Annotated in this window: 54 protein-coding genes, 1 tRNA gene, 1 other RNA gene and 1 riboswitch (2 of these 57 cut by a window edge); of the genes, 27 read left to right on the plus strand and 29 right to left on the minus strand. The window is 68.6% G+C overall.

Going from position 1 to position 55,285, the window contains the following annotated elements; genetic code table 11:
• Window positions 1-783, plus strand: partial view of an argininosuccinate lyase gene (gene argH / locus VXM69_RS15200; RefSeq protein ID WP_059560384.1) — the 3' portion only. The gene continues 627 nt to the left of window position 1, outside the view; 783 of the gene's 1,410 nt are visible here — the last part of the coding sequence; its start codon lies beyond the left edge, outside the window; its stop codon occupies window positions 781-783.
• Window positions 784-879: 96 nt separating this feature from the next.
• Window positions 880-1,563, plus strand: coding sequence for an HAD family phosphatase (locus VXM69_RS15205; RefSeq protein ID WP_049034415.1), 684 nt, complete (start codon window positions 880-882; stop codon window positions 1,561-1,563).
• A gap of 87 nt (window positions 1,564-1,650) precedes the next feature.
• Here the strand turns inward: VXM69_RS15205 and VXM69_RS15210 are convergent, their stop codons facing one another.
• The 5 genes from VXM69_RS15210 to apbC form a co-directional block, all read right to left on the minus strand.
• On the minus strand, window positions 1,651-2,481 hold the full coding sequence (locus VXM69_RS15210) for a lysozyme inhibitor LprI family protein (RefSeq protein WP_226252343.1): 831 nt from the start codon (window positions 2,479-2,481) through the stop codon (window positions 1,651-1,653).
• Entirely contained in the window at window positions 2,481-4,760 is a 2,280-nt protein-coding gene (locus VXM69_RS15215; RefSeq protein ID WP_034186253.1) for an arginine/lysine/ornithine decarboxylase, read from the minus strand. The genes VXM69_RS15210 and VXM69_RS15215 overlap by 1 nt, the downstream gene beginning before the upstream one ends.
• 81 nt (window positions 4,761-4,841) lie before the next feature.
• Window positions 4,842-5,411 (minus strand): dCTP deaminase, encoded by a 570-nt coding sequence (gene dcd / locus VXM69_RS15220; RefSeq protein ID WP_006398615.1) that lies wholly within the window; start codon window positions 5,409-5,411, stop codon window positions 4,842-4,844.
• Between the two features lie 111 nt (window positions 5,412-5,522).
• Complete coding sequence (gene sodC / locus VXM69_RS15225) at window positions 5,523-6,059, minus strand: superoxide dismutase [Cu-Zn] (protein WP_034186254.1); 537 nt, start codon at window positions 6,057-6,059, stop codon at window positions 5,523-5,525.
• Between the two features lie 133 nt (window positions 6,060-6,192).
• Entirely contained in the window at window positions 6,193-7,284 is a 1,092-nt protein-coding gene (gene apbC / locus VXM69_RS15230) for an iron-sulfur cluster carrier protein ApbC (protein WP_034186255.1), read from the minus strand.
• A gap of 351 nt (window positions 7,285-7,635) precedes the next feature.
• On the opposite strand from apbC, the gene VXM69_RS15235 reads away from it, so the two are divergent.
• Both VXM69_RS15235 and metG read left to right on the plus strand, forming a co-directional pair.
• On the plus strand, window positions 7,636-8,280 hold the full coding sequence (locus tag VXM69_RS15235) for an OmpA family protein (RefSeq protein ID WP_034186256.1): 645 nt from the start codon (window positions 7,636-7,638) through the stop codon (window positions 8,278-8,280).
• Between the two features lie 376 nt (window positions 8,281-8,656).
• Window positions 8,657-10,813, plus strand: coding sequence for a methionine--tRNA ligase (gene metG, locus VXM69_RS15240; RefSeq protein WP_034186257.1), 2,157 nt, complete (start codon window positions 8,657-8,659; stop codon window positions 10,811-10,813).
• 60 nt (window positions 10,814-10,873) lie between these two features.
• Here the strand turns inward: metG and VXM69_RS15245 are convergent, their stop codons facing one another.
• Complete coding sequence (locus VXM69_RS15245) at window positions 10,874-14,947, minus strand: translocation/assembly module TamB domain-containing protein (RefSeq protein WP_367189846.1); 4,074 nt, start codon at window positions 14,945-14,947, stop codon at window positions 10,874-10,876.
• Between the two features lie 28 nt (window positions 14,948-14,975).
• On the minus strand, window positions 14,976-16,736 hold the full coding sequence (locus VXM69_RS15250) for an autotransporter assembly complex family protein (protein ID WP_226194189.1): 1,761 nt from the start codon (window positions 16,734-16,736) through the stop codon (window positions 14,976-14,978).
• A gap of 302 nt (window positions 16,737-17,038) precedes the next feature.
• Between VXM69_RS15250 and VXM69_RS15255 the strand changes: the two genes are divergently transcribed.
• From VXM69_RS15255 to panD, 4 genes are all read left to right on the plus strand, one after another.
• Complete coding sequence (locus tag VXM69_RS15255) at window positions 17,039-17,227, plus strand: DUF3460 family protein (protein WP_006478107.1); 189 nt, start codon at window positions 17,039-17,041, stop codon at window positions 17,225-17,227.
• 4 nt (window positions 17,228-17,231) lie between these two features.
• Window positions 17,232-18,104 carry a ScpA family protein gene (locus VXM69_RS15260; protein WP_034186260.1) on the plus strand — a complete coding sequence of 291 codons (873 nt, stop codon included), beginning with the start codon at window positions 17,232-17,234 and terminating at the stop codon, window positions 18,102-18,104.
• A gap of 260 nt (window positions 18,105-18,364) precedes the next feature.
• The gene (gene panC / locus VXM69_RS15265) at window positions 18,365-19,204 is read left to right on the plus strand and encodes a pantoate--beta-alanine ligase (protein ID WP_034186335.1); all 840 of its coding nucleotides are present in this window, start codon (window positions 18,365-18,367) and stop codon (window positions 19,202-19,204) included.
• A 44-nt stretch (window positions 19,205-19,248) separates the two neighbouring features.
• Window positions 19,249-19,635: an aspartate 1-decarboxylase gene (gene panD, locus VXM69_RS15270; protein WP_031398432.1), complete on the plus strand. Its 387-nt coding sequence runs from the start codon at window positions 19,249-19,251 to the stop codon at window positions 19,633-19,635.
• Window positions 19,636-19,727: 92 nt separating this feature from the next.
• Here panD and VXM69_RS15275 read toward each other — a convergent pair whose 3' ends face one another.
• The 4 genes from VXM69_RS15275 to VXM69_RS15290 form a co-directional block, all read right to left on the minus strand.
• Window positions 19,728-20,396: a ParA family protein gene (locus VXM69_RS15275; protein WP_049028496.1), complete on the minus strand. Its 669-nt coding sequence runs from the start codon at window positions 20,394-20,396 to the stop codon at window positions 19,728-19,730.
• Window positions 20,397-20,533: 137 nt separating this feature from the next.
• A complete protein-coding gene (locus VXM69_RS15280; RefSeq protein WP_049028495.1) occupies window positions 20,534-20,947 on the minus strand; it encodes a DoxX family protein in 414 nt (137 codons plus the stop codon).
• Between the two features lie 149 nt (window positions 20,948-21,096).
• Window positions 21,097-21,234, minus strand: coding sequence for a hypothetical protein (locus VXM69_RS15285; protein ID WP_167361873.1), 138 nt, complete (start codon window positions 21,232-21,234; stop codon window positions 21,097-21,099).
• An 82-nt stretch (window positions 21,235-21,316) separates the two neighbouring features.
• Window positions 21,317-22,819 carry a cobyric acid synthase gene (locus VXM69_RS15290; RefSeq protein ID WP_367189847.1) on the minus strand — a complete coding sequence of 501 codons (1,503 nt, stop codon included), beginning with the start codon at window positions 22,817-22,819 and terminating at the stop codon, window positions 21,317-21,319.
• 74 nt (window positions 22,820-22,893) lie between these two features.
• On the opposite strand from VXM69_RS15290, the gene cobU reads away from it, so the two are divergent.
• Genes cobU through VXM69_RS15310 form a run of 4 tightly spaced genes read left to right on the plus strand, consistent with a single transcriptional unit; the run spans window position 22,894 to window position 26,312 of the window.
• Window positions 22,894-23,448 (plus strand): bifunctional adenosylcobinamide kinase/adenosylcobinamide-phosphate guanylyltransferase, encoded by a 555-nt coding sequence (gene cobU / locus VXM69_RS15295; protein WP_034186263.1) that lies wholly within the window; start codon window positions 22,894-22,896, stop codon window positions 23,446-23,448.
• Entirely contained in the window at window positions 23,442-24,386 is a 945-nt protein-coding gene (cbiB, locus tag VXM69_RS15300; protein ID WP_069705610.1) for an adenosylcobinamide-phosphate synthase CbiB, read from the plus strand. The genes cobU and cbiB overlap by 7 nt, the downstream gene beginning before the upstream one ends.
• Window positions 24,379-25,398 carry a threonine-phosphate decarboxylase CobD gene (gene cobD, locus VXM69_RS15305; RefSeq protein ID WP_367189848.1) on the plus strand — a complete coding sequence of 340 codons (1,020 nt, stop codon included), beginning with the start codon at window positions 24,379-24,381 and terminating at the stop codon, window positions 25,396-25,398. Before cbiB ends, cobD begins: the two co-directional genes overlap by 8 nt.
• The gene (locus VXM69_RS15310; RefSeq protein WP_226252339.1) at window positions 25,395-26,312 is read left to right on the plus strand and encodes a cobalamin-binding protein; all 918 of its coding nucleotides are present in this window, start codon (window positions 25,395-25,397) and stop codon (window positions 26,310-26,312) included. Before cobD ends, VXM69_RS15310 begins: the two co-directional genes overlap by 4 nt.
• A gap of 27 nt (window positions 26,313-26,339) precedes the next feature.
• On the opposite strand, the gene cobC is transcribed toward VXM69_RS15310, so the two are convergent.
• The 5 genes from cobC to VXM69_RS15335 all read right to left on the minus strand — a co-directional run bounded on the left by cobC (window position 26,340) and on the right by VXM69_RS15335 (window position 30,602).
• A complete protein-coding gene (gene cobC / locus VXM69_RS15315) occupies window positions 26,340-26,924 on the minus strand; it encodes an alpha-ribazole phosphatase (RefSeq protein WP_367189849.1) in 585 nt (194 codons plus the stop codon).
• On the minus strand, window positions 26,909-27,685 hold the full coding sequence (locus VXM69_RS15320) for an adenosylcobinamide-GDP ribazoletransferase (RefSeq protein WP_034186268.1): 777 nt from the start codon (window positions 27,683-27,685) through the stop codon (window positions 26,909-26,911). The genes cobC and VXM69_RS15320 overlap by 16 nt, the downstream gene beginning before the upstream one ends.
• On the minus strand, window positions 27,675-28,730 hold the full coding sequence (gene cobT, locus VXM69_RS15325; protein ID WP_069705614.1) for a nicotinate-nucleotide--dimethylbenzimidazole phosphoribosyltransferase: 1,056 nt from the start codon (window positions 28,728-28,730) through the stop codon (window positions 27,675-27,677). Before cobT ends, VXM69_RS15320 begins: the two co-directional genes overlap by 11 nt.
• Window positions 28,731-28,791: 61 nt before the next feature.
• Window positions 28,792-29,607: an ABC transporter ATP-binding protein gene (locus tag VXM69_RS15330; protein ID WP_226252337.1), complete on the minus strand. Its 816-nt coding sequence runs from the start codon at window positions 29,605-29,607 to the stop codon at window positions 28,792-28,794.
• A complete protein-coding gene (locus VXM69_RS15335) occupies window positions 29,604-30,602 on the minus strand; it encodes an iron ABC transporter permease (protein WP_124609518.1) in 999 nt (332 codons plus the stop codon). The genes VXM69_RS15330 and VXM69_RS15335 overlap by 4 nt, the downstream gene beginning before the upstream one ends.
• 158 nt (window positions 30,603-30,760) lie before the next feature.
• A riboswitch (cobalamin riboswitch) is annotated at window positions 30,761-31,013 on the minus strand.
• A 154-nt stretch (window positions 31,014-31,167) separates the two neighbouring features.
• Between VXM69_RS15335 and VXM69_RS15340 the strand changes: the two genes are divergently transcribed.
• From VXM69_RS15340 to VXM69_RS15360, 5 genes are all read left to right on the plus strand, one after another.
• Complete coding sequence (locus VXM69_RS15340) at window positions 31,168-31,518, plus strand: ATPase (protein ID WP_034186271.1); 351 nt, start codon at window positions 31,168-31,170, stop codon at window positions 31,516-31,518.
• Window positions 31,515-31,829: a cell division protein ZapA gene (locus VXM69_RS15345; protein WP_011352906.1), complete on the plus strand. Its 315-nt coding sequence runs from the start codon at window positions 31,515-31,517 to the stop codon at window positions 31,827-31,829. The genes VXM69_RS15340 and VXM69_RS15345 overlap by 4 nt, the downstream gene beginning before the upstream one ends.
• An 81-nt stretch (window positions 31,830-31,910) precedes the next feature.
• Window positions 31,911-32,092, plus strand: a non-coding RNA gene (ssrS, locus tag VXM69_RS15350) — 6S RNA.
• A gap of 70 nt (window positions 32,093-32,162) precedes the next feature.
• A complete protein-coding gene (locus VXM69_RS15355) occupies window positions 32,163-32,624 on the plus strand; it encodes an EVE domain-containing protein (RefSeq protein ID WP_034178770.1) in 462 nt (153 codons plus the stop codon).
• A gap of 181 nt (window positions 32,625-32,805) precedes the next feature.
• Complete coding sequence (locus tag VXM69_RS15360; protein ID WP_034186272.1) at window positions 32,806-33,546, plus strand: SIMPL domain-containing protein; 741 nt, start codon at window positions 32,806-32,808, stop codon at window positions 33,544-33,546.
• A 108-nt stretch (window positions 33,547-33,654) separates the two neighbouring features.
• Here the strand turns inward: VXM69_RS15360 and lgt are convergent, their stop codons facing one another.
• Both lgt and VXM69_RS15370 read right to left on the minus strand, forming a co-directional pair.
• The gene (gene lgt, locus VXM69_RS15365) at window positions 33,655-34,545 is read right to left on the minus strand and encodes a prolipoprotein diacylglyceryl transferase (protein WP_367189850.1); all 891 of its coding nucleotides are present in this window, start codon (window positions 34,543-34,545) and stop codon (window positions 33,655-33,657) included.
• Window positions 34,546-34,643: 98 nt separating this feature from the next.
• On the minus strand, window positions 34,644-35,558 hold the full coding sequence (locus VXM69_RS15370) for a LysR substrate-binding domain-containing protein (protein ID WP_034186274.1): 915 nt from the start codon (window positions 35,556-35,558) through the stop codon (window positions 34,644-34,646).
• 134 nt (window positions 35,559-35,692) lie between these two features.
• Here VXM69_RS15370 and ilvD point away from each other — a divergent pair, with 134 nt between their 5' ends.
• Window positions 35,693-37,366 (plus strand): dihydroxy-acid dehydratase, encoded by a 1,674-nt coding sequence (gene ilvD, locus VXM69_RS15375; protein WP_367189851.1) that lies wholly within the window; start codon window positions 35,693-35,695, stop codon window positions 37,364-37,366.
• Between the two features lie 126 nt (window positions 37,367-37,492).
• Entirely contained in the window at window positions 37,493-37,819 is a 327-nt protein-coding gene (locus VXM69_RS15380) for a c-type cytochrome (RefSeq protein ID WP_034186276.1), read from the plus strand.
• 143 nt (window positions 37,820-37,962) lie between these two features.
• Here the strand turns inward: VXM69_RS15380 and VXM69_RS15385 are convergent, their stop codons facing one another.
• Genes VXM69_RS15385 through VXM69_RS15395 form a run of 3 tightly spaced genes read right to left on the minus strand, consistent with a single transcriptional unit; the run spans window position 37,963 to window position 40,658 of the window.
• Window positions 37,963-38,670 (minus strand): DUF2486 family protein, encoded by a 708-nt coding sequence (locus tag VXM69_RS15385; protein WP_367189852.1) that lies wholly within the window; start codon window positions 38,668-38,670, stop codon window positions 37,963-37,965.
• 25 nt (window positions 38,671-38,695) lie between these two features.
• Complete coding sequence (locus tag VXM69_RS15390) at window positions 38,696-39,112, minus strand: DNA polymerase III subunit chi (protein WP_021160787.1); 417 nt, start codon at window positions 39,110-39,112, stop codon at window positions 38,696-38,698.
• Window positions 39,113-39,146: 34 nt separating this feature from the next.
• Window positions 39,147-40,658 carry a leucyl aminopeptidase gene (locus VXM69_RS15395; RefSeq protein ID WP_034186278.1) on the minus strand — a complete coding sequence of 504 codons (1,512 nt, stop codon included), beginning with the start codon at window positions 40,656-40,658 and terminating at the stop codon, window positions 39,147-39,149.
• 122 nt (window positions 40,659-40,780) lie between these two features.
• Here VXM69_RS15395 and lptF point away from each other — a divergent pair, with 122 nt between their 5' ends.
• From lptF to VXM69_RS15410, 3 genes are read left to right on the plus strand one after another with little or no spacing between them, the layout of a single operon-like run.
• Window positions 40,781-41,872, plus strand: coding sequence for an LPS export ABC transporter permease LptF (gene lptF, locus VXM69_RS15400; protein WP_034186279.1), 1,092 nt, complete (start codon window positions 40,781-40,783; stop codon window positions 41,870-41,872).
• Window positions 41,873-41,875: 3 nt separating this feature from the next.
• Window positions 41,876-43,024 carry an LPS export ABC transporter permease LptG gene (gene lptG / locus VXM69_RS15405; protein ID WP_034186280.1) on the plus strand — a complete coding sequence of 383 codons (1,149 nt, stop codon included), beginning with the start codon at window positions 41,876-41,878 and terminating at the stop codon, window positions 43,022-43,024.
• A 27-nt stretch (window positions 43,025-43,051) separates the two neighbouring features.
• On the plus strand, window positions 43,052-43,435 hold the full coding sequence (locus VXM69_RS15410; RefSeq protein WP_059560410.1) for a CbiX/SirB N-terminal domain-containing protein: 384 nt from the start codon (window positions 43,052-43,054) through the stop codon (window positions 43,433-43,435).
• A gap of 122 nt (window positions 43,436-43,557) precedes the next feature.
• Here VXM69_RS15410 and cobA read toward each other — a convergent pair whose 3' ends face one another.
• The 6 genes from cobA to VXM69_RS15440 form a co-directional block, all read right to left on the minus strand.
• The gene (gene cobA / locus VXM69_RS15415; RefSeq protein ID WP_034186281.1) at window positions 43,558-44,307 is read right to left on the minus strand and encodes a uroporphyrinogen-III C-methyltransferase; all 750 of its coding nucleotides are present in this window, start codon (window positions 44,305-44,307) and stop codon (window positions 43,558-43,560) included.
• Window positions 44,308-44,393: 86 nt separating this feature from the next.
• Window positions 44,394-45,710, minus strand: coding sequence for a sulfate adenylyltransferase subunit 1 (locus VXM69_RS15420; RefSeq protein ID WP_034186282.1), 1,317 nt, complete (start codon window positions 45,708-45,710; stop codon window positions 44,394-44,396).
• 22 nt (window positions 45,711-45,732) lie between these two features.
• Window positions 45,733-46,695 carry a sulfate adenylyltransferase subunit CysD gene (gene cysD, locus VXM69_RS15425; RefSeq protein ID WP_034186283.1) on the minus strand — a complete coding sequence of 321 codons (963 nt, stop codon included), beginning with the start codon at window positions 46,693-46,695 and terminating at the stop codon, window positions 45,733-45,735.
• Between the two features lie 75 nt (window positions 46,696-46,770).
• Entirely contained in the window at window positions 46,771-47,514 is a 744-nt protein-coding gene (locus VXM69_RS15430; RefSeq protein ID WP_034186284.1) for a phosphoadenylyl-sulfate reductase, read from the minus strand.
• Entirely contained in the window at window positions 47,511-48,062 is a 552-nt protein-coding gene (locus VXM69_RS15435; RefSeq protein ID WP_034186285.1) for a DUF934 domain-containing protein, read from the minus strand. The genes VXM69_RS15430 and VXM69_RS15435 overlap by 4 nt, the downstream gene beginning before the upstream one ends.
• A gap of 25 nt (window positions 48,063-48,087) precedes the next feature.
• Window positions 48,088-49,767 (minus strand): nitrite/sulfite reductase, encoded by a 1,680-nt coding sequence (locus VXM69_RS15440; RefSeq protein WP_034186286.1) that lies wholly within the window; start codon window positions 49,765-49,767, stop codon window positions 48,088-48,090.
• 214 nt (window positions 49,768-49,981) lie between these two features.
• Between VXM69_RS15440 and VXM69_RS15445 the strand changes: the two genes are divergently transcribed.
• The 4 genes from VXM69_RS15445 (at window position 49,982) to VXM69_RS15460 (ending at window position 52,642) form a co-directional block, all read left to right on the plus strand.
• Window positions 49,982-50,923: a CysB family HTH-type transcriptional regulator gene (locus VXM69_RS15445; RefSeq protein ID WP_034186287.1), complete on the plus strand. Its 942-nt coding sequence runs from the start codon at window positions 49,982-49,984 to the stop codon at window positions 50,921-50,923.
• Window positions 50,924-50,987: 64 nt separating this feature from the next.
• Window positions 50,988-52,145 carry an ABC transporter substrate-binding protein gene (locus VXM69_RS15450; RefSeq protein WP_367189853.1) on the plus strand — a complete coding sequence of 386 codons (1,158 nt, stop codon included), beginning with the start codon at window positions 50,988-50,990 and terminating at the stop codon, window positions 52,143-52,145.
• A gap of 93 nt (window positions 52,146-52,238) precedes the next feature.
• Window positions 52,239-52,323 (plus strand) — tRNA-Leu (locus tag VXM69_RS15455).
• Between the two features lie 151 nt (window positions 52,324-52,474).
• Complete coding sequence (locus VXM69_RS15460; protein WP_367189854.1) at window positions 52,475-52,642, plus strand: hypothetical protein; 168 nt, start codon at window positions 52,475-52,477, stop codon at window positions 52,640-52,642.
• Window positions 52,643-52,670: 28 nt separating this feature from the next.
• Here the strand turns inward: VXM69_RS15460 and VXM69_RS15465 are convergent, their stop codons facing one another.
• Entirely contained in the window at window positions 52,671-53,573 is a 903-nt protein-coding gene (locus tag VXM69_RS15465; RefSeq protein ID WP_049036359.1) for a LysR family transcriptional regulator, read from the minus strand.
• A 120-nt stretch (window positions 53,574-53,693) separates the two neighbouring features.
• Between VXM69_RS15465 and VXM69_RS15470 the strand changes: the two genes are divergently transcribed.
• A complete protein-coding gene (locus VXM69_RS15470) occupies window positions 53,694-54,431 on the plus strand; it encodes an SDR family oxidoreductase (RefSeq protein WP_367189856.1) in 738 nt (245 codons plus the stop codon).
• Window positions 54,432-54,532: 101 nt separating this feature from the next.
• Here the strand turns inward: VXM69_RS15470 and VXM69_RS15475 are convergent, their stop codons facing one another.
• A protein-coding gene (locus VXM69_RS15475; protein ID WP_367189857.1) for an alpha/beta fold hydrolase crosses the window boundary here: on the minus strand, window positions 54,533-55,285 show its 3' portion. It continues 138 nt past the right edge of the window; only the last 753 of its 891 coding nucleotides appear in the window; its start codon lies beyond the right edge, outside the window; its stop codon occupies window positions 54,533-54,535.

Consider the following 55,285-nt stretch of genomic DNA (forward strand, 5'->3'; position numbering starts at 1 on the left):
ACGAGCTATCCGATCGATCGTCATGCGGTCGCGAAGACGCTCGGCTTCGACGGCATCTGCGCGAACTCGCTCGACGCGGTGTCCGATCGCGACTTCGCGATCGAATTCACGGCCGCCTCGGCGCTGGTGATGACGCACGTGTCGCGCTTCTCCGAAGAGCTCGTGCTGTGGATGAGCCCGCGCGTCGGCTTCATCGACATCGCCGACCGCTTCTGCACCGGCAGCTCGATCATGCCCCAGAAGAAGAACCCGGACGTGCCCGAGCTCGCGCGCGGCAAGACGGGCCGCGTGAACGGCCACCTGATGGCGCTGCTGACGCTGATGAAGGGCCAGCCGCTCGCGTACAACAAGGACAACCAGGAAGACAAGGAACCGCTGTTCGACACGGTCGACACCGTTGCCGACACGCTGCGGATCTTCGCCGAGATGGTCGCGGGCATCACCGTGAAGCCGGACGCGATGCGCGCGGCCGCGCTGCAGGGCTTCTCGACCGCCACCGACCTCGCCGACTACCTCGTGAAGCGCGGCCTGCCGTTCCGCGACGCGCACGAAGCCGTCGCGCACGCGGTGAAGATCTGCGACGACCGCGGCATCGACCTCGCCGACCTGACGCTCGACGAGATGAAGCAGGAACTGCCGAACGTCGCGCACCTGATCGGCGACGACGTGTTCGGCTACCTGACGCTGGAAGGGTCGGTCGCGAGCCGCAACCACCCGGGCGGCACCGCGCCCGACCAGGTGCGTGCGGCCGTCAAGGCAGCCCGCGCCGCACTGGGCCGGTAACCGCCTGCCGTCATGGACGGACGCCTTCGGCGTCCGTTTTTCATTCGGGCGGCCGTCGCGCCGCCCATCGCCCGCCCTGCTTCCCGGATGCCGCCGATGACTTTTTCCGCCGCGCTCTTCGACATGGACGGCCTGCTCGTCGATTCCGAGCGGACCATCATGAACACGTGGATCGACGTGTCGAACGCGCACGGGGTCGTGCTGACCGTCGCCGACTACCTGCAGATCGTCGGCCGCTCGTTCGCCGAAGGCCAGGTCATCCTGGCGCGGCTGATCGGCCAGCCCGAGACGTTCGATGCCGTGCGCACCCGCGTGCGCGAACAACTCGCGGCGCCCGAGCCGCATCCGAAGTTTCCGCTGAAGCCCGGCGCGCTCGCGCTGCTCGATGCGCTCGCACAGGCCGGCATTCCATGCGCGGTCGCGTCGTCGTCCGCGGGCGACGTGATCCGCGCGCGGCTCGATGCGGTCGGCGTGCTGCCGTTCTTCCGCGCGATCGCGGGCGGCGACGAAGTCGCGCGCGGCAAGCCCGACCCGGCCGTCTACCGGCTCGCGGCCGAACGCCTCGGCGTGCCGGCGCACCGGTGCGTGGCATTCGAGGACAGCGACTTCGGCGCGCAGTCGGCCGCCGGCGCCGGCGCATCGGTCGTGACCGTGCCGGACCTGAAGGCGCCGACGCCCGAGATCGTCGCGCTGAGCCTGCACGTGCTCGCCTCGCTCGACGATGCGGTCGCGCTCGTGCCGTCGTGGTTCGGGCTGCAGGGCACGTCGCAGCCTGCCTAGGCGCCACCGCGCGCCGCGCCATGCAAAACGGGCACCCGAGGGTGCCCGTTTCGTCGTGCCGCCGAACGACCGGCGTCGCGATGGTCCTTACTGGTTGCCGGCCGTCTCGGACAGCCGCTTCATCGTCGCGATGCGCGCACCGATCAGGTCGACGCGCCCGTCCTCGCCGACGAGCGGCGCCGTCGCGTCGCGGAACCCGACCCACGCGCGCTGCGCACGCACGAGCGTCGCGGCCGAGTGGGCCGGCATCTTGCGACGCAGCTTCTGGTAATAGCGGTTCAGGTCGAACAGCGCGTGCTCGCACGCGGCATCCTGTTCGCACGGCCGCACGCGGCGCACGGCCGGACCGCGCGGCGCGTTTGCCGCCGGCTTCGCGTTCGGCGTGGCCGCGGCAGCCTGCGCCGCGTTCGTGCCGCCCTGCGCGCCGCTCGCGCCCGCGACCGGTACCGCGGCGGGCGGCGCATAACGATCGGCCGCGCCGCGCAGCGCCAGCGCGCGATCGCGCACCGGCTGCAACTGCAAGTCGGCGCTCGACATCGCATACGACGTGCCGCGCGTCGTGTCGTACACGGCCTTCAGCAAATGCACTTCGTCCTTGCGCCAGGTGAGCCAATGGCGCTGGCTGTCCTGCCAGCCGCGCTTCGCATCGGCCGGCGCGTCCTTCAACAGGCGCTGGTACGCGCCGTCCATCACGGCCTGCCACTGCTGCTGCGCTTCGCCCATGCACTGGATCTGGCCGGCCGGCGACGACCGGTCGCGCCGCGCGAGGCATTGCCGCATCGCGACGTCGATCGGATCGGCCGCCGCGACTTCCGCGTGCGCGACGCCCGACCCTGCCAGTCCCGCCGCGCCTGCCGCCCAGACGACGAGCGCGGCCAGCGCCGCGCGCATCGCCCGGATTCGTCCGTGCGTCGCCATCAGTCGCGCACGCAGTCGACGAAGTACTCGACGCGGCCGTTCACCTCTTCCGCGACGAGGCCGTGGATGTCGGTGTGGAAGCCCGGGAAACGCTCGTTGAAGTCGCGCGCGAACCGCAGGTAGTTCACGATCGTCTTGTTGAAGCGCTCGCCCGGGATCAGCAGCGGAATGCCCGGCGGGTACGGCGTCAGCAGGATGCTCGTCACGCGGCCTTCGAGCTCGTCGAGCGGCACGCGGTCGATCTTGCGGTGCGCGAGCTTCGCGAACGCGTCCGACGGCTTCATTGCGGGCTCCATGTCCGACAGGTACATCTCCGTCGTCAGGCGGGCGATGTCGTTCGCGCGGTACACGTCGTGGATCTGCGTGCACAGGTCGCGCAGGCCGACGCGCTCGTAGCGCGGATGCTGCGCGACGAATTCCGGCAGCACGCGCCACAGCGGCTGGTTGTTGTCGTAGTCGTCCTTGAACTGCTGCAGCTCGGTCACCATCGAGTTCCAGCGGCCCTTCGTGATGCCGATCGTGAACATGATGAAGAACGAGTACAGGCCTGTCTTCTCGACGATGATCCCGTGCTCGGCCAGGTACTTCGTGACGATCGCGGCCGGAATGCCCGTCTCGCCGAACTCGCCGTCGACGTCCAGCCCCGGCGTGATGATCGTCGCCTTGATCGGGTCGAGCATGTTGAAGCCTTCCGCGAGCGGGCCGAAGCCGTGCCAGTGGTCGTTCGGCTTCAGCATCCAGTCGTCGCGCGAACCGATGCCCTCCTCGGACAGGTTGTCCGGGCCCCACACGCTGAAGAACCAGTCGTCGCCGTATTCGGCGTCGACCTTGCGCATCGCGCGGCGGAAGTCGATCGCCTCGGCGATCGATTCCTCGACGAGCGCGGTGCCGCCCGGCGGCTCCATCATCGCGGCCGCGACGTCGCACGACGCGATGATCGCGTACTGCGGGCTCGTCGACGTGTGCATCAGGTACGCCTCGTTGAAGCGGTGCTTGTCGAAGGTGCGGTTCTCGGAGTCCTGCACGACGATCTGCGACGCCTGCGAGATGCCCGCGAGCAGCTTGTGCGTCGAGTGCGTCGCGAACACGAGCGCGCCCGTGCGCGGACGGCCGTCGCCGATCGCGTGCATGTCGCGGTAGAAATCGTGGAACGTCGCGTGCGGCAGCCACGCTTCGTCGAAGTGCAGCGTGTCGAGCAGGTCGCCGAGCAGATCCTTGATCATCTCGACGTTGTAGACGACGCCGTCGTACGTGCTCTGCGTGATCGTCAGGATCCGCGGCTTCATGTCCGGGTTCTCGCGCAGCGCCTCGCGCGCGAACGGGTTCGCCTCGATCTTCTTGCGGATGTTCTCCGGCTTGAATTCGTCGCGCGGGATCGGCCCGATGATGCCGAAGTGGTTGCGCGTCGGCGTGAGGAACACGGGGATCGCGCCCGTCATCGTGATCGCGTGCAGGATCGACTTGTGGCAGTTGCGGTCGACCAGCACGATGTCGCCCGGCGCGACCGTCGCGTGCCAGACGATCTTGTTCGACGTCGACGTGCCGTTGGTCACGAAGAACAGGTGGTCGGCGCTGAAGATGCGCGCCGCATTGCGCTCGGACGCCGCGACCGGGCCCGTGTGGTCGAGCAGCTGGCCGAGTTCGTCCACCGCGTTGCAGACGTCCGCGCGCAGCATGTTCTCGCCGAAGAACTGGTGGAACATCTGGCCGAGCGGGTTCTTCAGGAACGCGACGCCGCCCGAGTGGCCCGGGCAGTGCCACGAGTACGAGCCTTCGTCCGCGTACTTGACGAGTTCCTTGAAGAACGGCGGCGCGAGCGAGTCGAGATAGACCTTCGCCTCGCGGATGATGTGGCGCGCGACGAACTCCGGCGTGTCCTCGAACATGTGGATGAAGCCGTGCAGCTCGCGCAGGATGTCGTTCGGCAGATGGCGCGACGTGCGCGTCTCGCCGTACAGGAAGATCGGGATGTCCGCGTTGCGGCGGCGCACTTCGGTGACGAACGCGCGCAGCTCGATGATCGCGGTCGCGAGTTCGGGCAGCTCGCCGTCCTGGCCGGTCTCGCCGAGCATGAGTTCGTCGTCGTCGATCGACAGGATGAAGCACGACGCGCGGCTCGACTGCTGCGCGAACGACGTCAGATCGCCATAGCTCGTGAGGCCGAGGACTTCGACGCCCTCCTTCTCGATCGCTTCGGCCAACGCCCGGATGCCGGAGCCCGAGATGTTCTCGGAGCGGAAATCTTCGTCGATGATGACGACGGGAAAACGAAACTTCATGGGCGATTCTCCAAAAAGAACGACCGCGGCGCGTCACGCGCAGCGGTCACCCGAAAACTGGTGAGACGTTATGCAACCAGATCAGGTTTTCGGCAGCGTGACACCGCGCTGCCCCTGATACTTGCCGCCGCGATCGGCGTACGACACGTCGCACACTTCGTCGCTCTCGAAGAAGAGCACCTGTGCAACGCCTTCGTTCGCGTAGATCTTCGCGGGCAGCGGCGTGGTGTTCGAGAATTCCAGCGTGACATAGCCTTCCCACTCGGGTTCGAACGGCGTCACGTTGACGATGATCCCGCAGCGCGCATAGGTCGACTTGCCGAGGCAGACCGTCAGCACGGTGCGCGGGATGCGGAAATATTCGACGGTGCGGGCCAGCGCGAACGAGTTCGGCGGGATGATGCACACGTCGCCCTTGAAATCGACGAACGAGCCTTCGTCGAAGTTCTTCGGATCGACGATCGTCGAGTTGATGTTCGTGAAGATCTTGAATTCGTCTGCGCAGCGGATGTCGTAGCCGTAGCTCGACGTGCCGTAGCTGACGATCCGGCGGCCGTCCTCGGACGCGCGAACCTGATCGGGCACGAACGGCTCGATCATCTTGTGCTCTTCGGCCATGCGCCGAATCCACTTGTCGGACTTGATGCTCATAGGGGGCGCCAGGAAACGCTGCGTGACAGTCAGGAAGGGCCGCGCGCGCAAGGCGGCGGCCGGGAAAGGCGCATATTTTACGCGATCATCGGCGCACGCACGCGGCGGCCGTCAACGGATCACGCCGCAGGCCAGCGCGGGCCCCGCGCCATGCTGCGGAAACGCGGGATCGCTCGGGTCGCGGTGCACCAGCGCCGCGCGGTTCATCGCCGAGCGCACGCCATCGAGGGCCAGATCGGGCGCGACGATGAAGCCGGCCGCGACGCCGTTCGCGTCCGCATGGATGTTGCCGAGATCGCCGGCGACGCGGGCGCCCGCGCGCAGGCGATCGGCGGCCGGCGCGAACACCTGGCCGGCGCTCGAGCCATCGCCCGCGTTGCAGTCGCCGCGTTCGTGCACCTGCAGCGCATGATCGCTGTTCGGCGGCAGGCCGGCCAGGTTGTAGGTGACCTGGACGCCGTCCGGGCGCTCGACGAACGTCACCGCGCCGCGCGCCTGCGCGCCGACCGTCGGCTGCAGTTGTGCGTCGGCCCGTTTTTCGTACGACGAGGAAAAGGAGGTACAGCCGGCCAGCAGGCCCAGCGCGGCGGCGGCCAGCAGCGCGCGCTGCGCGCGGCCGGCGCGCACGCCGTGATGTCGTTGTTTCATTCGATCCTCATGCCGGCTGGCGGCCGTTTGATACGACGGCCGCGCCGGGCGGGTAAAGGGACCCGGGAAAAGTCGCCATGATACCGCGCCTCGCGGCGCCGTAAACAGCGTAAGGCCCCGCCCCGCAAGGGTTTTACGTATTTTGAACAACGATCGACGGGAACTTCGACGTCATGTCGCGCGATCGCTCGGCAATCGCCAGCGCGACGCCGCGCGCGATATCGCGGTAGCGGCGCGCCAGCGCGCCGTCCGGATCGGCCGCCACCGTCGGCGTGCCGCTGTCGGCGCGCTCGCGGATCGCGATGTCGAGCGGCAGGCTGCCGAGCACGTTCACGTCGTAGTCCTTCGCCATCCGCTCCGCGCCGCCGGCGCCGAAGATGTGCTCTTCGTGGCCGCAGTTCGAGCAGATGTGGATGCTCATGTTCTCGACGATGCCGAGGATCGGAATCCCGACCTTCTCGAACATCTTCAGCCCCTTCTTCGCGTCGAGCAGCGCGATGTCCTGCGGCGTCGTGACGATCACCGCGCCGGTGACGGGCACGCGCTGCGCGAGCGTGAGCTGGATGTCGCCGGTGCCGGGCGGCATGTCGACGATCAGGTAGTCGAGTTCGCGCCAGTTGGTCTGGCGCAGCAGCTGTTCGAGCGCGGAGGTCGCCATCGGGCCGCGCCACACCATCGGGTTGTCTTCCTCGATCAGGAAGCCGATCGAGTTCGCCTGCAGCCCGTGGCCGACGAGCGGGTTCATCGACTGGTTGTCCGGCGACTCGGGGCGCTGGCCGTGGATGCCGAGCATCGTCGGCAGCGACGGACCGTAGATGTCGGCATCGAGGATCCCGACCGACGCGCCTTCCGCCGCGAGCGCGAGCGCGAGGTTCACGGCCGTCGTGCTCTTGCCGACGCCGCCCTTGCCCGACGCGACCGCGACGATGTTCTTCACGTTCGGCAACAGCTTCACGCCGCGCTGCACCGTGTGCGCGACGATCTCCTGCGACACGGCGACGCGCGCGTCGCGCACGCCCGGCACGGCCTGCAGCGCCGCGGCGACGCGTGCGCGCACGTCGTCGTGCTGGCTGCGCGCGGGGTAACCGAGCACCACGTCGAGCGTCACGACATCGCCGTCGATCGCGACGTTGCGCACGCCCTTGTTCGCCGCATACGGGCGGCCGGTATTGGGGTCGACGACTGCCGCCAGTGCGGCGTCGACTTGTGCCCGGTCAATGCTCATCGAAACTCCGTGAAAACGTTTTTCTCGCGCGCAAACGTCAAAAAATATCAAATTACGCTGCGAAAATCTGGAAAAGTGAAAGAATCTGTTGCATGCCATTGCGCGAACGCGCAACCCGGCGCACTCTTCGCGTGCGGCACGCTATAGGGCCAAATCGGCCACTCACCGCCTATATTGTAGAGGCTGACGCGTCGCGCTGTCCGAACAGCCACGCTGGCGGACAGGGCATGCGGCCGCCTCGGCGGCTGCCGCAAGCGCAGGCCTGCCCTCCTTTTTCGGGCGGCCCGCGCAGGGAGCCGTAACTGTTGTTGTCGTCGTTGTCGACTCGTTCAACCAAGAGAGGAATCCAAGATGAACATGAAAATCGCGACCCGCTTGTCCGTCTTCGCATTGGCCGGCGCACTGCTGGCAGGCTGCGCCACGCAGCAAGGCAACAACACGGCCGTCGGTACCGGCACGGGTGCGGCGCTGGGCGCGGGCATCGGCGCGCTGGCGGGCGGCGGCAAGGGCGCGGCGATCGGCGCAGGCGTCGGCGCGCTGGTCGGCGGCGTGACGGGCTACAACTGGCAGGCGATCAAGAACAAGCTCGCACCGTCGGCAGCGAAGACGGGCACCCAGGTCACCGAGCAGCCGGACGGCTCGCTGAAGCTGAACGTGCCGAGCGCGGTCACGTTCGCAACGAACCAGTACGCGATCACGCCAGCCTTCACGCCGCTGCTGAACGACCTGGCCACGACGCTGAACCAGAACCCGCAAGTGACGGCCTCGATCGTCGGCTACACCGACAGCACGGGTTCGGCCCAGCTGAACCAGACGCTGTCGCAGAACCGCGCGCAAAGCGTCGTGAACGCGCTCGCGCAGCGCGGCGTGAACGCCGGCCGCCTGTCGGCGCAAGGCATGGGCGCATCGAACCCGATCGCGGACAACGCGACCGAAGCCGGCCGCGCACAGAACCGCCGCGTCGAAATCTACCTGCGCGCAGCGCAGGCGCAGTAAGCACGCGACAAGGAGAAGGCGCGGGCAGACCGCCCGCGCAGCCCCGCCGGACAAGCCTTCCGGCGGACCCGGTAACAAATCGAAAAAATTTTCGAACTTCTGTCGCAGGCCGTGGTCAGTATTTACGGTACGCGGCTGGTGTTGCCGGCGCGTCACCATTCTCCTCTTGTCGTTGTTGCTCCGGGGCCGTATCCGCCCCGGTTTTTTTTGCCCGCAGAATTCGTGCTGCATTGCAGCACAACACCACCGGGCACGCCGCTTGCACTGCTCCGCCGCCTCCGGCGCGCGGTCCGCGGCGCCCGCCCGCCGCGCCGATGCGCGCCCCTGCTAGAATCGCACTTTCCCGTCGTTTTTCCGCTGTTCCTCTACAGACCCTATGTCCGCATCCGACCTCACTTCCGTGCAGGCTGCGGCGCCGCAAGGCAGCCGCCAGATCCTCGTCACGTCCGCACTGCCCTATGCCAACGGGCAGATCCACATCGGCCACCTGGTCGAGTACATCCAGACCGACATCTGGGTGCGGACGCTGCGAATGCATGGCCATGAGGTCTACTACATCGGCGCCGACGACACGCACGGCACGCCCATCATGCTGCGCGCGGAGAAGGAAGGCCTGACCCCGAAGCAGCTGATCGAGCGCGTGTGGACCGAACACAAGCGCGACTTCGACAGCTTCGGCGTGTCGTTCGACAACTTCTACTCGACCGATTCGGACGAGAACCGCGTGCTGAGCGAGAAGATCTATCTGGCGCTGCAGGAAGCCGGCCTGATCGCCGAGCGCGAGATCGAGCAGGCGTACGACCCGGTCAAGGAAATGTTCCTGCCGGACCGCTTCATCAAGGGCGAATGCCCGAAGTGCCATGCGAAGGATCAGTACGGCGACAGCTGCGAAGTGTGCGGTTCGACCTACCTGCCCACCGAACTGCTGAACCCGTATTCGGTCGTATCGGGCGCGACGCCGGTGCGCAAGACGTCGAAGCACTACTTCTTCCGCCTGTCCGACCCGCGCTGCGAGTCGTTCCTGCGCGAATGGGTGAGCGGCCTCGCGCAACCCGAAGCGACCAACAAGATGCGCGAATGGCTCGGCGACGCCGGCGAGTCCAAGCTCGCCGACTGGGACATCTCGCGCGACGCGCCGTATTTCGGCTTCGAGATCCCGGGCGCGCCCGGCAAGTATTTCTACGTGTGGCTCGACGCGCCGGTCGGTTACTACGCGAGCTTCAAGAACCTGTGCGATCGCAACGGCGTCGACTTCGACGCATGGATTCGTCCGGGCTCGAAGGCCGAGCAGTACCACTTCATCGGCAAGGACATCCTGTACTTCCATACGCTGTTCTGGCCGGCCATGCTCGAGTTCTCGGGCCACCGCACGCCGACCAACGTGTTCGCGCACGGCTTCCTGACGGTCGACGGCGCGAAGATGTCGAAGTCGCGCGGCACGTTCATCACCGCGCAGAGCTACATCGACACGGGCCTGAACCCCGAATGGCTGCGCTACTACTTCGCCGCGAAGCTGAATGCGACGATGGAAGACATCGACCTGAACCTCGACGACTTCCAGGCGCGCGTGAACAGCGACCTCGTCGGCAAGTACGTGAACATCGCGAGCCGCGCGGCCGGCTTCCTGATCAAGCGTTTCGACGGCCGCGTGCAGGACAGCGCGATGAACCACCCGCTCGTCGCGAAGCTGCGCGACGCGATTCCGCAGATCGCCGCGCACTACGAAGCACGCGAGTACGGCCGCGCACTGCGCCACACGATGGAGCTCGCGGACGAAGTGAACGCGTACGTCGACGGCGCGAAGCCGTGGGATCTCGCGAAGGATCCGGCCAACGCGGTCGCGCTGCATGAAACCTGCAGCGTGAGCCTCGAGTCGTTCCGCCTGCTGTCGCTCGCGCTGAAGCCGGTGATGCCGCGCGTCGCCGAAGCCGTCGAGGCATTCTTCGGCATCGCGCCGCTCGCGTGGGCCGATGCCGCGAAGCCGCTGTCGTCGGCGCAGCCGATCAAGGCGTACCAGCACCTGATGACGCGCGTCGACGCGAAGCAGATCGAGGCGCTGCTCGCCGCGAACCGCGATTCGCTGCAGGCCGAGGCCACCGGCGCGGCCGCCGCGGGCGCCAACGCCGCGAAGGACGCGAAGAACAATGCCAAGGCGAACGCGAAGCAGGCGGCCGTGAACGGCGCCGACGACGCACCGATCTCGATCGACGATTTCGCGAAGATCGACCTGCGCATCGCGAAGATCGTCGCGTGCCAGGCGGTCGAAGGCTCGGACAAGCTGCTGCAGCTCACGCTCGACGTCGGCGAGGAAAAGACCCGCAACGTGTTCTCGGGCATCAAGTCCGCCTACCAGCCCGAGCAGCTCGTCGGCAAGCTGACGGTGATGGTCGCGAACCTCGCGCCGCGCAAGATGAAGTTCGGCCTGTCCGAAGGGATGGTGCTCGCCGCGTCGGCCACCGACGAGAAGGCGGAGCCGGGCCTCTACATCCTCGAGCCGCACAGCGGCGCGAAGCCCGGCATGCGCGTGAAGTAAGCCGCACGCGCCGCCGCTGGCGCAAGAGAAAAACCCCGCACGCATCGTGCGGGGTTTTTTTCATGGCTGCTCGGAACGCCGCGTGCGCGCGGCGTCGCTGCCGAACCACCGGTCGAAACGACGCGTGTAGTTCAGGTCGACGCCCTGGAACGTGCCGCCGTACGCGGACACCGACCAGAAGCGCGTCAGGTTGATCGTCGCCTTGAACGCGTTGCTCGCCGACTGCAGCCCCTGCTCGAAGCCGAGCACGAACCGCTCGTTGATCGCCTTCGACACCAGCACGACCTGCGGATCGGTCAGGCCGACTTCGCTGCGGCCGACCGAGACCTCGTCGAGGCCGAAGGTCTGCGCGACGCGCTTGCCGGTCACGCTGCCGAGCAGCCCGAGCGCCGCCGTCATCGCACCCTGCTGGCCGACGTTGTTGCCCTGGTCGGTGCCGTGCCCGAACAGCAGCCACGACAGCTTTTCGTTGTCCGTGACGTTCGGCTCCGACACGAGCTTGACCGTCAGCGACTGGATCGTGCCCGTCACCTGCACGCCGGCCTCGACCTCCTGGTTGCGCCGCATCGCGAGGATGTTGACGCCCGGGTTCGACACCGGGCCGTTGAACGTGAAGAAGCCGTTCTCGATCGCGAGCTTGCGGCCGAACGACGTGTACGTCGAGCCTTCGGTCACGCGCACGTTGCCGACCGCGCGCAACGGCACGCCCGGCGCGCTCATCACGGTGATCGTGCCGCGCAGCCCGAGATCGGCGCCGTGGCCCTTGAAGCGGAAGTTGTTGCCGAGGCCGATGTCGATGTTCGCGCGCGGCGCCAGCGACGGCGCCGGCTTGTCCCCGGCCGGCTTCGGCTTCGCGGCCGCGGTGCCGGTGGGCGTCTCGCCGCGCACCGTGCCGTCCGGCTGCACGATCACGACGTCGTCGGACAGGTGTGGCGCCGATTCCTCGGGCAGGTCGAACAGCGCGCGGTCGACCACGAACTTGCCGTCGATCGACAGCGCGCCGCGCGGCCCGTCGTTCGCGACGGTCGCCTTGCCCGACAGCGACAGCTTGCGGTCCGGCGCCGCGAACAGTTCGAGCTTGTCCGCGACGATGCTCGCGGTCAGGTCGGGCGCCTCGCCGTCGAGGCGCACGCGGCCGAGCGCGCGCAGCGTGCCGTCGCCGCCGTGGAACTCGACCTGCTGGAATTCGACGAGGTTGTCCGACAGCTTCACGCGCACGATGCCGTCCTTCAGCTGCACGCCCTGGTCGATCAGCGTCGCGGACAAATCGTCGCCCGTCAGCATCCCCGACAGGTTCGGCTTCGCGGGCGTGCCGGCGACCGTCAGCTTCAGCGCCGCGCGCCCGCCCAGCAGATAGCTCGGCCCGAACAGGTTGCCGGTCGTCTTCAGCGCCGGAATGTCGGCGTCGATGCGGCCCGACAGCGGCCCGTCGTTGACGACCCCGAACACGCCGTCGCGCAGCGCGAACGGCACCGTGACGTTCGCATCGAGCGTGCCGATCCGGCTCGCCTTCGCGAGCGCCGTCACGTTGAGCCGGTTGCCGGGCGTGAAGCTCGCGCGCGCGGACAGGTCGGTGAGCCCGAGCGACGCGATGCCGCGCCCGCTCTCGATCGTCACGTCGCCGCCGCGGCGCTTCACCTGCACGTGGCCCGTCGCGTTCGCGCCGAGCGAGAAATCCCAGTCGGCGTCGAGCACGACGTCGGTCCGCACCGGCGGCCGCTGGCCGGTCAGTTCCTGGCGAACCTCGAGGAACCGCGCGACCGACACGCCGCTCACCGAACCGGCCGAGCGCATCTGGCCGTGATCGAACACGAACGACTTCAGGTCGATCGCCGCGCCTTCGAGCGTGAGCCGCGTCGCGCCGAGCGTCACGCGGCCGGCGCCGGCCGACACCGTCAGCGGCGCCTGCAGCGCGACGGCCGGCGTACCGCGATTGGCCAGACGCGTGACGGTGCCGTCCCAGCGCATCCCGTCGCGATTCTCGACCACGCCGCCATTCGCCGCGAGCGTCAGGTCGATCACGCGGCCGTCGGCCATCCCGAGCGCCGACGCGTCGAGCGTATGTTTCGCGCGCGTGCCGTCGAGGTTCGCGCGCAGCGATTTCAGCTTGAACGACCCGAGCGCGATGTCGGTCGCGTCGGCCGTGAACACGAGTGCGCCGTGCGCGCCGTCGCGGATGTCCGCGCGGCCTTGCGCGGCGCCGATCCGGTTCGAACCGACGACGACGCGCTCGGCCTTGTAGGTGGCCGTCACGTTCGGATGCGCGAAGCTGCCCGTCAGGTCGCCCTGCGCCTGCACGAGCCCTTCGATGCCGAAGCCGAGCCGGTCGAGCTGCGGCGCGTCAACGACGAAGCGCAGCCGGTCGCCGGGCGCGCCGAAGCTGCCGCGCAGGTCGACGTGGTTGCCCGCGATCGACAGGTTCGCGTTGCTCGGCAGGATCCGCGAACCGGCGAGCTGCACGACGCCGGCGCCGGTCAGCGGCACGCCGTCGTACAGGCTGTCGCCGAGCTTGAAGGTCGCCTTCGTCGAGACCTGCGGCGCGAACGCGCCCGACGCCGTCAGCGTGCCCGACACGCGCGTCTCGCCGTGCTTGGCCGGCGCCTTGGCCGCCTTGGCGGGCGCCTTGCCGCCGCCGGCCTGCGGGGCGCTCATCGCGGCGAGCAGCAGCGGATCGAACGCCGTCAGCGTCGCCTTCGCGTCGTAGCTCGAATGCGCGTCGTGGCGGAACACGCCCGTCAGGTCGATACGCCCCTTGCCGGCCGTCACCCGCGCATCGGTCAGCACGGTCTGCTGCGGCGTCAGCGCGACTTTCGCGCGCGCGCCGAGCGCGAGCTTCGGGTCGTTCAGGTTGAAGTCGACGGTCGTCGCGTCGCCCGCGAGCGTCACGCCGAGCGGGCCGCCGAGACGCATCGGCCGCAGCTCGGCGACGAACGCGTTCAGGTCGAGGTTCGCGACCTTCAGGTCGAAGCGGCCCTTGCCGCCCTTCAGCGTGCCGTTGCCCGTCACGCTGCCGTCGCGGATCAGTTTCAGCGCGAGATCGTCGATCCGCTGCGCGTGCGCGTCGAGATGCACGTTCGCATGCGCATCGATCACCGGCAGCAGATGGTCGCCGAGCGTGCCCGGTTTCGCGTTGACGATCGACACGGGGCCCGTCACCGCGAACCCCTTCACGGGCGCCGCGCCGGCCGGCGCGGTCACCGGCGCGAGTGCCGCGCGTACCGCGAGATCGGCCGCCGGCGCGCCGGGCGAAAGCGCCTGCGGGTTCACGTGATCGAATGCGAGCGATGCGCGCGTGAGCGCCACGTCGCCGAACGGCGCCGCTTCGACGTGCGCACGCCCGTTCAGCTTCATCCCGCTCGCGTCGACGTCGGCGACGAGTGCTTCGAGCGAGCCCGACACGCGGGCCCGCGCGTCGACCGGCTCGTCCGACAGCTTGCCGGCGTAGGTCGCCTCGCCGCTCAGCGCGAACGGCTTCACGCCGTCGAGCTTCGCGCGCGCGGTCAGCGCGCCGTACGGCGTATCGACGCCGTCGAGCACGAGTTCGTGGTGGCGCCCGTCGCTGCGGCCGCTCAGCGCGAGGTGATCGAGCTGCGTCGTCGAGCCGCCGTCGTGGATCGCGAGGTGATCGACGCGCAGGTCGTCGATCCGCAACTGCAGCGGCAGGCTCAGGTCCTGCGGCGTCGTGCCCGGCGTCGACGGCCCCGGCGCGATCCGCACGTCGATCGTGCCGGCGCGCAGATAGGCGATCGACAGCCGCCACGGCGCACGCGTGAGCGCCCAGCGGCCGTCGAGCCGGTCGATCCGAACCTCGGTGCCCGACCCGTCGGGGCTCGTCCACGCGAAGCCGCGCAGCCGCACGCCGGTCGCGAGCGAGCCGCCTTCCAGCGTCCCCGCAAGCCGGGTGCCGAGCACGTGCCCGGCCACCTGCCACGCGAGCCGCGTGCCGCGCTCGGTCGTCACCGCGCCCAGCACGAGCCCCAGCGCCAGCACGACGAGCAGCACGACCGTCGCGAACGTCCATGCGGCGATGCGCACCACCCGGCCGCGGCGCGGCGCGCGCGGCGGCGTGTCGGGCGCGCCGTCGGGCGAGTCCGGATCGTGAGGCGGCGGCGTGTCGTTCGGGTCCTTCGTCATGCGGTTCGTCGTCGATGAAGCGGTACGGTCAGAAAGCGATGCCGAGCGTCAGGTACGGGCGCACGCTATGGTTGCGCAGCCCGTACGCGACGTCGACGTTGATCGGGCCGACGGGGCTGCGCCAGCGCGCGCCGACGCCGACACCCGGGTAGAACACGCGCTCGCCCCACGCATCGGTCGCGGTGCCGATGTCGAAGAAGGTCGCGGCGCCCCAGTCGCGGTTGAACCAGTGCTGGTATTCGGCGGTGCCCGTCATCAGGTACTTGGTGGGCAGCACGGAGCCGCCCACGCTGTTGCCGATGCTCTGGTAACCGTAGCCGCGCACCGAGTTCGAGCCGCCCGCGCGGAACAGCAGCGACGCCGGCACGCCGGTCGAGCTGCCGCTCGTGAACACGCCGCCGAGCTCCGCGCGGAACACGAACAGGTCACGCTTGCCGACCGGCAGGTACTGCTGCCCGCGCGCGTAGCCGCGGATGAAGCTCTGGTCGGTCAGCACGCCCTTCACCGCGAAGCCGGCCTCCGCGTGGATCAGGTTCCCTGAACGCGGGAACAGCGGATCGTCGACGTTGCGGCGCGTCCACGCCCATTGCGGCACCAGCGCGCGGCTCGTGGTCGGCCCCGCGCTGTTCTGGTCGAGCCGGTCCTGGTAGAACATCAGCGAATACGAATAGTCGATGAACTGGCCGGTGCGCGTGCGCTGCGCGCCGACCCGCGCGCTGTAGATGCGCGTGTCCGACACGTTGGTATTCGTATAGGACGCGAGCAGGCTGTTGGTCCAGCCCTTCTCGCCCGGCGGCATCGACAGCTGGACCTGCCCGTACTGCTGGATCTGGTCGAGCCGGCCCGACACCGTCAGCGGCCACGCGGCGCCGAACGTGTCGAGATACGTGTAGGAGCCCTGCACGTGCGGTCCGGTATCGGTGGCGAAGCCGACGCCGCCGCGGATGTTGTTGTACGGGAACTCGCTGACCTTCACGTGCACGGGCGTGCGCTCGGGCTTCGACGTATCGTCGCCGACGTCGATCGCGACGCTCGCGTAGTACGGCGTGTTCTGCAACTGCCGCTGCAGTTCGGTGATCCGCCGCACGTCGTAGATCTCGCCTTCCGACAGCGGATTGACGTTCGTGACGATCTTCTCCGGATAGCGGCGCACGCCGTCCACGTCGACCTTGCCGATCGTGAACGTCGGGCCGCTGTCGAACGTGACCGCGAGCGTCGCGCGCTGCGTGCGCGGATCGATGCGTGCCTCGGACGACGCGATCTTCGCGCCGAGATAACGGCGCGACTGCAGCTGCCTGAGCGCCGCGTCCTTCGCGCCGTCCCAGTCGGACTGCGTGAACGGGTCGCCCGGCTTCAGCGAGAACGCGAAACGGGTCGCGGCCTCCTGCTTCGGATCCTCGGTGTCGACGGGCCCCTTGAACGTCAGGTCGACCGTCGACACGACGGTCTGCTTCCCCGGATCGACCGCGATGCGCACGTCGCGCTTGCCGTCGCGCGTGCGCACGTCGGTCCGCACGACCGGCGAGAAATAGCCGGCCGTCGCGGTCAGGTCGCGCACCTGCTGCGGCGTGGCGGTCACGAGGAAGTCGAACTGGTCGTCGCTGATGTCGTCGCGCTTCGCGAAGCGCGCGATGTCGAGATGCGACTTGAGGAGCTTGCGGATCGAGCGCGGCGCGTCGATGTCGACGTCGTACTTCGCGTGGGCCGGCAGCGCGAAGCACGCGGCGAGGCACCCGGCGAGGGCCGCCCGCGCGATGCCGGCCGCGGCGCCGGCGCGACCGCGCGCCACGCGCGGGCCCGCGTGATGCCCCGTAGGTGCTTGCTGGTTCGACTGCCCCGCCAAATATGACCTCGCCGTCCTGGATTGTTACGGTTTCGTGGAAAACCCTGTATTTGACCACAGGGCGCGGGCGCCAAAGCCAAACGATTGTGAAAGAGTGCAGGGTCCGGCACGACCGCCGAACCCCGCACGCCGGCGGCCGACCCGCGGATTCGACGCGCGATTGGCGCCGGCTGTTCCCCGCGATGCGGTAAAATCCCGCCATCGCGAATCCGGCGCATCGTGCGCCGCCCGAAACGGAAGATCCAGCCATGCCGTACCAGTCCGACGTCACGCAATTCCTGAACCAGCTCAAGCAGCAGAAGCCGACGCTCGAAGAAGAGCAGCGCAAGGGCCGTTCCCTGCTGTGGGACAAGCAGCCGATCGATCTCGAAGAGCGCGCCGAGCAGCAGGAATCGCGCGTGAAGCAAACGTCGTACGTCTACTACCAGAACTTCTGACGACGTGAGCGCCGCCGACGAGGCCAGCGCCGCCCGGCAGGACGACGCGATCGCCGCGCCCGCGGGCGCCGATTCGACGCCCGACACGGTCGACGGTGTCGCGGCGTTCGCTCGCCTGTACGGCGAGCCGCTCTTCAAGCTGCCGCAGGATCTGTACATCCCGCCCGATGCGCTCGAGATCTTTCTCGAGACGTTCGAGGGCCCGCTCGACCTGCTGCTGTACCTCATTCGCAAGCAGAACTTCAACGTGCTCGACATCCCGATGGCGCAGGTCACTGCGCAGTATCTGGGTTATGTCGACCAGATCCGCACGTCGAACCTCGAGCTGGCGGCCGAATACCTGCTGATGGCCGCGATGCTGATCGAAATCAAGTCGCGGATGCTGCTGCCGGTCAAGAAGGCCGACACCGGCGAGGAAGCGGAAGATCCGCGCGCCGAACTCGTGCGCCGCCTGCTCGAATACGAGCAGATGAAGCTTGCCGCGCAGCGGCTCGACCAGTTGCCGCAGCTCGGCCGGGACTTCCTGCGCGCCGAGGTCTACATCGAGCAGAGCATCACGCCGCGCTTCCCCGACGTGAACTCGGACGACCTGCGCGCCGCATGGGCCGACGTGCTCAAGCGCGCGAAGCTCGTCCAGCACCACAAGATCTCCCGCGAGGAGTTGTCGGTACGCGAGCACATGAGCCTGATCCTGCGCCGGCTGCAGAACGCGCGCTTCATGGAGTTCGCCGACCTGTTCGACACGTCGCGCGGCGTGCCGGTCGTCGTCGTGAACTTCATCGCGATGCTCGAACTCGCACGCGAATCGCTCGTCGAGATCACGCAGCCCGAACCGTTCGCGCCGATCTACGTGCGCCTCGCGTACCTGCCCGCGTAACACCCGCCCCCGCCGCTTACCGTTCCCCGGCGCCTCGCCACGCTCGCCGCCGCGCCGCGGCGGCTGGCCGTCGGGCGGGTTTCCGCCACGCCCGGATAAAAAGTGAACGATCGTTCTTTTATCGGTGCGTCCGGCGGCCAAATCCTCTACAATCCGCCGACGCCGATGCGCCGCCCGCGCGCCGACGTGCTCCGCTTCGACCCCGACGCCGCTGCCGCGGCGCCAACGCGCGCATGCGCGAGGAAACCCGCTACCCGATCATGAAAGTCATCAGCTCGATCCAGGAACTGCGCGACCAGCTGCGCGGACAGAACCGCACGGCGTTCGTGCCGACGATGGGCAACCTGCACGAAGGGCACCTGTCGCTGATGCGTCTCGCGCGCCAGCACGGCGACCCGGTCGTGGCGAGCATCTTCGTCAACCGGCTGCAGTTCGGCCCGAACGAGGATTTCGACAAGTACCCGCGCACGCTGCAGGACGATATCGAGAAGCTCCAGAAGGAAAACGTCTACGTGCTGTTCGCGCCGACCGAGCGCGACATGTACCCGGAACCGCAGGAATACCGCGTGATGCCGCCGGACGATCTCGGCGGCATCCTCGAAGGCGAGTTCCGGCCCGGCTTCTTCACCGGTGTATGCACGGTCGTGTCGAAGCTGATGGCCTGCGTGCAGCCGCGCGTCGCCGTGTTCGGCAAGAAGGACTACCAGCAGCTGATGATCGTGCGCCGCATGTGCCAGCAGCTCGCGCTGCCGGTCGACATCATCGCCGCCGAAACCGTGCGCGACGAGGACGGCCTCGCGCTGTCGTCGCGCAACCGCTACCTGTCGACCGACGAGCGCAAGGAAGCGCCGGAGCTCGCGAAGACGCTGCAGCGCATGCGCGAAAGCGTGCTCGGCGGCGAGCGCGATCTCGGCAAGCTCGAGCAACAGGCGCGCACGCACCTGGCCGAGCGCGGCTGGGCGCCCGACTACCTGTCGATCCGCCGCCGCGCGAACCTGATCGCGCCGAGCGCCGCCGAACTCGAAGCCGGCGAGCCGCTCGTCGTGCTCGCGGCCGCGAAGCTCGGCGCGACGCGCCTCATCGACAACCTGGAAATCTGACGGGCGGCCCGCCCGCGCCTCTCATATCGCATCACGGAGACACCATGCAGCGCCACATGCTCAAATCGAAGATCCACCGTGCGGCGGTCACGCACTGCGAACTGCACTACGAAGGTTCGTGCGCGATCGACGAAGACCTGCTCGAAGCCTCGAACATCGTCGAAAACGAACGGATCGACATCTGGAACATCAACAACGGCGAGCGCTTCTCGACGTACGCGATCAAGGGCGAGCGCGGCAGCGGGATGATCTCGCTGAACGGCTCGGCCGCGCGCCGCGCGCAGCTCGGCGACCTCGTGATCATTGCAGCGTTCGCGATGGTCGACGAAGCCGAACTGCAGGCCGGCTGGAAGCCGAAGCTCGTGTTCATCGACGACGGCAACAAGATCAAGGGCCACCGCGATCACGTGCCGACGCAGAACTGGACGTAACCCGGCTGCCGCCCACGGACAAAGGGCCGGATCCCGTACTGCACGGGATCCGGCCCTTTTCGTTTCGTCGTGCGTGCGCGGCGGCTGCGCGCTCAGGAGGCCTTGGCGATCTTCTCGGCCTTTTCCGCCTTCGGCGGCCGGCGCTCGGCCCATTCGACGATCGGCCGCCACTGTTCGAGATCCTTCTCGACGCGGCTCTTCGCGACGTCCCACAGCGTCAGGCCGTGCGCCGCGATCTGCACGTAGTTCTGCGTGTCGCGCACGTAGCCGAGCACCGGCAGGCCGAGCCCTTCGACGAAGCGGTGCAGCTGGTCGGACGAGCGCGTGCGCGCGTCGACCCGCATCCCGACGATCCCGACCTCGACGCTGCCCTTGCGCACGGCCTTCTCGCCGGCCAGGCGCTCCAGAAACTGCTGGGTCGCGAGAATATCGAACATCGACGGCTGCAGCGGCACGATCACCTTGTCGGCCAGTTGCAGCGCGAGGTTGAGGCGGGTGCCGTGCAGGCCCGCCGGCGTGTCGATCACCGCATATTCGAGGCCGCGCGGCGGCTTCGACGGCGCGTCCGGGTCGAGATCCCACGCCTCGATCGGCGGCAGGCCGGCCGGCCGCAGGTCGAGCCACGCATGCGCGGACTGCTGCCGGTCCAGGTCGGCGAGCGCGACCCATGCGCCCTGCGCCGCGAAATAACCGGCAAGATTGGTGGACAGCGTGCTCTTGCCCACGCCGCCCTTCGGATTCGCCACCACGATCACCGTCATGAATTCCCCCGAAGAAGCCACGCGGCGCCGGCCGCATGGCTGGCGCCGCTCGATTGCGGATACAGGGAGCGATGATATCGGCAAACGGGGTGTCACCGGAACGGGTTGCGCCGATCCGCGCACCACTTTCATCCGACTTACGCGCGCCGGACCGCGGCCTCCGGCGCGCCGATCGCGAACGCGCCGCCGCCCAGCAGCGCCTGCACGGCCAGCGTGACGGCCCAGAACGCCGGATATTCCCAGCCGCCGTGCGGCGACGCGAAGCTCCAGCCGTTCGGCAGATGGGCGGCGGTCGCGCCGAGCATGAACGGCAGCAGCACGAGCGCGGCGACGCGCACGCGCACGCCCGCGAGCAGCGCGAGGCCGCCCGCCAGCTCGACGAACGTCGTCAGGTAGGCGAGCCAGCCCGGCAGGCCGATCGACGCGAAAAACTGCGCGGTGCCGGGCAGCGTGAAGACGAACACCTTCTGCGCGACGTGCGCGAGGTACAGCACACCGAGCGTGACTCGCAGCAGCGTCGCGGCGAAATCGTTCAGGCGATTGGCGTTCATGGCGGATTCCTTCATGAGTGGATGAGAATGGATCGCACTCTATTCGAATCATTTCGACCGATAAACACGCCAATTCGCTTTAACTATCTCCAAACAGGAACGAATCGGATTAAAAAAAGGGCATGACCGATCATGCCCGTTGCGATACGTCAGTAGCCGCGCTTGCCTTGAGTCGCGTCGCCCGAGCCGGACGGGCCGCCGGGCGCCGGCGAATCGCACGCGTGCGCCACCGCCGACACGCCCAGCAGCGCCGCGAGCAGCACGCTCCACCACCATCGAGCCTTCATCGTCGCACACCTCCGGGCGGACCTCCGCCCTCCTCTGTTGTACGCGATCGGGCGGAAAAAGCGAGGGCCGGCCGCCCGCGCGTCAACGAAATTCGGCGTACAGCGCGTCGAGATCGAGATGGTCGGCGAACGTGTCGGCCAGCCGCTCGAGCGATGCCTCGCGCAGCGCCGGATAGTCGATGCGCGCCGCGCCGTCGAGCCCGGCCCAGGCGAGCAGCGCCGCGCAGGCGTCGGGCGTGTCGAACAGCCCGTGCACGTAGGTCGCGAGGATCTGGCCGTCCGCGGACACCGCCCCGTCCGGCCGCGCGCCGTCCTGCGTGCCGCCGGCTGCCAGCGTCAGCGCGGGCGCCGCGAGCGCGGGCCCGCGCGTGTCGCCCATGTGGATCTCGTAGCCGCGCACGGCGCCGCCGCCCGGCAGCGCGAGGTGCCCCGTCACGTTCTTCAGCGTCTTGTCGGGCCGCAGCGTCGTGTCGAAATCGAGCAGCGCGAGCCCCGGCACGCTGCCGGGCGCGCCTTCGAGGCCGAGCGGATCGTCGAGCGTGCGCCCGAGCATCTGCATCCCGCCGCAGATGCCGATCACCTTGCCGCCGTAGCGCAGGTGGCGACGGATCACCGCCTCCCAGCCCGCGTCGCGCAACCATGCGAGATCGCGCTGCACGCTCTTCGAACCGGGCAGGATCAGCAGGTCGGCGTCCGGCACGGGGCCGCTCTTCCAGTACGTGAATTCCACCTGCGGGTGCGCCCGCAACGGATCGAAATCGGTGTGGTTGCTGATGCGCGGCAGCGCGGGCACCACGACGCGCAGCACGTCGGCATCGCCGCGCGCGGCGGCGCTGCGCGCCTGCGCGGGCAGCATGTCCTCGGCGTCGAGCAACAGCCCGTGCAGGTACGGCAGCACGCCGAACACGGGCTTGCCCGTCTGCGCGCGCAGCCAGTCGAGCCCCGGCTCGAGCAGCCGGATGTCGCCGCGGAAGCGATTGATCACGAAACCGCGCACGCGTGCGCGTTCGCTGTCCGACAGGCACGCGAGCGTGCCGACCAGATGCGCGAACACGCCGCCGCGGTCGATGTCGGCGACCAGCACGACCGGACAGTCGACGCGTTCGGCGAAGCCCATGTTCGCGATGTCGCCTTCGCGCAGGTTGATCTCGGCCGGGCTGCCGGCGCCTTCGACGATCACCGTGTCGTAACCGGCGCGCAGGCGTGCATAGGACTCGAGCACCGCATCGAACGCGACCGGCTTGTAGTCGTGATACGCGCGCGCGTCGAGGTTCATGCGCGCCTTGCCGTGAATGATCACCTGCGCACCGCGGTCGCTCGTCGGCTTCAGCAGCACGGGGTTGAAATCCGTATGCGGCGCGACGCCCGCGGCCAGCGCCTGCAGCGCCTGCGCGCGACCGATCTCGCCGCCGTCGGCCGTCACCGCGCTGTTGAGCGCCATGTTCTGCGGCTTGAACGGCGCCACGCGTACGCCGGCGCGGCGCGCGAGGCGGCACAGACCCGCGACGAGCGTACTCTTGCCCGCATCGGACGTCGTGCCCTGGATCATCAGCGTGCCGCGCGGCCGCGGCTCGGGTGCATTCATCGTGTCAAGGTCGTCGCTCAGCAAAGGCCGCATTATCGCCCGCGACGGGTCGCGCGCGCCGTTACAATCACGCGATGATTCCGCACGACCTCACCTTCGTCCTCGGCGGCGCGCGCTCGGGCAAGAGCGCTCATGCCGAGCGGCTCGCCGCCGACAGCGGCCGCCCCGTCACCTACATCGCGACCGCGATCGCCGCCGATGCCGAATTCGCGCAGCGCATCGCGCATCACCGCGCGCGCCGGCCGGCCGACTGGGGCTTCGCCGATGCCCCCGTCGATCTCGCGGGCACCCTCGCGCGGCTCGACGATCCGCACGCGTGCCTGCTCGTCGACTGCCTGACGCTGTGGCTCACGAACCTGCTGTGCCCGGCCGACGGCGCACCGCTCGACGATGCGCAGTACGCGGCCCAGGCCGACCGTCTCGAGCACGCATTGCGCGGCGCACGCGCGAAGGTGATCGTCGTCAGCAACGAGATCGGGCTCGGCGTCGTGCCGCTCGGGTCGGTCACGCGCCGCTACGTCGACGAACTCGGGCGCCTGAACCAGCGCGTTGCCGCGCTCGCGACGCGCGTGACACTGCTCGTCGCCGGGTTGCCGCTCGACCTGAAGGCCGGAGCATCGTCATGCTGATGCTGTCGCTGCCCGTCGTCGCGATGCTCGCGGTCGCGGCCGCGATCGTCGACCGCGCACTCGGCGAGCCGGCCGGCTGGCATCCGCTCGTCGCGTTCGGCCGCCTCGCCGCACGCCTCGAAGGCGCGCTGAACACGGGCCGGCGCGGCCGCATGGTCGGCGTCGCCGCGTGGATCGCGGCCGTCGTGCCGCCGGTGGCCGTCGCGGCATGGCTCGTCACCGTGCTGCCGTGGCCGTTCGCGGCCGCGCTGCACGTCGCGCTGCTGTGGTTCGCGCTCGGCGCGAAGAGCCTCGCCGACCATGTCGCGCCGATCGCCGCCGCGCTGCTGCGGCACGACCTCGCCGCCGCCCGCACGCTGACCGCCCGCATCGTGTCGCGCGACACGAGCGACGCGGACGAAGGCGCGCTGTCGCGCGCGGCCGTCGAATCGGCGCTCGAGAACGGCAACGACGCGATCTTCGGCGCGCTCTTCTGGTTCGTCGTCGCGGGCGGTCCCGGCGCGCTGCTGTTCCGGCTCGCGAACACGCTCGACGCGATGTGGGGCTACCGCACGCCGCGCTTCCTGACCTTCGGCTGGGCCGCCGCGCGTCTCGACGACGCGCTGAACTGGCTGCCCGCCCGCCTCACGGCCGCGAGCTACGCACTGCTCGGCGACACGGCCGCCGCATGGCACTGCTGGCGCACGCAGGCGCGTCACTGGGACAGCCCGAACGCGGGCCCCGTGATGGCAGCGGGCGCCGGCAGCCTGAACGTGCAGCTCGGCGGTCCGGCCGTCTATCACGGCGAGATCGAGGATCGCCCGGCGCTCGGCACGGGCGCCTCGGCCACCGCCCTTCACATCGTCGCCGCGCTGTCGCTCGTCACGCGCACGCTTGCCCTGTGGCTCGCGCTGCTGGTCGCGAGCGGCGCACTCGCCATGGCCACCCATCATGTCTGATACCCCCATCGCGCACGGCGGCAACCTGCATGAAGCCGCCCGCCGTCACGGCATTCCGTACGACGCCTGGCTCGACCTGTCGACCGGCATCAATCCGGTCGGCTATCCGGTGCCGCCGGTTCCGGCCGACGCATGGCGGCGGCTGCCCGACGACGGCGACGGCCTCGCGGCTTGCGCCGCGCGGTACTACCGCGCGCCCGATCCCGCACACGTGCTGCCGGTCGCCGGCAGCCAGGCCGCAATCCGCGCGCTGCCCGCGTTGCTGCCGGCCGGCGACGCCGGTGTCGCGGCGCTCGCGTACGGCGAATACGCGCCTGCCTTCGCGCGGCACGGCCATCGCGTCGTGCCGCTCGACATCGGCACCGATACGCTGCCGGCAACGCTGCGCCACGTCATGGTCGGGAATCCGAACAATCCGACCGCCGAATTCGTGCCGACGGAGCGCCTGCTCGGCTGGCATGCGCAACTGGCGGCACGCGGCGGCACGCTGATCGTCGACGAGGCGTTCGCCGATACGGGTGCGTCGCAATCGCTCGCGCCGCAGGTCGATCGCCCGGGGCTCGTCGTGCTGCGCTCGGTCGGCAAGTTCTACGGGCTCGCCGGCATCCGCGCGGGCTTCGTGCTCGCGAGCCCGGAACGGATCGCCGCGCTGCGCGACATGCTCGGCGCGTGGACGGTCGGCGGTCCTGCACGTCATGCCGTGACCGCGGCGTTCGACGATCGCGCGTGGCAGGCTGCCGCCCGCGAACGGCTCGCGGCCGACGGCGAACGACTGGCCGCGCTGCTGCGCGCACACGGCTTCGCGGTTCGTGCAACGCCGCTCTTCAGCTGGACCGACGACCCGCGCGCCGCGGCACTGCACGCGGCGCTCGCGGCGCATGGCATCTGGACGCGGCACTTCCCGACACCGTCGAGCCTACGCGTCGGCCTGCCGGGCAGCGAAGCCGAATGGCGGCGCCTCGGCGACGCGCTCGCGCACTGCGTGCCGCTGCTGCAACGGGCACCCGCATGAGCCCGCGCAGGTTTCGCCGCCTGGCGCCGGTCGCGATGCTGGCCGCGCTTGCGCACCCGCCGCTCGTCCGCGCCGAAGTCGCGACGCGCGACGATGCCGGCAACACCGTCACGCTGCCCGCCGCCGCGCAACGCGTGATCAGCCTCGCGCCGCACGCGACCGAACTCGTCTACGCGGCCGGCGGTGGGGCGAAGCTCGTCGGCACCGTCACGTACAGCGACTATCCGCCCGCCGCGCAGGCGGTGCCGCGCGTCGGCGACAACAAGGCGCTCGACCTCGAACGGATCGCCGCGCTCAAACCCGACCTGATCGTCGTCTGGCGGCACGGCAACGCCGAGCGGCAGACCGACGCGCTGCGTGCGCTGCATATCCCGCTGTTCTTCAGTGAACCGAAGCATCTCGACGACGTGTCGTCGTCGCTGCGCAGGCTCGGCACGCTGCTCGGCACGCAGCCGGCGGCCGATGTCGCCGCGGCCGCCTATACGCGCGACATCGCGGCACTGCGCACACGCTACGCGGCGCGCGCGCCCGTCACGATGTTCTTCCAGGTCTGGGACCGGCCGCTGACGACGCTCAACGGCACACACCTGATCAACGAGGTGATCGAGCTATGCGGCGGCCGCAACGTGTTCGCATCGCTCAAGCCGCTCGCACCGACCGTCACCGACGAGGCCGTGCTCGCGGCCAATCCGGAAGCGATCGTGACGACGAGCGCCGGCGCGACCCGTTCGAACGAACCGCTGCCGAGCCTGGCGCGCTGGCGCGCGTGGCCCGCGCTGACGGCCGTGACGCGCAACAACCTGTTCGCGATCGACGGCGATCTGCTGACGCGGCCGTCGCCGCGGATCGCACAGGGCGCGGCCGCGCTGTGCGAGGATCTCGATGCCGCGCGGGCGCGGCGGCCGGCGCGCTGAGTCACGCGCCACCGGCGCATTGCGCGCCTATGCGCTCCAGTGCATGACTTCCCATGCTCGCTCGCCGTGGTCCGCCCGCAGCCAGACACCTCCGCCCGTCGGCACCGGCCGCGACAGCAGCGTCTCGAGGGGGACCCGCAATACGTGAGACGCGAACGCGCGGATCACGCCCGCATGCGTGACGACCCATTGCGGTTCGTCGAACCGCGCAAGCGCATCGGCCCGCCGTGCCACCCGTTCGACGAGCCGCGCGACACTTTCGCCGCCGTGCGCACACGCATGCATCAGGTCGGCCGCCCATGCATCGAGCGCCGCGCGATCGATATCGTCCCAGCGCTGCATTTCCCATGCGCCGAAATCCATCTCCTGCCAGTCGGCATCGCACCGCAGCGACACGTCGAACACCTGCGCGAGCCGCTCGGCAACCGATACGCAGCGCGTCAACGGGCTCGTCCAGACCTGTCGGGGCAACGGCGCGCCGAGCGCCGACAGATGCGCACGCACGGCCCGCGCGCCGGCGTCGGCAGGCGCGGCGAGCGGCACGTCGCTGCGCCCGTAGCAGATGCCCGGCTCGATATCGACGGCCGGATGACGGATCAGGACGACGTCCATCCGAGCACCACGAGATAGATCGCCAGTTCGCACAGTTGCTGCGCGAAGCCGAGACAGTCGCCCGTATAACCGCCGATCCGCTTCACGAAATAGCGGGCTGCCCATGCGCGCACGAGCACGAGCGCCGCGCACACGGCAACGCCCATGCGCCAGTCGGGCCAGAACAGCCAGGGCAATCCGAATACCGCCGCGACGCACGCCGCGCGACCGCCCATCCGCTGCGCGACCGGCTTCGCCTTGCCTTCGGGCCGCACGTAGTCGAGCGTCATCAGCAGGCTCACGGCCGCCGCGCGGCTCGCCGCATGCGCGGCGATCATCGTCCATGCGGCGCGCAGCGGCAGCATCGACGCAAGCGCCTGCCATTTCAGGCCGAGCGTGATCACGAGCGCGACCGCGCCGAACGTGCCGATCCGCGAGTCGTGCATGATGCGCAGCACGTCGTCGCGCGTATAACCGCCGCCGAACGCATCGCAACTGTCGGCGAGGCCGTCCTCGTGGAACGCGCCGGTCGCGAGCAGGGTTGCCGCCATCGACAGCCCGACCGCGATCGACGGGGGCAGCACCCGCAGCGCGGCGAGATAGACGAGCGCACCCCACGCGCCGACGCACGCGCCGACGAGCGGGAAATAACGCGCGGCCTGGTCGAGATCGCCGGCCGCGTAGCCGATCGAACGCGGCACCGGCACGCGCGTGAAATAGCCGAGCGCGACGAAGAAGTAGCGCAGTTCGGCCCGCACGCCGCGCACGCGATCAGGCGTCACGATTGTCGACGCCGGCCGACTCGAAGCTCGCCATCTCGCTGAGGAAGGCCGCCGCCGCGCGCACGAGCGGCAGCGCGAGCGCCGCCCCCGTGCCTTCGCCGAGCCGCAGGTCGAGCGCGAGCAGCGGCTTCGCGCCGAAATGCTCGAGCATGCGCCGGTGGCCGGCCTCGTGCGACGTATGCGAGAACACGCAGTAGTCGCGCACGCCGGGCACGATGCGTTCGGCGACGAGCAGCGCGGCCGTCGCGATGAAGCCGTCGACGAGAATCGTCATCCGCTCGCTCGCGGCCGCGAGATACGCGCCCGTCATCATCGCGATCTCGAAACCGCCGAACGTCGCGAGCACGTCGAGCGGCGCGATCGCATGCGAATGCTTGACGAGCGCGCGGCCGAGCACCGCGCGCTTGTGCGCGAGCCCCTGGTCGTCGAGGCCCGTGCCGCGTCCGACGCATGCGTCGACCGGCACGTCGAGGAGGCGGCTCATCAGGCACGCGGCCGACGACGTGTTCGCGATCCCCATCTCGCCGAAGCCGATCACGTTCGTGCCGAGCGATGCATGCAGGCGCACGCGCGCCGCGCCGGCGGAGAGCGCCGTCATCGCCTCGTCGCGCGACATCGCCGGCTCCGCCGCGAAGTTGCGCGTGCCGCGCGCGACCGGCAGCGACACCAGCCGGTCCGACAGCGGCAACGGCGACGCGACGCCCGCATCGACGATCTCGAGCGCGCTCTGCGCGACGCCCGAGAACGCGTTGATCGCCGCGCCGCCGGCCAGGAAATTCGCGACCATCTGCGCGGTCACCGCCTGCGGATAAGGGCTGACGCCCTCGGCGGCGATCCCGTGATCGCCGGCGAACACGATCGTCACGGGGCGCTGCACGACCGGTCGCTCGGTATGCTGGATCAGGCCGATCTGCAGCGCGAGCGCCTCGAGCTGGCCGAGGCTGCCCGGCGGCTTGGTCTTGTGGTCGATCACATGCTGCAGGCGCGTGCGAAGCGCGTCGTCGAGCGGCGCGATCGCGGGCGGGAAGGGGGTCGAAGTCGTCATCGGGAAGCCGTGTCGTTGGCGCGGCACGCGCCGCGCATCGGAGGAATCGGAAAAGGAAAGGTCATGGTCGCGCAGGCCATGCCGGCAGCAACGCATCGCGGCCGTTCTCGCGGATCAGCACGAGCGGATAGCCGAACGCGTCGCTCGCGCGTTCGGGCGTCAGCACGTCGTGCACGGGGCCGGCCGACGCGCGGCCGCGGCCGTCGAGCAGCAACGCGTGCGTCGCGAAACGCCGCGCGAGATTCAGGTCGTGGCACGAAAACAGCACCGTGCGCGGGCCCCGGTCGAGCCATGCGCCCAGCGCGGTCAGGCAGTCGATCTGGTGATGCAGGTCGAGATGCGCGAGCGGTTCGTCGAGCAACATCAGCGGCGCATCCTGGCACAGCGTCGCGGCCAGCGCGACCCGCTGCCGCTCGCCGCCCGACAGCGACAATACATCGCGCGACGCGAGTGCGGTCAGATCGAACGTCGCGAGTGCGTCGTACGCGGCCGCGCGATCGCCGTCGCGCTCCCAGCCCCAGCCGCCGAGATACGGATAGCGGTGAAGCAGCACCGTGTCGAGCACCGTCGCGCTGAACGCATCGTGCAGCTGCTGCGGCATCAGCGCGCGACGCTGCGCGAGGGGCCCGGGCGGCCACTCGACCAGCGGCCGGCCGTCGATCTCGACCTGTCCGCCGGCCGGCGGCTGCAACCCCGCGAGCGTCGCGAGCAGCGTCGTCTTGCCGGCGCCGTTCGGCCCCGCGACGCACCAGATCTCGCCGGGCCGAAACGCCTGCGTGAACCCGTCGAGCAATGTGCGCGCGCCAGCCTTCAGCGTCAGGTCCACGGCCGTGCAGTACAGCTCGCCGCCGCCCGCGCGCAGTGCGGCATCCGTCATCGCATCGGCCTCCTCAACAACATCCACAGGAACACCGGCACGCCGATCAAGGCGGTCATCACGCCGACCGGCAACTGCGCGGGCGCGATCGCGGTGCGCGCGAGCAGGTCGGCCGCCATCACGCCGCCGCCGCCCGCGAGCATCGCGGCCGGCAGCAGCATCCGCTGGTCGTTGCCGAACGCGAGCCGCAGCGCATGCGGCACGACGAGGCCGACGAAGCCGATCGTGCCGGCCGTCGTCACCGCGGCCGCGGCCGCCAGCGACGCGACGAGATAGATCCGCACGCGCAGGCGCGCGACGGGCACGCCGAGCGCCTGCGCGGTCGCGTCGCCGCGCAGCAGCACGTTCAGTTGCGGCGCGGCCGGCAGCGCGACGCATGCGGCCAGCAACAGCGCCCCCCATGCGAACCAGGGCGCCGTCACGCCGTTCAGGTCGCCCGTGAGCCAGAAGATGATGCCGCGCAGCCGCGCATCGGGAGCGAGCGACAGCAACAGCGTGACGAGCGCGCCCCACCCGGCCGCGATCACGACGCCGGTGAGCAGCAGGCGCGGCGACGCGTCGCGCGAATCGCCGCGCCACAACGCGCGGCGCGCGAGACCGAGCACGAGCGCGACCGAGACGAGCGAACCGGCGAATGCCGACGCGTCGACGAGCCACCATGCGCCGCCGGCAATCATCGCGACGAGCGCGAAGCCGGCCGCGCCGCCGGACACGCCGAGCACGTACGGTTCCGCAAGCGGGTTGCGCAGCAGCACCTGCAACAGCGCGCCGGCCAGCGCGAGCAGCGCGCCGCACGCGAAGCCGGCGAGCGCGCGCGGCAGACGCAGCGTGCGGACGATCTCGGCGAACAGCGCGTCGCCGCCATGCGGGACGAGCGACACGAGCGCCTGCCACGGCGACATCGGCACGCTGCCGATCGACAGCGACGCGACGAACAGCAGCGCGACCGCGGCGGCCAGCGCGGCCCAGATCGCGGCGGCGCGCGCGGCGCTCATGCCGTGCACGGCCGCGCGCATGATGCGCGGCGCATCCGCTCGAGATGGCCGGCCGGACGTGACGGGGACGCCGCGCGGACGATTGGGGTCAGCATCGAAGAACATTCCGTGAAGCGTTGCGCGCCCCGCCTCCCCGCAGGCCGCGCGTCATGAAACCCGTGCGGGCTTCCCGTCTCGGCCGGTATCCGGGCTGGCGGCGGTCCGGCTCGCCTTCCCGCGCGTTTCACGCGCAGTGGCCCGCGCCCGCGTGCGACACCTGCACGCAAAACGCGCCCGAGCCGGCCTGCGTCGACGGACGCGGCCGCTTACCGTTGCGGGGGCAGCGCAGGTTGGCACGCTCCCGGAGCGCACGCCCTGCTTCCCGTTTAACCGCGCGTGCCACGCGCGAGCACCGAGGCGGCGCCAGTTTAGGAGCCGGTCGCGCGAGCGTCAAGGAAGCATCCGGACACGCACGGGAAGCACCGATTCGCGGCAAGAAGCCGGGGTGTTACGACTGGAAACGTTACAGATGTCGGATTGCGCGTTATTCCGCGCTAAAATGCTGGGTCTTTAGAGGACGCAGCAAATGCTCAACGAACTCGAAACCTTATCTCAAAATATTGGCCGTCTGATTTCGCTGAACAAGCGCTATCACGCGGAACGGCTCGCGCTCGAGGAGCAGGTCGCGCAATTGCGCGCGGAAGCGGACACGGTCCGCGCGGAACTCGCGGCACTGCGCGACGAACGCAATGCGCTCGCGGCCGAGCGCGACACGCTGTCGGCAAAGATCGACGACGCCCAGGTGAAACTGAACGCGATTCTCGAAAAGCTGCCGCGCTCGAAAAGCGCGGAGCAAGCCGACAACCAGCTCGACCTGCTGGATGCGCAGGCACGCCCGGATGGCGATGACGCGGCCAGCCACGGAGAACATGCATGAGCACCAAGCAGATCGAAGTCTCGATTCTCGGTCAGGCCTATCGGCTCGCCTGTTCGGCCGAGACCGAAGCGGCACTGCTCGAGGCCGTCGCGCGCGTCGACGCCGAAATGTCGAAAATCCGCTCGAACAGTTCGGTACGCGGCACCGATCGCATTGCGGTGATGGCGGCGCTGTCGCTCGCATCGGAATTGCTGCGGCTGCAAACGAGCGTGCGGCACGGTGAAGCATTTCCGGCGGAGGAAATCCGTCGTACAATGCACCAGATGAACGAACAGCTCGGCGCGGTGCTCGCACAGCACGAGACGCAGTAACGTTTCAAACGATGCGTCGATTCCCCTTGATCTCGGCGGTCAACGGTGGTCAAATTGGCGCATCGAATCACAGTTCAGTCAGCTTCCCTGCCTGGTTCGCCAAGGTCATATATTCCTTGAACCAATGCCATGTGCACGGTTGCGGAAATTTGTAGCACGGGCGCGCGCGTCACTCTGTCTGATGTACCCGAAGTGCTGCTAACTGCGACCAATTCTGAACCCCAGGTTCAGGATGCCGGCCTAGCGGCCAAGGCGGGGGCCTATCCAACGGCATCGGGCGAGTCCCGGTGCCGTTTTCTTTTGTAGCAGCCCTTTCTGCGTCGATCACGATCCATGCAATACTGGCTGATGAAGTCCGAACCGGACGAAGCAAGCATCGACGATCTCGCCAACGCTCCGCAGCGCTCGCTGCCGTGGACCGGCGTGCGCAATTATCAGGCGCGCAATTTCATGCGCGACACGATGAAGATCGGCGACGGCGTGCTGTTCTATCACTCGAGCTGCCCCGAGCCGGGCATCGCGGGCCTCGCCGAAGTGTCGTCGACACCCTACCCCGATCCCACGCAGTTCGATCCGAAAAGCCCCTACTACGACCCGAAATCGACGCAGGAAGCGCCGCGCTGGCTGCTCGTCGACGTGCGCTACGTGAAGAAGTCGCCGCTCGTGCCGCTTGCCGCACTGCGCGAACACGACGAACTCGCCGACATGCGCGTGCTGGCCCGCGGCAACCGGTTGTCGATCACACCCGTGACGCGCGCCGAATGGCGCTTCATCACCGAAAAGCTGATGAAGTAGGCGCGCGCCAAAGGTCAAATCTGGTCAGCACGCGCGGCCGGCACGGAACTCGCGGCACTTTTGCGCAGCCTAAGCAACCGCTGTCGGCCGATCGGGCCGGCCGTCGTTTATTTCGTCGCGCGGTACGCCCGCGTCGTGCACGCGTGATCCGCGTGCGCGCCCTCGCACAAGGAGTCCAACAATGACCAAGAAATCCGCTCTCGCGCTGTCGCTCGCCCTCGCCGCCGCCGTTCCCGTCGCGCTGACGCTCGCGTCGCCGGCCGCGCACGCGCAAACCGCCAACCCGCATTTCCCCGAGCCGGCAGGCGTGCTGTCGCTGTCGTCGCAAGCCAGCGCCGACGTGCCGCAGGACATCATCCACATCACGCTGTTCTACGAGCAGCAGGCCAAGGATCCGGGCAGCCTGACGGCGCAGCTGAACCAGCGCGCCGACGCGGCGCTGTCGCAGGCAAAGGGCGTGTCGGGCGTCACCGCACACACGGGTGCATTCTCCGTGTATCCGAGCACCGATCGCGACGGCAAGATTTCCGCGTGGCGCGGCCGTACCGAGGTGGCGCTCGAATCGCGCGATTTCGCCGCGGCGTCGAAGCTCGCGGGCCAGTTGTCGAACCTGATGCAGGTCGCGAACGTCGAGTTCTCGCTGTCGCCTGAAGCGCAGCGCACGGCCGAGCAGAAGCTCACGACCGAGGCGATCAAGTCGTTCCGCGCACGCGCGGACGAAGCCGCGAAGGCATTCGGCTACAGCAGCTACACGATTCGCGACGTGAACGTCGGCAGCGGCCGCAACGTGCAGCCGTACCCGCGCATGATGGCGATGGCCGCGGCGCCGATGGACAGCGCGAAGATGAGCGCGCCAATCGCGGTCGAAGGCGGCAAGGCGACCGTGTCGGTTACCGTCAACGGTTCGGTGCAGATGAAGTAACGCGCCACGCGTTGTCGGAAACAAAAAACGCCGGCCCGAGGGCCGGCGTTTTTTATGCGCCTGCAGATTGCCGATGCGCGCGACGGTTGCGCGCGCATCGATTTCACATTACGCGGCGGCGTTCGCCGCACGGCGGCGATACGCCCAGGCCATCAGCGCGACGCCCGCGAGGATCATCGGCAGCGACAGCCACTGCCCCATCGACAGGCCCAGTGCAAGCAGGCCGAGGAAGTCGTCGGGCTCGCGCGCGAACTCGACCGTGAAACGGGCGAGGCCGTAGCCGATCAGGAACAGCGCGGACACGGCGCCCATCGGCCGCGGCTTGCGCGCGAAGAAAAACAACGCGAAGAACAGCGCGATGCCTTCGAGCGCGATTTCATAGAGCTGCGAAGGATGGCGCGGCAGCATCTGGTATTGCATTAACACGTCGGCGAGATGCCACTGCTCGACGAGCGCCGGATGCTTCGGCAGCCAGGCCGCGTCGTCGCGCATCGCGCCCGGGAACAGCATCGCCCACGGTGCGGCGGGGTCGGTCACGCGGCCCCACAGCTCGCCGTTGATGAAGTTGCCGAGGCGCCCGGCCGCGAGCCCCGTCGGCACCATCGGCGCGACGAAGTCGGTGACCTGCAGCCACGGGCGCTTGCGCTGCCACGCGAACAGCATCATCGCGAGCGTGACGCCGAGGAAGCCGCCGTGAAACGACATGCCGCCCTCCCACACCTTGAACACGTCGAGCGGATGCGAGAAATAGAAATCGGCCTTGTAGAACAGCACATAACCGAGCCGGCCGCCGAGCACGGTGCCGAGCACGCCGTAGAACATCATGTCGTCGATGTCCTTCGCGGTCCAGCCCTGCGCGGCGACATGCGGCAGCTTCAGGCGGATCCGGCCGACGACGATCGCCGCGATGAAGCCGACGAGATACATGAGGCCATACCAGCGCACGGCCAGCGGCCCGAGATGGATCGCAACGGGGTCGAAATTCGGGTGAATGATCATGGGTTAGCGAAGAAGTTTTCGAATGCGGTACGGCAGTCGCGCTGCGCAGCACTACGCGGCACCGCGCATTGGACGGCACCGGCGCGCCATCGTTCACGTCACGCGGCGGGGCCGTGCGCGCGCACGACGTCGATGAAGCCGGCCAGCACGGGACTCACGTCGCCCGTGCGCCACACGAGGCCGGTCTCGACGACCGGCGCGTGCCCGGCAAGCGGCCGGTAGACCACACCGGTGCGCCGCAGGTTACGCAGCGATTGCGGCACCAGTGCGACGCCCATGCCGGCCGACACGAGGCTGACGATCGTCTGCATCTGGATCGCCTCCTGGCCGATGCGCGGGGTTTCCCCCGCCGCGCCGTAGCAGCCCGTAATGATGTCATAAAAGCCGGGCGCCAAACGGCGCGGAAAGATCACGAGCGGCAGCGCGGCCACTTCGGCGAGGTGCACGGGCACGTCTTCGGCCGCATCGGATGCCGCGGCGGGCATCGCGACCACCAGCGGCTCGCGCACCACGGGCAGGTACGACAGGCCGGCTGCGTGGCGCGGCGGCACCGGTGGAATGACGAGTCCCGCGTCGATGCGCCCGGCGACGAGTTCATCGATCTGCACGTCGCTCGTCGCCTCCGCGAGCTGCAGACGCACCTGCGGATAGCGTGCGCCGAACGCGCGCAGCAGCGACGGCAGCAGCCCGTAATCCGCGGTCGACACGAACGCGAGCGACAGCGAGCCGGCCTCGCCGCGCGCGAGCCGCCGCGCGAGCGGCGGCAGCGCATCGGCCGATGCCAGCAGCCGGCGCACGTCGGGCAACAGCGCCGCGCCGACCGCCGTCAGCGCCACCGAACGCTTGGTGCGCACGAACAACGCGACGCCCAGCGCGTCCTCGAGCGCGCGGATCGCCTGCGACAGCGGCGGCTGCGTCATCGACAGGCGCTCGGCCGCGCGGCCGAAATGGCGTTCGTCGGCCACGGTCGCGAAATAACGCCACTGGCGCAAGTCGGGTGTCGGATCGGCCATGCTTGACTCATTCGCAAAAAGACTTAATAGGCGACAAATAATATATTGGACATCCCAATCCGGAAACTCCATTCTTGATTGACCCAAACCGGCGCGCCCTCACGAGCGACGCCCACACAACGATGGAGCCCCCCATGTCGTACAACCGTCGCTCGAAGCACATCACGCAAGGCGTGGCCCGTTCGCCGAACCGCTCGATGTATTACGCACTCGGCTACCAGAAGGACGATTTCGACAAGCCGATGATCGGCATCGCGAACGGCCATTCGACGATCACGCCATGCAATTCCGGCCTGCAGCGCCTGTCGGACGCGGCCGTCGCGGCCGTGAAGGCGTCCGGCGCGAATCCGCAGATCTTCGGCACGCCGACGATTTCGGACGGCATGTCGATGGGCACCGAGGGGATGAAGTACTCGCTCGTGTCGCGCGAGGTGATCGCCGACTGCATCGAGACCTGCGTGCAGGGCCAATGGATGGACGGCGTGGTGGTGGTCGGCGGCTGCGACAAGAACATGCCGGGCGGCATGATCGCGCTCGCACGCCTGAACGTGCCGGGCATCTACGTGTACGGCGGCACGATCCGCCCGGGCAACTGGAAGGGCCGCGACCTGACGATCGTGTCGTCGTTCGAGGCCGTCGGCGAATTCACCGCGGGCCGGATGTCGCAGGAGGACTTCGAAGGGGTCGAGAAGAACGCGTGCCCGACGTCGGGCTCGTGCGGCGGCATGTACACCGCGAACACGATGAGCTCGTCGTTCGAGGCGCTCGGCATGTCGCTGCTGTATTCGTCGACGATGGCGAACCCCGACCAGGAGAAGGTCGATTCGGCCGCCGAATCGGCGCGGGTGCTCGTCGAGGCCGTGAAGCGCGACCTGAAGCCGCGCGACATCATCACGAAGGAAGCGATCGAGAACGCCGTGTCGGTGATCATGGCCACGGGCGGCTCGACCAATGCGGTGCTGCACTATCTCGCGATCGCGCACGCGGCCGAGGTCGACTGGACGATCGACGATTTCGAGCGCATTCGCAAGCGCGTGCCCGTGATCTGCGACCTGAAGCCGTCAGGGAAGTATGTGGCGACCGACCTGCACCGCGCCGGCGGGATTCCGCAGGTGCTGAAGATCCTGCTCGACGCGGGGCTGCTGCACGGCGACTGCATGACGATCACCGGCCGCACGATCGCCGACGAACTGAAGGACGTGCCGAGCGTGCCGCGCGCCGACCAGGACGTGATCTTCCCGATCGACCGCGCGCTGTACCAGGAAGGCCACCTGGCGATCCTGAAGGGCAATCTCGCGGAAGACGGCGCGGTCGCGAAGATCACCGGCCTGAAGAACCCGGTGATCACCGGCCCGGCCCGCGTGTTCGACGACGAACAGAGCGCGATGGATGCGATCCTCGGCGACCGGATCCGCGCGGGCGACATCCTCGTGCTGCGCTATCTCGGCCCGCAGGGCGGCCCCGGCATGCCGGAAATGCTCGCGCCGACCTCCGCGATCATCGGCAAGGGGCTCGGCGAATCGGTCGGCTTCATCACGGACGGCCGCTTCTCGGGCGGCACCTGGGGCATGGTGGTCGGCCACGTCGCGCCGGAGGCGTTCGTCGGCGGCACGATCGCGCTCGTGCAGGAAGGCGACTCGATCACGATCGACGCGCACCGGCTGCTGCTGCAGCTGAATGTGGACGACGCGGAGCTCGCACGACGCCGCGCCGCATGGCGCCAGCCGGCGCCCCGCTATACGCGCGGCGTGCTCGCGAAATTCGCGGCGCTCGCCCGGCCGGCGAACCAGGGGGCCGTTACGGGGTGACGTGAGCGCGTCGCGGCATGCGGCCCCAACAGGCACGGCCGCCGGGGAACGCGCAAAACGCGCCTTCCCTTTGCTTCTATAATGCGCGGACCATGAAGCCGGCTGTCCCCGCCGGCGGAGAACCGCATGAAACAGACGATATTGCGCGCGCTGCTCGTGACGCTGCTGGCCGGCGGCGCGGCCGCCGCGCGTGCCGACCAGGCCGACGGGCTCGCGCTGGCGCAGCGCAAGAACTGCATGGCCTGCCACGCGGTGAGCAAGCCGCTGATGGGCCCGTCGTTCCACGATATCGCCGGCAAGTACGCGGCACGCGGCGACGCCGTCGACTACCTGGCCCAATCGATCGTGAAAGGCAGCGTCGGCGTATGGGGCAGCGTGCCGATGCCCGCCAATACGCAACTGACGAATACCGAAGCCCATACGCTCGCGCAATGGGTGCTGTCGGTGCGCTGATCCGGATGCCCCGGACACCGGTCGCCGTTGTGCCGCGCGTTGCCGTCAGGCAGCCCTGCACCGGCCGGCCGGTGCCTTGACGGCCACCTTACCGGCACTTGCCGGGACCGCGCCCTCTTTCCCGCCGCGGAGCGACCGCGCGTTCAGCCGGAATGGCCGGCGCGGCGGCGTGCGATCTCTTCATCGACCGCGTCGCGGACCCAGTCCATGACCTCGGTCTCCAGCGCGAGCGCCACCTCGCGCGTGACCTGCCCGACGAGCCAGGCCGAATGCTCATGCAGCGCGTCGCGACAGCGTTCCTCGATCGCGTCGCGGCCCGCTCCGGTCAGATAGTTCGTCAGCCGATTGCGCAGGCGCTCGGCGATGTGCTGCGCATCCTCCGGCGTCAGCCCTGCTGCCGCGGCGGCATCCGGCATCGCCGTTTCAGGCGCTGGTCCGGCCGCTTCGTGCGCCATCGCGGCGAGCGCGTGCCGCGGCACGGTGTCGTCGGCCAGCGACGACCGCAGCGGTGCATTCATCGCCGCCGTGTCTTCGGCGACCACATGCTCCGTGGCGCCGGTTTCGGCCGGCGCATCGGTTTCGCCCATCGCGGCCGCCTCGGCCGTTGCCACGTCGCCCGGCAACGCGATCGCCGGCACGTGCGGCGTCGGCACCGGCTCGACCACGACGGCTTCGGGGTCGGCCCCGGTTTTCATGGCATCGCCCGGTGCGATCACGTCGGTGAGCACCGGAATCGCCGTGCGCTCGTGCGGCTGCGGCGCGCCGGGCGCGGACGCGCGCGCCGGCACCGGCTTGCCCGGCACCAGCACGTCGGTCAGCATCGGGATCGAGGTTGAATCGGCTTGTGTCACGGCAACACTCCGTCGACGGTTTCGGCTAGCTGCCCTGCTTGTAGTTGTTCAGCGCGTATCCGCGGTCGCGGTAGAACCGGTAGCGGTCGCGGCCCGCGGCCAGCTCGTCCGGCGCATTGCCGACCACTTCGAGCAGACGCTCGAAGCGGGCGAACTGCGCGGGCACGGCCGCGCCGAGGTTCAGCAGCACGTGGTGATGCGGCGCGCGGTCGAGATCGGCCGCCAGCACGATCGGCGTGCCGGCTGCGTGCTCGCTGTCGACGCCGCAATGCGGGATGAAATCGAGCGGCGAGAACGTCCAGAGCCGCTCGTCGAGCGCGCGCAGGCGCGCGGGCTCGGCGAGCACGACGACCGGCTGCCCGGCCTGGTAGGCCTTGCGCAGCAGCCGGCACGCGTACGCGAGCGAATCGCCGACGTTCGAGTGGAAATCGATCCGCGTCATTGCCCGCGTACCCGCATCGTCGTCTGCACCGCCATCACTGGCCGGCGCGGTCGATCAGGAACTGCGCGAGCAACGGCACCGGACGGCCCGTCGCCCCCTTCGCCGCGCCGCCCTTCCACGCGGTGCCCGCGATGTCGAGGTGGGCCCACGGGTAGCTGTCGGTGAAGCGCGACAGGAAACACGCGGCCGTCACCGCGCCGGCCGGACGGCCGCCGATGTTCGCGAGATCCGCGAAGTTCGACTTCAGCTGGTCCTGGTACTCGTCGTCGAGCGGCATGCGCCACGCCGGATCGTTCGCCTCGCGCGACGCGTCGAGCAGTTCGCCCGCGAGCGCGTCGTCGGTCGAGAACAGGCCGCTGTTGTGGCCGCCCAGCGCGATCACGCACGCGCCCGTCAGCGTCGCGACGTCGATCACCGCCGCCGGCTTGAAGCGCTCGGCATACGTGAGCGCATCGCACAGGATCAGGCGGCCTTCGGCGTCGGTGTTCAGCACTTCGATCGTCAGGCCCTTCATGCTGGTGACGATGTCGCCCGGCTTCGTCGCGTTGCCGCCCGGCATGTTCTCGCAGGTCGGCACGATCGCGACGACGTTGATCTTCAGCCCCATCTCGGCGACCGCGCGCATCGTGCCGAGTACGGAACCGGCGCCGCACATGTCGTACTTCATCTCGTCCATGCCCTCGCCCGGCTTCAGCGAGATGCCGCCCGTGTCGAACGTGATGCCCTTGCCGACCAGCACGACCGGCGCGGCCTTCGCGGCGGCGCCCTGGTAGTGCAGCACGATGAACTGGGGCGGCTCGACCGACGCACGCGCGACCGACAGGAACGAGCCCATCTTCAGCGCCTGGATCTGCTTGAGCCCGAGGACTTCGGCCTTCAGGCCCCAATCCTTCGCGATCTTCTTCGCGGTGTTGCCGAGGTAGGTCGGCGTGCAGACGTTGCCGGGCAGGTTGCCGAGGTCGCGGGTCAGATCCATCCCGTTCGCGAGCGCGACGGCCTGCTTGACCGCGACCTTCGCGGCCTTCTCGTCGGCCGGGTCGACGCTGAACACGACGCGCTTGAGCGTGTGCGACGCCGGTTCCGGCTTGCTCTTCATCTGCGTGAAACGGTAGGTCTCGTTGCGCAGCGCGAGAATCGCCGCACGCACGCCCCAGTCGGAGCTGCGCTCGTCGACCGGCAGTTGCGCGAGCGAGAACGTGACCTGGACGACCTTGGTCGCCAGCAGCGCGCGCCACGCGGCCGTCACCGCGTCGTTATAGGCTTTCTGATTGAAAGCATCCTGTTTGCCGAGGCCGACGAGCAGCACGCGCGACGCGCCGATGCCCGACACTTCGTGCAGGAACAGCGTCTTGCCGCGCTTGCCGTCCATGTCGCCGGCCTTCACCATGCGCGAAATCAGCCCCTTGGTGGCCGTGTCGATGTCGAGCGCCGCGCCCGAAAGCGTCTGCGCCTCGAAGATGCCGAGCACGATGCAGTCGGACTTCCCGGTCAGGAACCCCTTGGCCTCGCCTTTGCTCCAATCACAGCCTTTTATGCTAAAGTCCATCGCGCTTGTCCTCGGATAAAATCTGGGCTAAGGATGAAAGCCGCAATTATCCGCTATTTTTCCCGTGGCGGCGCGAGCGCTCCACCACGCGTGCGCCGCCTCCCGCCCTCTTCTCATCAAGAATGATCTTCGAACGCTCCCTCCAGCGCGAGCTTGCGTATACGGCTGGCGCCGTGTTCATGGTGCTGCTCACGATCATGCTCACGACGATGATGATCCGCATCGTCGGCTACGCCGCGTCCGGTGAAATCGATCCGCGGGACGTGCTCGTGCTGATCGGCCTGACCGTGATCGGCTATCTCGCCGTGATGCTCGTCGTCACGCTGTTCGTGTCGATCCTGTTCGTGCTGACCCGGTGGTACCGGGACTCCGAAATGGTGGTGTGGCTCGCGTCGGGCGTGAGCCTCACGCGCCTCATCAAGCCGATCGGCGTGTTCGCCACGCCGATCGTCCTGCTGATCGCCTTCTTCGCGTTTGTCGGCTGGCCGTGGTCGAACCAGCAAAGCAAGATGATCAAGGCACGCTTCCAGCAGCGCGACGAGATCTCGCTGCTCGCGCCGGGCCAGTTCCGCGAGTCGGCCGCGAACCACCGCGTGTTCTTCATCGAGAAGATGACGCCCGACCAGAGCAAGGTGCAGAACGTGTTCGTCACGTCGACCGAGAACGGCAAGGTCAACGTGGTCGTGTCGCAGACGGGTCACACGGAGACGCGCGACGGCAGCCGTTTCGTCGTCCTGGAAGACGGCCGCCGCTACGACGGCACGCCCGGCCAGCCGAACTTCAAGATCATGGAGTTCGAGCGCTACGGCGTGAAGATCACCAGCACCCCGGTCACCAACGTGCCGACCACCAACAGCACGCCGACGCCCGACCTGCTGCGCAACCCGACGCGCGACAACCTCGCGGAATTCGCGTGGCGCGCGGGGCTGCCGCTGATCGCGATCAACCTGATGGTGCTCGGCATTCCGCTGTCGTACCAGAACCCGCGCCGCAGCCGCACGATCAACCTCGTGATGGCCGTGCTGATCTACCTTACTTACTCGAACCTGCTGAACGTCGTGCAGGCGCAGATCGAGCAGGGCAAGATGTCGTTCGGCGTGGGCCTCGTCGGCCTGCACCTGGTCGTCGCGGCGATCGTCGCGTTCATCTTCTGGTTGCGCGTGCGCAATCGTCCGTTATTGACACGCGCGCTGTTCGGCCGCTCGGGAGCATGATCGATGCGGCTCTATGAAAAGTACTTCGCGCGACAGATCTACGTCACGTTCATCTTCATCCTGTTCGCGTTCTCGGGCCTGTTCTTCTTCTTCGACCTGATCAGCGAACTGAACTCGGTCGGGCACGGGAACTACAAGTTCGGCTACGCGGTGCTGCGCGTCGCGCTGCAGACGCCGTCGCGCTTCTACGAGATCATCCCGGTCGCCGCGCTGATCAGCGCGATCTACGTGTTCGCGCAGATGGCCGCGAACTCGGAATTCACGATCTTCCGCGTGTCGGGTCTCGCGACCAACCAGGCGCTGCGCTCGCTGCTGAAGATCGGCGTGCCGCTCGTGATCGTCACCTACCTGATCGGCGAATTCGTCGGCCCGTACGCCGACCAGCTGTCCGAACGCGTGCGGCTGCAGGCGCTCGGCGCATCGGTGTCGTCGAACTTCCAGTCGGGCGTGTGGGTGAAGGACACGCTCGCGGCCCGCGAAAACGGCGAGCAGGTCACGCGCTTCGTCAACGTCGGCAGCCTGTCGCCCGACTCGACGATCAGCAACGTGCGCATCTACGAATTCGACTCGAAGTTCCAGCTGCAGAACGTCCGGATCGCGCAGACGGGCCGCTACGAGCCGCCCGGCCACTGGCTGCTGAAGGGCGTCACCGAGACGGAGCTCACGCCGATCAAGCCGGTCAGCGGCCAGCCGGCCGACGCGCTGAACCCCGTGTACCGGTCGCAGCAGGTGTCGCTGCCCGAATACCGGCTGCGCTCGGACCTGACGCCGCAGATCCTGTCGGTGCTGCTCGTGTCGCCGGAGCGCATGTCGCTCATCAACCTGTTCCGCTACATCCAGCACTTGCGCGAGAATCAGCAGGACACCCAGCGCTACGACATCGCGCTGTGGCGCAAGCTGCTGTATCCGTTCGCGGTGTTCGTGATGCTCGTGCTGTCGCTGCCGTTCGCGTACCTGCACACGCGCGCGGGCGTGGTCGGCGTGAAGGTGTTCGGCGGCATCATGCTCGGCATGAGCTTCCAGCTGCTCAACACGCTGTTCTCGCACATCGGCACGCTGAACACGTGGCCCGCGCCGCTCACCGCGGCGACCCCGGGCCTGATCTATCTCGCGCTCGGCCTGTTCGCGCTCAAGTGGGTCGACCGGCACTGAGTGCCGCATGACGACGGAGGCATCGACATGAGTTCGCACGGCATCGTCCTGTTCGGCCACGGCGCCCGCGATCCGCGCTGGGCCGAGCCGTTCGAGCGGCTCGCCGCGCGGCTGCGCGGCGCAGGCTCCGCTGCCCCGCGCGTGTCGCTCGCGTTCCTCGAGCTGATGACGCCGTCGCTCGCCGACGCCGTTGCCGCGCAAGTCGCCGCCGGCTGCACGCGCATCACCGTGGTGCCCGTGTTCTTCGGCCAGGGCGGCCATGTCCGCCGCGACCTGCCGCAGCTCGTCGATGCCTGCCGCACCGCGCATCCGGCGGTCGAAATCCGCTGCGCGACGGCCGTCGGCGAAGACGACGGCGTGCTCGACGCGATCGCACGCTACTGCCTCGGCCAGCTCGGCGACGACGCCTGAACGAATCCGCCGCCCCAAACAAAAAAGCGCCGGCTTCGAGAGCCGGCGCTTTTTTTACGCCCGCGAACCGGCGGCAATCCGGCAGCAATCGCTACCTCGCTTGGCCGCGCCGCGCGCTCGACTCAAGCGGCACTGCGCAACGCGTCGCCGTCTTTTGCGAGCCGCACGCGCTCGGCGAATGCATCGCCGATCATCAGCAGGCTCGGTTCGGCGGGATCGAGCCACGCCTGCGCGTCGCCCGCCGCCATCTGCGCGAGCGTCAGCGTCAGCGAGCGCTCGCGCACGGTGCTGCACGCCTCGACGATCGCGACGGGTGTCGCCGGCGCCCGGCCGGCGTCGATCAGCTCCTGCGCGATGCCGGGCGCGCTGTCGCGGCCCATGTAGTAGACGATCGAATCGGCGCGCGCGGCTTCGCGAATCTCGTCGCTGCCCGGCGCGCGACTGTGCGTCGCGAACGCGACGCTGCGCGACACACCGCGCAACGTCAGCGATCGCTTCAGCGTCGCGGCGCCGGCCAGCGCCGCGGTGATGCCCGGCACGACCTCGTAGTCGATGCCGGCCGCCTCGAGCGCACGCATTTCCTCTTCGGCGCGGCCGAACAGCATCGGATCGCCGCCCTTCAGCCGCACGACGCACGCGTGTTCGCGCGCCGCATCGACGATCTGCTTGTTGATGAAATGCTGCGCGGTCGAGCGCTGCCCGCAGCGCTTGCCGACCGCGATCTTTCGCGCGTTCGGCGCATAGTCGAGCATCGCCGGCTCGACGAGCGCGTCGTGCAGCACGACGTCGGCTTGCTCGAGCAGCCGCATGCCGCGCACCGTGATGAGGTCGGCCGCGCCCGGCCCTGCTCCGATCAGATACACCTTGCCCATGTTTGTCGCTTCGCTTCGTCCTTGCGGACGTTTGCGGGCGAACCGCGCCGCCGTGCGGCGGCGCGGTTCGCCGCGCAGATTGACGATTACGCCGAGAACGCTCGGATCATGCCGGCGGCGACCGTGTGGTGCGTCGCCTCGTCGATCAGCACGAACGCGCCGGTGCCCGGGTGCGCATCGTACGTGTCGCAGACGATCGGCTTCTGCAGCGTCAGCGCGACGCGGCCGATGTCGTTCATCTTCAGGTCCTGACGGTCGGTCGCGTGCGACAGCGTATGCACGTCGAGCACCTGCTTGACCGCGCCGATCTTCGCGAACACCGTGCTCGTGGTCTGCTTCAGCAGGTACTTGCGCTGCGGCGACAGCGGCGCTTCGTCGAACCAGCACAGGTCGGCCTCGAGCTTCTTCGCCGGCTCGACCGGCTCGGCGGTCGTGACGAACATGTCGCCGCGCGACACGTCGACATCTTCCTCGAGGCGGATCGTCACCGTCTGGCCCGCGAACGCGTGCGCGACCGACGCGGTGCCGCCCGGCACCGGCGCGACGATCTCGGCGATCGTTGCCGTGCGGTTCGACGGCAGCACGACGATCTCGTCGCCCACCTTCACTTCGCCCGACTCGATCCGGCCCATGTAGCCGCGGAAGTCGTCGGCCGAGCTGCCGTCCTGGCGCGCGACCCACTGCACCGGGAAGCGCAGCGCGTCATGCGCCTGCGTCTCGACCGGCAGCGACTCGAGCACGTCGAGGAGCGGCTCGCCCGCGTACCACGGCATGCGCTCGCTCGCGCCGACGATGTTGTCGCCCTTCAGCGCCGACACCGGCACGAAGCGCACGTCGGTCAGGCCGAGCTGCTTCGCGAGCGCGACGTACGCATCGCGGATCTCGTTGAAGCGCGCCTCGCTGTGGTCGACGAGGTCCATCTTGTTGATTGCGACGATCACGTGCTGCAGCCCCAGCAGCTTGACGATCGCGCTGTGGCGCTTGGTCTGCGGCAGCAGTTCCGCGACGCCGTTCTCGATCGTCACGCGCGTCGCGTCGATCAGGATGATCGCCGCGTGCGCGGTCGACGCGCCGGTCACCATGTTGCGCGTGTACTGCTCGTGGCCCGGCGTGTCGGCGATGATGAACTTGCGCTTCGCGGTCGCGAAATAGCGGTACGCGACGTCGATCGTGATGCCCTGCTCGCGCTCGGCTTCCAGCCCGTCGGTCAGCAGCGCGAGGTCGAGCTCGTCGCCGACGGTGCGCTTGTTCTTCGCACGCGACAGCGCGGACAGCTGGTCGGACAGCACGGCCTTGCTGTCGTACAGCAGGCGGCCGATCAGCGTGCTCTTGCCGTCGTCGACGCTGCCTGCGGTGATGAAGCGCAGCACGCCGAGGTCTTCGGTGTTCTCGATGATGCTCATGATGTGAATGTCCTCGTGTGCTTCAGAAATAACCTTGCTTCTTGCGCTGTTCCATCGCGGCTTCGGAGGCCTGGTCGTCCATCCGGGTCGCGCCGCGCTCGGTGATCTCGGTCACCGCCGTCTCGGCGATGATCTTCTCGACGTCGTCCGCATCGCTCTCGACCGGGCACGTGCAGCTGATGTCGCCGACCGTGCGGAAGCGCACCTGCGCGAACTCGCTCGACTCGCCTTCACGCATCGGCGTGAGCGGCGTGACGGGCACGAGCAGCCCGTTGCGGCGCACGATCTCGCGCTGATGCGCGTAGTAGATCGACGGCAGTTCGAGGTTCTCGCGCGCGATGTACTGCCACACGTCGAGCTCGGTCCAGTTCGAGATCGGGAACACGCGCAGGTGCTCGCCCTTGTGCAGGCGGGCGTTGTACAGGCTCCACAGTTCCGGGCGCTGCGCCTTCGGATCCCACTGGCCGAATTCGTCGCGGAACGAGAAGATGCGTTCCTTCGCACGCGCCTTCTCTTCGTCGCGGCGCGCGCCGCCGATCAGCGCGGTGTAGCCGTGCGCCTCGATCGTCTCGAGCAGCGTGACGGCCTGCGCGGCGTTGCGCGAATCGGTCTCGCGGCGCAGCACGACCGTACCGCGCTTGATCGAATCCTCGACGTGCCCGACGACCAGCTCGGCGCCCAGTTCCTGCGCGCGGCGGTCGCGGAAGTCGATCACTTCCTCGTAGTTGTGGCCCGTGTCGATGTGCACGAGCGGGAACGGCAGCGTCGTCTTGCGGTTCGCGCCGAGGCCGAACGCTTTCAGGGCCAGATGCAGCACGACGACCGAATCCTTGCCGCCCGAGAACAGCAGCGCCGGCTTGCTGCACTCGGCAACCAGCTCGCGCAGGATGTGGATCGACTCGGCTTCGAGCCAGTCGAGGTGGCCCATGCGGCTGTCCGCGCCGGAGGCCGGGGCAAAGGCGGATTGCTCGAGCGTCGTGCTCATGATTTCAGTCCTTCTCTTCTGGGTTCGTGCCGCCCGCTGTCGCGGGCGGCGCAATAGTCAGTTTCTTGTAGGCGTTCAGTGCGCGGCGCCAGCATCGGCCGCCGCGGGAATCGGCGTGATCGAGATGTGCAGGCCGCATTCCTTCGTATCGCGCGATTCCCACCACCAGCGGCCCGCCCGGCTGTCCTCGCCGGGACGGATCGCCCGCGTGCACGGCTCGCAGCCGATGCTCGGGTAGCCGCGAGCATGCAGCGGGTTGACCGGCACGTCAAACGCGTCGAGGTACGCCCATACGTCGGCTTCCGTCCAGTCGGCCAGCGGGTTGTACTTCGCGATCCCGCGCGCTTCGTCCTGTTCTTCCTCGTGCAGCTCGGCCCGCGTGACCGACTGCTCGCGGCGCTGGCCGGTGACCCACGCGCCGACGTCGGCCAGCGCGCGGTTCAGCGGCTCGACCTTGCGGATGTGGCAGCACGACTTGCGCAGCTCGACGCTCTCGTAGAACGCGTTCAGGCCGTGCTCCGCGACATACTGGTCGACCGCGTCCTGCCGCGGGTGGAACTGCTCGATCTCGTAGCCGTAGCGCTCGCGCACGCGGTCGATCATGCCGAGCGTTTCCGCGTGCAGGCGGCCCGTATTCAGCGAGAAGATGCCGATCGACACGCCCTTCGACAGGATCGCGTGCGTGAGCAGCATGTCTTCCGCCGCAAGGCTGCTCGCGAACTTCACCTTGTCGTGACGGGCGCCGATCCGCGCGAGCAGTGCGTCGAGGCGCTCGACCTTCGCGGCGAGTTCCGGCGTCAGCGCGGTGGCGGTGCTCATGCGCTCACCTTCGCGTCGGGCGTCGCTACGTCGGGCGTGCGGCGGCGGAACAGCGGCGCCGGCTCGTCGAACGCGCCCTGGTAACGCTGCGTGAATTCCGCGAACGCGTTCAGCGCGTCGTGGATGTCCTTGTCGGCGCGCACCGCGAATGCGTCGAAGCCGCAACGCGACAGGTACAGCAGCTGGTCGCGCAGCACGTCGCCAATCGCGCGCAGCTCGCCCGTCCAGCCGTGACGCTCGCGCAACAAGCGCGCGATGCTGTAACCGCGGCCGTCCGCGAAGCGCGGGAAATCGACGGCGATCAGCGAAATCGCGCCGAAATCGGCCGCGAGATCGGCCGGCTCGCTGTCCGGCGCGAGCCACACGCCGAGTTCGTCCTTCGTCTTCGCGGCGACGAGCGCCGCGCGCTCGGCCTGCCACAACGCGAACGGCACCAGCACCTTGCCGGCCGGCAATGCGTCGACCGCGGGCAGCGCACCGTCTTCCGCCGCGCGCACGACCTGCCATGCGTCGTCGATCACTGCGCGGTTCTTGATAATCGAAGCCATCTGCAAATTCCTTGTAGCCGGTGGGTTACGCGTTCACTGCCTGGCGCGCCGCATACACGCGCTCCTTGAACGGCGCGAGGCCGATGCGGTCGTACGTGTCGACGAAGCGCTCGCCGTCGATGCGTGCCTCGACGAACGTGTCGATCAGCTTCGCGATGACGCCCGGCACTTCTTCCGCCGAGAACGACGGCCCGATCACGCGGCCGAGGCGCGCGCCGTTCCGGCCCGTGCCCTGCTCGCCGCCGAGCGACACCTGGTACCACTCGGCGCCGTCCTTGTCGACGCCGAGGATGCCGATGTTGCCGACGTGGTGGTGGCCGCACGAGTTCATGCAACCGGAAATGTTCAGCGACAGGTCGCCGAGGTCGTGCACATAGTCGAGATCGTCGAAACGCTGCTGGATCGCCAGCGCGATCGGGATCGACTTCGCGTTCGCGAGCGAGCAGAAATCGCCGCCCGGGCACGCGATGACGTCGGTCAGGAGGCCGATGTTCGGCGTCGCGAAACCGGCCGCCTTCGCCTTTTCCCACAACGCGAACAGGTCGCGCTTCTTCACGTTCGCGAGAATCAGGTTCTGCTCGTGCGACACGCGCAGCTCGCCGAACGAGTAAGCGTCGGCCCAGTCGGCCACCAGTTCCATCTGCGCGTCGGTCGCGTCTCCCGGCGCCACGCGGTGATCCTTCAGCGACAGCGTGACGGCCGCATAACCGGCCACCTTGTGCGGCGCGACGTTACGCTCGACCCAGCGCGCGAACGCCTTGTTCTCGAGCAGGTGCTGCTCGAACGATGCGTCGGTGTCGGCCAGCTTCTCGTAGACGGGCGGCGCGAAATACTGCGACACGCGGTCGAGCTCGGCCTGCGTGAGCGTCGACGGGCCGTCCTTCAGGTGCTGCCACTCTTCCTCGACCTGTTGCGCGAACTTCGCGGGCGACAGCGCCTTCACGAGGATCTTGATGCGCGCCTTGTACAGGTTGTCGCGCCGGCCGTAACGGTTGTATACGCGCAGCACGGCTTCGCAGTAGGTCAGCAGGTGCTGCCACGGCAGGTCTTCCTTGATCACCGCGCCGATGATCGGCGTACGGCCGAGGCCGCCGCCCGCGAGGATGCTCGCGACCACCTCGCCCTGCGCGTTCTTCTTCAGGTACACGCCGAGGTCGTGGATCTGCACGGCCGCGCGGTCGTCCTTCGAGCCCGACACCGCGATCTTGAACTTGCGCGGCAGCCACGCGAATTCGGGATGGAACGTCGACCACTGGCGCAGGATCTCGGCCCACGGGCGCGGATCGATCTCCTCGTCCTGCGCGACGCCGGCGAACTGGTCGGCCGTGATGTTGCGGATGCAGTTGCCCGACGTCTGGATGCCGTGCATCTGCACCGACGCGAGCTTCGCGAGGATCTCGGGCGTGTCTTCCAGCTCGATCCAGTTGAACTGGATGTTCGAGCGGGTCGAGAAGTGACCGTAGCCGCGGTCGTGTTCGCGGGCGATGCGCGCCAGCATCCGGAGCTGGTCGCTGCGCAGGTTGCCGTACGGAATCGCGATGCGGTGCATGTACGCGTGACGCTGCATGTACAGGCCGTTCTGCAGGCGCAGCGGACGGAATTCTTCCTCGCTCAACTCGCCCGACAGCCGGCGGCGCACCTGATCGCGGTACTGCGCGACACGCTCGTCGACGATCGTCTGGTCGTATTGGTCGTACTGATACATTCGGGGACCCCAGGGTTTTCGTGGTGACCGCGCGACGTCCTAGCCACGTCGCGCCCGAATCTCCGTTCCGCCGTCATCGCCCCCATCCGCTACCGGGTGGATTGCTAATGACGAAAACAGATATCCATATTTGAAAAACTCGGGTGAATCGTAATAAACTCGCCTTATATTTCAAACGACTAAAAAATTCTGTTGATATGCGGAAGGGTTATAAATGAACCTGCACCAATTTCGCTTCGTGCGCGAGGCCGTCCGGCAGAATTTCAACCTCACCGAGGCCGCGAAGGCGCTCTACACGTCCCAACCGGGGGTATCCAAGGCGATCATCGAGCTCGAGGACGAGCTCGGCGTGGAGATCTTCACGCGGCACGGCAAGCGCGTGCGCTCGCTCACCGAGCCGGGCAGGATCATCCTCGCGTCGGTCGAGCGGATCCTCCAGGAGGTTGAAAGCCTTAAAAGGGTCGGGAAGGATTATGCCGCACAGGACCAGGGCAACCTGACCATCGCCGCGACCCACACGCAGGCCCGCTACTCGCTGCCGGCCGCGATCGCCGAATTCAAGAAACGCTTCCCGAAGGTGCACCTGTCGATCCTGCAAGGCAGCCCGACGCAGGTGGCCGAGATGGTGATCCACGACCAGGCCGATCTCGCGATCGCGACCGAGGCGATCTCCGACTACAAGGAGCTCGTGTCGCTGCCCTGCTTCCAGTGGCACCATGCGGCCGTCGTGCCGGCCGACCATCCGCTGCTCGAACGCAAGCCGCCGACGCTCGACGATCTCGCGCAGTACCCGCTGATCACCTATGACGACGCGTTCGCGGGCCGCAAGAAGATCAATCACGCGTTCGCGTTGCGCGGGCTGTCGCCGGACATCGTGCTGGAGGCGATCGACGCCGACGTGATCAAGACCTACGTCGAACTCGGCCTCGGCGTCGGCATCATGGCCGACATCGCGTTCAACCCGGAGCGCGACCGCAACCTGCGGCTGATTCCGGTTGGCCACCTGTTCGGCAGCAACGTGACGCGTGTCGCGCTCAAGCAGGGCGCCTACCTGCGCAGCTATGTGTATACGCTCGTCGAACTGCTGTCGCCGACCCTGAACCGCAAGCTGATCGAGCAGGCACTCAAGGGCGAATCCGAATCGTACGAGCTTTGACCGGCGTGTATAAACAGCGGGGCGCATATCGCGCCCCTTTTTGCTGCCCGACGGAGATTCCCGCATGACGCTTCCCGCCCTGTTGCGCCGCGCCGCCGGCGCCGCCCTCGTCCTGGCCTGCGCGGCCGCGCATGCCGACCTGAAGGTCGGCGTCGACCTGTCGTCGACCGGCCCGGCCGCCGCGATCGGCATCACCAGCAAGAACGCGATCCTGATGTGGCCGAAGACGATCGCTGGTCAGCCGGTGCAGGTGACGGTGCTCGACGACGCATCCGATCCGGGCGCCGCGGTGCGCAACATCCGCAAGCTGGTCGACGAGGATCACGTCGACGTCGTGGTCGGGCCGAACATCACGCCGGCCGCGCTCGCGGCGCTCGACGCGGTCGCGGCCGCGCAGACGCCGATGATCACGCTGGTCGGCTCCGGCGCGATCGTCGAGCCGCAGGAAGGCGCGCGCACCTGGGCGTTCAAGATGGCCCAAGGCGACCGGGCGATGGCCGACGTGATGACGCGCTACATGGCGAACCACGGCGTGAAGACGGTCGGCTTCATCGGCTTCGCGGACAGCTACGGCGACAGCTGGCTGAGCGAGTTCACGCGCTTCGCCGATCTCCGCAAGATCCGCGTCGTCGCGACCGAGCGCTTCAACCGCACCGACGCGAGCGTCACCGGCCAGGCGCTGAAGCTGATCGCGGCGAAACCCGACGCGATCCTGATCGCGGGCTCGGGCACGCCGGCCGTGCTGCCGCAGCGCACGCTGATCGAGCGCGGCTACAAGGGCCCGATTTACCAGACGCACGGGATCGCGACGCCGGAATTCATCAAGCTCGGCGGCAAGGACGTCGACGGCACGCTGTTCCCGACCCAGCCGGTGGTCGTCGCGCGCACGCTGCCGGCCGACCATCCGGCCCGCAAGGCCGCGCTCGCGTTCGTCGACGCGTACGAGGCGAAGTACGGCGCCGGCACGGTCACGCAGTTCGCGGGCGACGCGGCGGGCGTCTACCCGCGCCTCGCCGACGCGGTCGGCCGCGCGCTGAAGGCGGCGCAACCCGGCACGCCCGCGTTCCGCGCCGCGCTGCGGCACGAGCTCGAACGCGCGCACGAACTCGTCGTGCCGAACGGCGTCGTCAACACGAGCGACAAGGATCACGTGGGGCTCGATCAGCGCGCGAGCGTGATGGGGATCGTGAAGCAAGGCCGGTTCGTCTACCTGAGCCAGTGACTGGCGCCCGGATGCCGGGGTGGCTTGCCCGGCATCCGGATTTCCGACATAATCCGCGTTTCGCCGCGCACTCGCCTGCGCGGCCACGAACAAGCCCAGGTGGTGAAATTGGTAGACGCAGGGGACTCAAAATCCCCCGCCGCAAGGCGTGCCGGTTCGATTCCGGCCCTGGGCACCAGTCTTTCGCAGCGTCATTCGCTGCGCACTCGAAACCCGCGCAAGCTCGCCGCTTCGCGGGTTTTTTGTTTTTGCCCGCATGCGATGCGCGCCGCAACGCGCCCCCGCCCCCGACAGTCCAAGCATCAGGGAACGCGGCACGGAGGCAAGCCATGTCCAAGCGTGTGATTTCACTCCCGACCCGCGTCGGCGTGCTCGTCGCCCTGCTGTCGATCATGCTGGGCGGATGCAACCTGCTTCGCGAACCGCCGGTGCCCGACTGGCCGGGGCCGCATGCGCCCTACCCGTTCCCGGACGACATTCCGCATCGCACCGAATGAACCGATGGCGTCCTGCCGCCCGACGTGCTCAGGCCATCAATTCGCGGACGAAATCGAGAAACACCCGCACTTTCGCGGCGACCAGGTTCGACGCATGGTGATACGCATAAAGCGGGAACGTCTCGTCCGCCCATTCCGGCAGCAACTGGACCAATCGCCCTTCGGCAAGGACGTCGCGCGCATAGAGTTCGAGCAGTTGCGCGATGCCGACGCCGCCCAGGCACGCGCCGAGCAGCCCGCCGGTATCGTTCACCGTCAGCCGGCCGGCGGCGTCGACCGGCACGACTTCCTTGCCTCGATGAAATTCCCATTCGTACGGTCGCCCCGTCACCGGATCGCGGATCAGCACGCACTGGTGACCGTCCGCGAGATCGCGAGGGTGCCGCGGTTCGCCATGCCGCGCGACGTATGCGGCCGACGCGCAGGTCAACACGCGCGTCTCGAGCAGCAGTCGCGCACGATATGACGACGGCTCCGGGATGCCGAAGCGCACTGCCACATCGAAGCCGTCGGCGACGAGGTCGCCCATTCGGTCCCGCGCGCTGATCTCGACCTCGAGGTCGGGAAAGCGGTCGAGGAATGCCGCCATCCGCGGCGCGAGCACGTAGTGGCCGAACGTGCCGTCCACGTTCACGCGCAGCCGCCCCTTCACGCGCGCCTTCGACTGGCCGGCGTCGAGCGCCGCCTCCTCGATGCCGGCCAGCAGCGGCGCGACCGCCTCGTAAAAGCGTCGCCCTTCGTCGGTCAACGTGATCGCGCGTGCCGTCCGGTTGAAGATCCGGATGCCGACCCGTTCTTCCAGCCGGGCGACCGCACGACTCACCGCCGGTTGCGTCAGCCCCATCGCCTCGCCCGCCCGCGCGAAGGTGCCGGCCTCGATCACCGCGGAGAGCACGCCGATACCGCTGAGCAGCCTGCTGTCGAATCTCATCAGACATACTTTTAGTCATTTATTGACTGATCATTATTCATTATTTTTATTGATCGAGGAAGCCTACAGTCAATCCTGTCGCCGGATCGAACGGCATTCCACCCTCATCAGGAGCAGGACATGAGCACATCGGAACAGGTCGCCCTCGTCACGGGTTCGTCGCGTGGCATCGGTGCTGAAATCGCCCGCGCACTCGCGCGAGACGGCTTCCGGGTCGTCGTCAGCTATGCCGGCAGCGCCGGGCCGGCCCGCGAAGTGGTCGACGCGATCGTCGCCGACGGTGGCCAGGCCATCGCGGTGCAGGCGAACGTCGCCGACCCGGCGGCCGTGGCCGCACTGTTCGACGCCGCCCGCGAGGTATGCGGCGGCCTCGACGTGGTGGTCAATTCCGCGGGCGTGATGAAGCTGGCGGCGATCGCCGACTGCGACGACGCGCTCTTCGACGAAACGATGGCCATCAACGTGAAAGGCACGTTCAACGTATGCCGCGAAGCGGCAAGACGCGTGCGCGACGGTGGCTCCATCATCAACCTGTCGACCAGCGTGATCGGCATGCGCATGCCGACTTACGGCGTGTACGTCGCCAGCAAGGCGGCGGTCGAAAGCCTCACGCAGGTGCTCGCGCAGGAAATGCGCGGGCGCGGCATCCGTGTGAATGCCGTCGCGCCGGGGCCGGTGGCGACCGAACTGTTCCTGCAGGGCAAGAGCCCCGAACTGGTCGATCGGCTCGCGAAGCTGAACCCGCTCGAGCGGCTCGGCCAGCCTGACGACATCGCGCGCGTCGTCGCGTTCCTCGCCGGCCCGGAGGGCGCGTGGATCAACGGCCAGATCCTGCGCGCCAACGGCGGCATGTGCTGACGAACCGCTCGGAGCCGCCTCATCTTTCCGCCAAGAGATCGACCATGAAGCAAGTTGTCCTCGTCACCGGTGCGTCCAGCGGCTTCGGCCTGCTCAGCGCGTCAATCGCGCTCGCAGAACCGCAGGATCGAGTCCGCGACGGCCGCCGGCGCCTCGCGCTGCGGAAAGTGTCCGACCGAGTCCAGGATCTGCCGCTCGTAGCGGCCGGCGAAGAACCGTTCGCGCCCGGCTGAGCTGTCCGGATGGTTGCAGGTGTCCGCGCCGCCGTGCAACACGAGGGCCGGCAGCGACAGCACGGGCGCCGGGTTCAGCCGCGCATCGTCGTCGGCATAAGCCGGCGTACCCGGTGCGAAGCCCCAGCGATGCCGGTACGAATGCAGCACGACGTCGATCCAGTCGGGACCGTCGAACGCGGCCGCCGCCGCCTCGAAATCGCCGTCGCGATACCAGCCGGCCGACGACCACGTGTCCCACATCAGGCGGGCAAACGCGCGGCGATCGTCGCGCAGCGCCTGCTCGCCGCGCGGCGTCGCCATGAACCAGTGATACCAGTAGTTGCGCGCCTGCTGCAGCGACAGCGGCTGGCGTGGATCGTTGGTGCCGTACCCGACCGACAGCATCACCAGATGCGACGCGGCGCCGTCGCGCAGCCCGCACGCGTTCGCGACCGCGCGTGCGCCCCAGTCGTGCCCGACCAGCACGGGCCGCGCGACGCCGAGCGCATCGACGAATTCGAGCAGGTCGCGCCCGAGCGCCGCGAGCTGGCCGCTGCGCGGCACGGATGCGTCGCGAAAGCGCGTCGGCGCGAAGCCGCGCAGCGCGGGTGCCAGCACGCGGTAGCCGCGCGCGGCAAG

The sequence above is a fragment of the Burkholderia sp. Ed8 genome, assembly GCF_040761425.1.
Classification (GTDB): domain Bacteria; phylum Pseudomonadota; class Gammaproteobacteria; order Burkholderiales; family Burkholderiaceae; genus Burkholderia; species Burkholderia seminalis.

Bases quoted from the DNA above. Each gene is read 5' to 3' on its own strand.
- VXM69_RS15360 (WP_034186272.1), top strand. From the start codon at position 32,806: ATGACCAAGAAATCCGCTCTCGCGCTGTCGCTCGCCCTCGCCGCCGCC.
- VXM69_RS15440 (WP_034186286.1), bottom strand. From the start codon at position 49,767: ATGTATCAGTACGACCAATACGACCAGACGATCGTCGACGAGCGTGTC.
- lptF (WP_034186279.1), top strand. From the start codon at position 40,781: ATGATCTTCGAACGCTCCCTCCAGCGCGAGCTTGCGTATACGGCTGGC.
- panD (WP_031398432.1), top strand. From the start codon at position 19,249: ATGCAGCGCCACATGCTCAAATCGAAGATCCACCGTGCGGCGGTCACG.
- VXM69_RS15450 (WP_367189853.1), top strand. From the start codon at position 50,988: ATGACGCTTCCCGCCCTGTTGCGCCGCGCCGCCGGCGCCGCCCTCGTC.
- VXM69_RS15245 (WP_367189846.1), bottom strand. From the start codon at position 14,947: ATGACGAAGGACCCGAACGACACGCCGCCGCCTCACGATCCGGACTCG.
- VXM69_RS15280 (WP_049028495.1), bottom strand. From the start codon at position 20,947: ATGAACGCCAATCGCCTGAACGATTTCGCCGCGACGCTGCTGCGAGTC.
- VXM69_RS15355 (WP_034178770.1), top strand. From the start codon at position 32,163: ATGCAATACTGGCTGATGAAGTCCGAACCGGACGAAGCAAGCATCGAC.
- VXM69_RS15465 (WP_049036359.1), bottom strand. From the start codon at position 53,573: ATGAGATTCGACAGCAGGCTGCTCAGCGGTATCGGCGTGCTCTCCGCG.
- cobD (WP_367189848.1), top strand. From the start codon at position 24,379: ATGTCTGATACCCCCATCGCGCACGGCGGCAACCTGCATGAAGCCGCC.
- VXM69_RS15390 (WP_021160787.1), bottom strand. From the start codon at position 39,112: ATGACGCGGATCGATTTCCACTCGAACGTCGGCGATTCGCTCGCGTAC.
- cobC (WP_367189849.1), bottom strand. From the start codon at position 26,924: ATGGACGTCGTCCTGATCCGTCATCCGGCCGTCGATATCGAGCCGGGC.
- VXM69_RS15470 (WP_367189856.1), top strand. From the start codon at position 53,694: ATGAGCACATCGGAACAGGTCGCCCTCGTCACGGGTTCGTCGCGTGGC.
- panC (WP_034186335.1), top strand. From the start codon at position 18,365: ATGAAAGTCATCAGCTCGATCCAGGAACTGCGCGACCAGCTGCGCGGA.
- VXM69_RS15255 (WP_006478107.1), top strand. From the start codon at position 17,039: ATGCCGTACCAGTCCGACGTCACGCAATTCCTGAACCAGCTCAAGCAG.
- ilvD (WP_367189851.1), top strand. From the start codon at position 35,693: ATGTCGTACAACCGTCGCTCGAAGCACATCACGCAAGGCGTGGCCCGT.
- VXM69_RS15370 (WP_034186274.1), bottom strand. From the start codon at position 35,558: ATGGCCGATCCGACACCCGACTTGCGCCAGTGGCGTTATTTCGCGACC.
- VXM69_RS15310 (WP_226252339.1), top strand. From the start codon at position 25,395: ATGAGCCCGCGCAGGTTTCGCCGCCTGGCGCCGGTCGCGATGCTGGCC.
- metG (WP_034186257.1), top strand. From the start codon at position 8,657: ATGTCCGCATCCGACCTCACTTCCGTGCAGGCTGCGGCGCCGCAAGGC.
- VXM69_RS15345 (WP_011352906.1), top strand. From the start codon at position 31,515: ATGAGCACCAAGCAGATCGAAGTCTCGATTCTCGGTCAGGCCTATCGG.
- lgt (WP_367189850.1), bottom strand. From the start codon at position 34,545: ATGATCATTCACCCGAATTTCGACCCCGTTGCGATCCATCTCGGGCCG.
- sodC (WP_034186254.1), bottom strand. From the start codon at position 6,059: ATGAAACAACGACATCACGGCGTGCGCGCCGGCCGCGCGCAGCGCGCG.
- cobU (WP_034186263.1), top strand. From the start codon at position 22,894: ATGATTCCGCACGACCTCACCTTCGTCCTCGGCGGCGCGCGCTCGGGC.
- cbiB (WP_069705610.1), top strand. From the start codon at position 23,442: ATGCTGATGCTGTCGCTGCCCGTCGTCGCGATGCTCGCGGTCGCGGCC.
- dcd (WP_006398615.1), bottom strand. From the start codon at position 5,411: ATGAGCATCAAGTCCGACAAGTGGATTCGGCGCATGGCCGAAGAGCAC.
- cysD (WP_034186283.1), bottom strand. From the start codon at position 46,695: ATGAGCACGACGCTCGAGCAATCCGCCTTTGCCCCGGCCTCCGGCGCG.
- VXM69_RS15420 (WP_034186282.1), bottom strand. From the start codon at position 45,710: ATGAGCATCATCGAGAACACCGAAGACCTCGGCGTGCTGCGCTTCATC.
- VXM69_RS15445 (WP_034186287.1), top strand. From the start codon at position 49,982: ATGAACCTGCACCAATTTCGCTTCGTGCGCGAGGCCGTCCGGCAGAAT.
- VXM69_RS15330 (WP_226252337.1), bottom strand. From the start codon at position 29,607: ATGACGGATGCCGCACTGCGCGCGGGCGGCGGCGAGCTGTACTGCACG.
- VXM69_RS15410 (WP_059560410.1), top strand. From the start codon at position 43,052: ATGAGTTCGCACGGCATCGTCCTGTTCGGCCACGGCGCCCGCGATCCG.
- cobT (WP_069705614.1), bottom strand. From the start codon at position 28,730: ATGACGACTTCGACCCCCTTCCCGCCCGCGATCGCGCCGCTCGACGAC.
- VXM69_RS15340 (WP_034186271.1), top strand. From the start codon at position 31,168: ATGCTCAACGAACTCGAAACCTTATCTCAAAATATTGGCCGTCTGATT.
- apbC (WP_034186255.1), bottom strand. From the start codon at position 7,284: ATGAGCATTGACCGGGCACAAGTCGACGCCGCACTGGCGGCAGTCGTC.
- VXM69_RS15435 (WP_034186285.1), bottom strand. From the start codon at position 48,062: ATGGCTTCGATTATCAAGAACCGCGCAGTGATCGACGACGCATGGCAG.
- VXM69_RS15460 (WP_367189854.1), top strand. From the start codon at position 52,475: ATGTCCAAGCGTGTGATTTCACTCCCGACCCGCGTCGGCGTGCTCGTC.
- VXM69_RS15215 (WP_034186253.1), bottom strand. From the start codon at position 4,760: ATGAAGTTTCGTTTTCCCGTCGTCATCATCGACGAAGATTTCCGCTCC.
- VXM69_RS15335 (WP_124609518.1), bottom strand. From the start codon at position 30,602: ATGAGCGCCGCGCGCGCCGCCGCGATCTGGGCCGCGCTGGCCGCCGCG.
- VXM69_RS15210 (WP_226252343.1), bottom strand. From the start codon at position 2,481: ATGGCGACGCACGGACGAATCCGGGCGATGCGCGCGGCGCTGGCCGCG.
- VXM69_RS15205 (WP_049034415.1), top strand. From the start codon at position 880: ATGACTTTTTCCGCCGCGCTCTTCGACATGGACGGCCTGCTCGTCGAT.
- VXM69_RS15290 (WP_367189847.1), bottom strand. From the start codon at position 22,819: ATGAATGCACCCGAGCCGCGGCCGCGCGGCACGCTGATGATCCAGGGC.
- VXM69_RS15430 (WP_034186284.1), bottom strand. From the start codon at position 47,514: ATGAGCACCGCCACCGCGCTGACGCCGGAACTCGCCGCGAAGGTCGAG.
- VXM69_RS15275 (WP_049028496.1), bottom strand. From the start codon at position 20,396: ATGACGGTGATCGTGGTGGCGAATCCGAAGGGCGGCGTGGGCAAGAGC.
- VXM69_RS15235 (WP_034186256.1), top strand. From the start codon at position 7,636: ATGAACATGAAAATCGCGACCCGCTTGTCCGTCTTCGCATTGGCCGGC.
- VXM69_RS15380 (WP_034186276.1), top strand. From the start codon at position 37,493: ATGAAACAGACGATATTGCGCGCGCTGCTCGTGACGCTGCTGGCCGGC.
- lptG (WP_034186280.1), top strand. From the start codon at position 41,876: ATGCGGCTCTATGAAAAGTACTTCGCGCGACAGATCTACGTCACGTTC.
- cobA (WP_034186281.1), bottom strand. From the start codon at position 44,307: ATGGGCAAGGTGTATCTGATCGGAGCAGGGCCGGGCGCGGCCGACCTC.
- VXM69_RS15395 (WP_034186278.1), bottom strand. From the start codon at position 40,658: ATGGACTTTAGCATAAAAGGCTGTGATTGGAGCAAAGGCGAGGCCAAG.
- VXM69_RS15285 (WP_167361873.1), bottom strand. From the start codon at position 21,234: ATGAAGGCTCGATGGTGGTGGAGCGTGCTGCTCGCGGCGCTGCTGGGC.